Source organism: Holdemania massiliensis AP2, assembly GCF_000327285.1.
Lineage (GTDB): Bacteria > Bacillota_I > Bacilli_A > Erysipelotrichales > Erysipelotrichaceae > Holdemania > Holdemania massiliensis.
Genome location: NZ_HE998570.1, coordinates 161732 through 219402, shown reverse-complemented (window position 1 = coordinate 219402; position 57671 = coordinate 161732). Strand labels below are relative to the sequence as shown.

The following is a 57671-nucleotide window of genomic DNA, read 5'->3' as shown; positions in this document are numbered from 1 at the left end:
AAGCATCGGTAACCCGCTCAAAATCACCTTTGCGGCTGCAGATAATCTTATATTTCTTCTTTGGCCCAACATACAGCAGAATCATCGGATAAGTCCGGCCTTTCTGATAATAGCTTGTTTCCTCGACATGGTCGATGCTGCGGCGGTGCAGCGCGAAATTGGATCCGTATAAACCACTGACCAGCCAGTTTTTGCTCATCGAGATTTCCTTGGTAACCGCTTCAAATTCCTGATCTTCATCCAGTTCAATCCCCAGTTCTTCACACTGACGTTTCACCATTTTTCCAACTCGTGCATACGGCACCACGCCGACAAGACCGAAGATCAGAAAAATAAGCAAGAACATCAGTCCCATCGTTAAGATCATAATCAACATGGCTTCGATTCCCTGACCGGCACTCAGCAGCCCTAGGAAAACTGCCGCGCCTAAGAAAATGGCGCCCAACAGGCCCAGCGTGCGGAACATCCCGCGGCGGGCCAGCTTTTTAATTTGCTTCATTTATATCCCCCTCAATGGTGGTATTATATCGGAAACCGAAGCAAAAGAGTACACTCATTCCAGTAATTTCATTTCATTTTAAGAATTTTTTAATTTTTCATTCTTCTTGATTGTCCCTTCCCTGCCGAAAAACGCCGCCGGGCAATCTCCCGACGGCACTGATTCATGCGTCTGAATGTTGAATTTCAGCAACAACGGTTCGCCTGATATTGAAATAATAGTAAAGATAGACAAGAATTGAGGCGCCAATCCAACCTGCTGGATAACTAAAATAAACATTAAAGACATCGGATTTGATACTCATACTGACCGCCAGCCACAGCTGTCGGCAGCCAACCAGACCTAAGATAACGCACAGCATTACAGACTTTGATTTGCCAAAACCGCGGACAACTCCGGAAAAAATGTTATACATCGCATTGAACAGATAAAATGGCATGATTACCCGAATCATCGCTGAGGCATAAGCGACCACCTCTGCATCCCGGTTAAAGATTACCGCAATTCCCGGCGCCAGTATGAACAAGGCAAGGCTGGTCAGTCCTACCATAATCACCGAAATCCAAACGCTGATCCGAATCCCCTCCACCGCTCGTTTTTTCTTGTCCGCTCCATAATTCTGACCAATAAAGGTAGTGATGGCCACGCCCAGCGAGCTGCAGGACAATCCGGCAAATTTCTCCACTTTTTTTGCTACTCCGATTCCCGCCATGGCGGAAGAACCGAAACCATTCGTGTAGCGCTGCACGAACATATTGGAAATCGACGTGATGCTGGTCTGAATGCCCGCTGGAATTCCCAGCCTTAAAACCTCCGCCAAAATCGGCTGATTTAACCGTAATTTCCGAATTTCTAATTTGTAAACATCATGCGTCTTAATCATTTTTCTTAAGACCAGAATTACGGAAACCAACTGAGCTAAAGTTGTCGCCCAGCCAACGCCGGCCACGCCCATGTTAAATCCGCAGACAAACAGAAGATCAAGCACAATGTTGGTCATACTGGAAATTAACAAATAATAAAACGGACTGCTGGAATCCCCGACCGCTCTTAAAATTCCGGCGCCGACATTATAAATGGCGGTAAAGAGAATTCCAATCAGATATATCCGAAGATATTCCAAAGCGCTGGCATACACGTCCGGCGGACAGCTGATCAGCTGCAGCAGCTGCGGTGAGAGCCAGTAGCCAACCCCAGCCATGACGAAACCGAAGAGAAAGGCAAACAAAATCGTTGTATGAATTCCGTCGCTCAGCTTTTGATAATCCTTTTTACCAAACATCTGAGCGAAGAAAACACCGCCGCCGGAAGCCAGTCCGGTAAAAAAGCCCACAAGAAAATGAGAGATATCATTGGTTGAACTAACCGCCGCCAGCGCTGTTTTTCCAACGAAGTTGCCGACGACCAGCGAATCCACACTGTTGTATAAATTCTGAAACAACTGTCCGACAAAGATCGGAAGGGCAAACAGTAAAAGTTGTTTCCAGATCGATCCCTGCGTTAAATCCACGCTGCTTTTCTTTAATTGTTTTCCGCCATGCAAAAAGATGCGCCTCCTTTAATTTTCCTTCTGTTTTTCTCAACACCCAGCTTCATTATAATCAACCACGATTTTAACTTAATTCCAAAGTTTGAGGTCTGCTCAGCGCAATTTCGCAAAAAAAAAACTGCCGCAGCAGTTCTTTGTTTAATCATTGGCCGTTAAAAAATCCTGAACTCCGATGGCATTCAGCGCTCCTTGGGCAGATCGCAAACATTGATCCAGAAACTCATCGAGATTCTCAGCCATATCCCGTCCCAGCGCCAATTCCAGCACTAACGGCAGATTCGCACCGGCGAAAATCCGGCAGTGAGTATCGCTCAGCGCCCAAATGCAGGCATTATACGGCGTTGCGTTTTCCAAATCACAAAGACAGACCACCGGTATCTGCTGACTATGATAAAAGTCATATTTTTCTCTGATTTGAGCAGCCAAAGATTCTAATGACTCTCCTTCCCATAAGGAAAACGCTTCAACGAAGTCCAGGGGACCGGCGATCATCTCTGCGGATTTCTTCAATCCGGTTGAAAAGTCAGAATGCGAACAGATAAAAATTGCTAACATAAAAAGTTCCTTTCTTTTCACGTCCGCCAGGAAGGAACGGATCTTCATGATCATCGAAAAAAAACAGAAAGAACTCATGGGGTGTTGAAGTGACTTCGATAACAAGATTATCACTTCTGGGGATCTGTTTTGATTATAGCCCGTCGATTTTCAGATTGTCAATCCTGAATTTTAAGGTTTTCTCAACACTCTGCAAATGTATTATGCCTTTCTCCTGAATTGTTTTCCTGAGCTCAGCGCGTTAGAATATAACAAGAAAACATTACAATTCTAGATAGGAGTACGCCATCATGATTTTATTTGAGAAACAGATTCGGCTTCTGAATCTGCTGATTCTAACGGAAGGACCGGTTTCCGGCCACGTGCTGGGAAAAGAATGCGGCCAGAGCCTGAATACACTGAAAAAAGAAATCGAACTGCTTAACGATCAGCTTGAGAATGAGGGCTTTACCATTGCCTCCTGTCTGTCTCGCGGATATCAGATTGAAATTTTGGATTCTGATCAATTCCAGCGCTTCCGCCGCAAATTTCTGACTACGACGCATGCCCGGCATTTCTTTGCGACCGAACAGAAAGAACGGATTCATTTTCTTCTCCGCCAGCTTCTGACCAACGACGAAAAAATGACGATCAGTGATTTCGCTCAGACCTGCAACTGTTCCGCTTCCGTTATCAATCAAGACATGATTGAAATTAAAAAGATGCTGCGTCAATTTGATCTGCAGCTGGAGAATCACACCAACAACGGACTTCGTGTCTGCGGCAATGAGTGGAATAAACGCAATCTGCTGATCAATGAATTCCGTATTCTCAAGAATTATGATAATCATGTGCATCTTGATCAGGACTGCCGTATGATTCACCTTTTTATTCAAGATGAAGCGTATCAATGTGTCCGTACAGTCGTCCTGAATCAACTGAAGCAGGCAGAATTTCTCATTCCTTACCGTGATCTGGACAAGTTGATATTCATGGTTTTAATGAACACACTGCGTCGTCGCTATGAAAAACAAATTATCTTCAGTCCGGAAGTGATCGAAGTTCACAAACATATCATTCCTCAGGGTTATCCGTTAGCTCTTTCCATTCTGACACAAGTAGGCACGATCTATAATGTTCAGTATACGGAGAATGAAATTCTTTCGGTCGCGATTCTGCTGAACTGTTACCGTACCCTGGACGTCGAATCAGCCGCTCTGCTGAATCAAAAACTAGGCTTTGAAAAAACGATTCAATCCTGCATGCATCACCTAAAGGCCGTCTTTCATCTGGAAGCTTATTCCCTGCCGCTTTTTGAATCGGAATTCCGGCTGGCCATGACCACGTTTTTACTCCGTGAACAAATGAAACTCCATGTGGATGTCGATGCGGTTTCCAAATATCGGCTGGACGTCTATTTAAATAATTTTTGCCTGGTTCTGTTTGAACATTTGAAAAAAGCGGATTCTTTATTCTTCAATATCTATGATATTTATCGCTTTTATCCGGTTTTCAGCATTCTGCTCAGTGAAATCAACAAGCAGATTCATCGCACGGTCTTTGTCATTTCCAAAGATGGACTATCCTATTCCCGCTATTTATGTCATGCTTTGCGCAAGCTGAACACGGTCTTTGCGATTGAATACATTCCGATGGACTACCTGGAATATCTGTGTCTGGCCGATAAAAGCTGTGATTTTATCATTACCGACATCAGTAAGCAGGAATTTGATCTGGATCCGGAAAGGGTGCTGCGCATGCCGACCTATAACATTGCGCAGGATAAGAAAATCTACATCCATAAGATGAATAATCCTTTTTACTCACTGGAAATCAGCCGGTATTTTCAAGCTGAAGATATTACCTATCTGCAAAACGCTGCAACACGGGAGGCCGTCTATCATCAAATTGAAACGGAGATTCTGGCCGATATTCCCAACGCTCAGCAGTTTGTCCGGCGTTGTCAGCAGATGGAATCCATCATCAGTCCGGTTTGGGATAATCAATTGATTGTCCTCAATACGACTCAGGATCTGGTTGGAAAAACCTTCATCAAGGTTTTGGTCCTCGACAAACCGGTCAAATGGAAAAAACAGCTTTGTTCCATAATCGTTTTATACAACGTCAGGAACAATCATGTACTGTATTCCCAATACATCTGCGTCAAAATCCAAAAATTAATCAAGGAAAAAGGCTTAGTTTTGGATAAAGATCATCGTATCGATTATGCTACCTTAATCCGTATCATTAACAAATAATTGCGGTCAATACCCCTCAATTTGACAAATTGAGTTCCCTTTTCCTGAATGCTATGATGCAATCAGGAGGAGTAGAAAAAATGAAAGCGCATTCAGAGCAGTATTGTTTAACCCCGACCTATAAGCCGTTTTATATGATCGGATATAATTCGCCGCTGCGGGATCTGCCCGCTCAAGGCGTACATGACGATATTTATGTCACAACGACATTGCTGGACTTCAATGATCAGAAGTTGTTTTTGTTCAGCACTGACTGGCTCCATGTCGAGGATGAAATCGTCAGTGAAATCCGAGAACGGCTGCAAGCACAATTTAACCAGGATCCCAAACTGGTTCTAATCTCCGCGACGCATAATCATCAATCTGTCCGCGATCACATGCAATCAGCAAAAAGCGGCCAGTTCAATCAGGAATATCATGACCATGTTTTAGACTTGGCTGTCCGCGGCTATCAAGAGTGTTCAGCACAACTAGAAGAGGTAGAATGCTGGATGGGACGCAAGGTCATTCCGGGATATTACGGAAGCCGGATCATCTATGGGGAGCTGGCTGACAACGAAGTCATTCTGGTTGAATTCCGCAATGCTCAGAATCAGGTTGTCGCGGCAATCTGCAACTGGGCGGTCCATTCTACGGTGATTACCCCTGACAACGCTTTACTGACCGCGGAATTTGCCGGCAATGTCCGCCGCTTGCTGAAAGAGAGAAAAGGTTATGCGCCAGCCATGATCGTCGGCGCGGCCGGCGACTGCAGTACCCGCGCCACCCGTCAGGGCAATGATTTCAATGAACTGCAGCGCGTTGCCCAGGGCATGGCCGAGGAAATCAGTAAAATCGAAGTGAATGAAAAACTGGAGCTGGAATTTGAACGGATTGCCTCGACTGAACATCATGTCCGGTATCCGATTGACCACAAGGAAGTACAGAGAATCATTGACGCCAACGAAGAAGAATTAAAAACTTGTCAGGATTTTGACCGGCGGAAGATTTTAAATTCCATGATGAGCGGACTTCGCCGAAAACTAACGATGGATGAAGCCCGGGCTGACTGGTTTGCCGACACCCTTCGGCTGAAGGACATTGAAATTGTCGTCAGTCCCTGCGAGCTGGCGTCTAAATTCGGAAAGGAAATCAAACGTTTAAGTCCCGCTAAATGTTGCCTGATTTTCGGCTACACCAATGGCCGCGGCAGCTATTTATTCCCGAAGGAATATTACGGTTTAACGTTTGAAACGATCAGTTCCGGAATTCCGGCGGAAGAAGTCGAAAATTATATCAACAAAATCATTGCTATTTTATAAAAGGAGAAACGAATTATGATCAAGCTGATACGCAGTGACGACCGGCTGATACATGGCCAATGTGTAACTCAAATCGTCAAGCTTTACGCCATCCAGCACATCCTGGTCATTGACGACTTTACGGCGACCAACCCTTTTCTCAAACGAATTTTTGAGAAAGCTGTGCCGTCCAACATCACCGCTGAAGCGCTGACTTTCGACCAAGCGATTTCAGCCGCCAGAAAAGCCGTTGACAATGAAGTCAGCACGTTGATTCTGATGAAAACACCTTTAGTGATGCAGCGCCTGCTGGAAGCTGTGGAAGATCTTCCGAAAGATCTGAACATTGCATCACTAGCAGCCGGTCAGGATCGGACCGCCGTAACAAAATATGCCTATCTGACGCCGCAGGAAATCAGCGCCGTCAAACAGATGAGTGAAGACGGCGTCCATATTTGGTTCAGGCTGATCCCCACTTCACCATGCACCGAGTGGGATAGCATAAAAATGAATTACTGAGCAACCAAGGAGGGGAAAATTCATTATGACAGTATTTCAGGCTTTACTGCTGGCCGTTGCGTCCAGTATCTACGGACTTCCATTCTGGCGAGGCGGCTTTATTGACCAGTTTACCGGCAAGCCGCTGATCGTTGCCCTGATCATCGGCATCGTCATGGGCAATATCAAACAGGCGATGATCATCGGTTCTGTACTGCAGGCGATGTATATCGGCGTGATTGCCGTAGGCGGTATCCAATCCATGCCGTCGATTACCCGCTGTATCTGGTTTGCGCTGCCGCTGGCGATCATTTCCGGCGCCGACGCTGAATTTGCCGTCACACTCTGTGTTCCATTCAGCATGCTTGAAACTTTTATTACCCAGTTTCTAAGAACCTTAAACACCTACTTTCTGCACTCCGCTGACCGAAAGATCGACGAGGGGAAATTTGACAAGGCATACATCACTTATTATTACGGTTTAATCTTATCCACAGCCGTCAACTTCATTATCATTTTTGGTATGAATGTTCTGGGTTCCACCGTCATCCTGCAATACGCGGAACTGATCCCGGCATGGTTGTTGGGCTCAATGAAAATCTTTACAAAGATGGGCGCGGTTTTAGGCTTCGGTATGCTTCTGACCGGCCTCATCAAAAAGAACATTCAATTCTTATATTTTGTTTTCGGATTCGTTCTGTTTAAAGTGATGGGCTTAGATACCATTACCGTAACGATCATCGCCGGCGTTCTGGCTTATCTGTTATTTATCTGTACGGGAACAAAGAAGGAGGCTGAACATGTCTAATCCAAAATTAGATCAATTAGCCAATGATAATCGATGGCTGAGAAAAGTTCTGTTAGCGCATTATAACGTCGCCGGTGTCTGCTTCACCTTTGAACGCATGATGATGCCGGGCATGGCCAACATGTTTATTAAGATTCGTGAGGATCTCTATCCCGGAGATCCGGAAAAACAGAAAGAACTGATTAAAAATCATGCTGTATTCTATAATACACAGCCGAATTTAGGGGCGATTGTCCCAGGCGTGGTTCTGGGGTTGGAAATCGAACGGGCAAAAAACAATTCCATTGACAATGAATTGATCCAGAGTATCAAACAGGCGCTGGCCGGTCCCTTCGCCGGTATCGGTGATTCTTTAATTCAAGGCTTATTGATCCCGATTCTGCTCTCCATCGGGATCAGTCTGAGTGCCGACGGTTCCCCGTTGGGAGCCATTCTGGGTGTAGCCGTGTTCTTCGGAATCAATATCCCGCTGGTCTGGTTCTTATTTAAAACCGGTGTCAAAATGGGGATCAGCGGTGCTGAAAAGCTGATGGACAGCGATCTCAAAGACCGCGCAGTCAATGCGATTGAGATGCTGGGCATTATCGTGATCGGCGCTGTCGTTGCCAGTACGGCGAATGTGCAGACCGGATTGGCGATTACAGCCAGCGGCAGCACCACCAGTATCCAGAGCGTCATTGACAGTATTCTTCCAGGCTTGCTGACGATCCTGTCCACGGTTTTAATCTACTGGCTGATCAAGTACAAAAAAGGGCGTGCAATGCGGATTATGGTCGCCATGTTCTTAATTTCTGTCCTAGGCTACTTTACCGGTATCTTAATATAACTGTCAAATATTCTGTTTCAGGTTTGAAAAGGAAGCGGGCTGCCTTGCGCAGCTTCCTTCCTTTTCTAAAATAAGGAGGAGCTCGATGAAATTAATTGTCAAAGCCGATGATTATGGCTATACCCCCACCTACAATGACGGAACGATCAAAGCGATTGAAGAAGGCATTGTCACCACCGTGGATCTGATGCTGGACACGCCCGGTGTGGAAGACGCGATTGAGCGAATTAAAGCTTACCCGTGGATTTCGGTTGGCTGGCACAGCGGTCATTACTGGGGTGTTCCGGCCGCCGATCCGAAACTTGTTCCGTCTATGGTCAATGCCGAAGGCCGGTTTAAATTCCGCCATGATCCCAAAGCAAAAGAAACCGTTGATTTTCATGAGGCGCTGATTGAACTGCGGGCTGAGGTGGAACGCTGCATCCGACTGCTGGGACGGGCTCCGGATTCCACGCGGCTGCACGGAACAGGGCCGTTGGATGAAGCCAAGAAAATCATCTGTGAGGAATACGGTATTCCTTATGATTATATTTATAACGTTCGTGACGGCGTTGCTTTGAACGAACCGACACAATTTCAGCAGGCGCGGATCATTACGGTCGGTGATCGCCGCAAGTATATCGGCTGCGGCAAGGAAGACTGCAGTCTGTTTGCGGATTACAATCCTGTCCGTTGGTATAAGGAAACCGTGAATCCCGCTTGGGAAGGAGCTTACATCACAGCCTGGCATCCAGGATTTCTGGATGATTACATCGTGCAGGAGTCCTCGTTTACCGCCTGCCGGCCGCGCGATGTTTGGGCCTTGTGCGCACCGGAGCTGAAGGCTTGGATCAGGGACTCAAAGATCGAGCTCGTATCGTTGCGGGATGCGCTATATGACCGGCACGATTATCAGAATCATCTGAAAGTAATCGGCAGTGATCTGGCTGTTCAATCCGGCAAGGAGGTCTGATCATGGCCTTTGAATCCTTGGAGCTTCATCATCCTGTACAAGCTCAGTTAAAAAGCCGGCGGCTGCGCTATCGGGAACCGGAAAATCCGATCAAATGGCCGTATGAGAAACTGCTTCGGGAACAAAGCAAAACCCGCCGTGTCTATCCGATCAATCCATACGCCGAAGTATACCAATTCCGCAAGAATGTCTATGCTATTTTTACTGAGAGTTTAGACGGAGCGGGCAATCCCTGGATCTATTTAATTCTGGGCCGTGAGAAAGCCATGCTGATCGATACCGGTTTTGGCGCGGGTGATCTGAAAGGTCTGGTCAATGAAATTACCGGTGGAATGCCGCTGATCGTTGTGAATACGCATGCCCACAGTGATCATGCGCTTGGTGACTTTCAGTTTGATGAGGTTTATTGTCACGAATATGAAGTCCTCAATTTAGAAAAAATCAAAACACCGCATGCCTGGGACCGGCTCTTCGATGCCGAAGGAAATTGTATTTATACCCAATTTGATCGGGCTGATTTAATCGGTTATCATGATTTTAAAATTATCGGGGTTCCCAACGGAACGACTTTCGATTTGGGCGGCGGGACTGAGATTGAACTCATGTTTCTGCCTGGACATGCAACGGGTATGAGCGCCTTTCTGGATAAGCAAAATAAAATTTTATTTGCGGGTGATTATACCCATGCCTATGGTACTTCCCCCGATCATCCCTACGCCCGATACTGCACGGTCACAGCCATGCGCGATGCGCTCATGAACATCATCGCCCGCCGGAGTGAAATCGATTTTGTTTATCCCGGACATGGACCGTTGGATCAGCCCAGTATCGTTTTAGTGAATCTTCTGGAAACCCTGGAACAGGTGCTGGAAAATCCGGAGCACTCTGATTTTCAGGAAGAAATGATAAAAGGTGGAAAGAAGAAAGTAATCTATGGTAAGATGATTTTCCAGTCCAGTTATTTCAAATATTGCATGGAGAGCCTGCGCTGAGCATGATTTTTCAACAGTTCTAAAAAATTCTCATTCTCCGATTCTGATCTGACTGTAAGTTAAAAAGTCCCGTTACGCAGCGTTAGCACGGGACTTTTTCGATCTTCTTATCTTTATTATTAAGATGCTTGCCCTGACCGCTTTGAAGCCCTTCAGACAGGCAGTTGCATAAAACACACTGAATCATGTTTCATTCTGTATTTTAGATTTTCTCGATCAAGGCCTGAAAAACGACCGAGGCACAGCTCAGACCCGCGGCGGCAGGCACAAAGATTGTGCTGGCCGGCGGATATTTTTGCTTTAAGGTTTTCCCTTCGGCATGGATCAGCCGATTCTGAGTGTACGGCAGCTCTTTCGACCAAACAACCGGGATCTTCGCGGTAAATCCCCGCTTCCTGACCATCTGCCGCAAAGCGCGGGCAAGTGGATCATTGCAGGTTTTATCTAACGTCGTAACGGTCAGCTGCGTCGGATCAAAGCGGTTGGCCATCCCCAGCGAACTGATGCAGGGTACGCCATGGCGATGAGCCATTTCGATTAAGGTCAGCTTGCTGGAAAGTGTATCAATCGCGTCGATGACATAATCCATTTTCTGATCGAACAAGCTTTCACTCTGTTCATTAAAAAATTCATTCATCGCTACCACTTCACACTCCGGGGCAAAACTGCGGATCCGCGCGGCCATCACTTCGGTTTTGGACTGATTCAGCGTATCCAGCGTCGCGATGATCTGACGGTTCAGATTGCTTGGCGCAACTGTATCGGCATCGACTAAAATCAATTTCCCAATTCCGCTGCGGCCTAACGCTTCCGCGGCATAGCCGCCGACGCCGCCGATCCCGACAATCAGCACGCAGGCCTGCTTCAATCGTTGGATCGCTGCTTCGCCGACCAACAGTTCCAATCTCTCTAACGGCGTTTCCATGCTTCATCCTCCTTCAGCCAGGCCTCAATCTCCGCAATCAGCTGTTCCTTTTGGCCCGACTGATCCATCTGGAACCAGCGGATCGGCGTTTGCCGGGTGAACCAAGTCATCTGCCGGCGGGAAAACTGGCGGGTATGGGTTAAGATCTGTTCACGAGCCTGACTGACTGTTTCTTTTCCTTCAAAGTAGCCGCGCCATTCCTTGTAGCCGATGCCCTGCATCGACTGATCATCAAAGCTGACGCCTTGTTCCAACAAGCCGCGGATTTCCTCAATCAAACCCTCCGCAATCATGCCGTCAACGCGTTTTTCAATCCGCTGAATCAGCGCCTGCCGTTCGCACGTCAATCCGCAGATCAGAGCGTCATAAATCGGTTTGTGTTCCTGCCGACTTTCCAGCTCGCTCTTCGGCGCTTCGGCCAATTCATGAATGACCAACGCCCGAATCAGACGTCGTTTGTTATGCGGATGGATCTGGGCCGCGGTCTTGGAATCCACCTGCAAAAGCCAAGCATAAAGTTCCTCTTCGGACCGCTGCTCCAGCTGTTCGCTGAGCTGTTCAGCGCGCGGATCCTGAGGCTGAAACTGATAGTCATACAGCGCGGCCTTAATATACAAGCCCGTTCCGCCAACAATCATCGGCAGCTTCCCTTTCGCGCTGATTGCTTCCATCGCGGCCCGCGCTTCCCGCTGAAAATCAGCGACGCTTGTCTTTTCCTTGGGACTCAGAATGTCGATCAGATAATGCGGAATCCCCTGTTTTTCCGCTTCCGTGACTTTCCCAGAGCCGATGTCCAAACCACGGTACACCTGAATGGAATCGCCGCTGATGATTTCACCTTGAAAGCGTTGAGCGAGTTCGATCGACAAGGCGGTTTTGCCTACGGCCGTCGGACCGACGAGGACGAGCACTTTTTTCATCGCTGGAACTCCTTAATCAATTGTTTTTCGGTAATCGTAATGAAAGTGGGGCGGCCATGCGGACAATGGTAAGGCTGTTCGCAGCGCGCCAGCTGTTCGATAACCTCCTGCATTTCCCCTAACGACAGCACACGGTTGAACCGAATTGAATGATGGCAGGCGATGGTTGCCAGACGATGCCGCTGCAGATCTTCAGCTCGGACTTCCCGGCCATCCTTCCACAAATCAAGAACATCCTGCAGAAAGGCCTGTTCATCAATTTCACTCATCCAAGCCGGCAGCTGTCGGCAGATCAGACTGTTCTGCCCAAAGTTTTCCAGATGGATGTGCATCGGTTCCAGCAGTTCGTTCATTTCCTGCAGCCGTGCGGCAACAGAAGCGCTGCCTTCCAAAATGATCGGCACAAGCAAATCCTGCATCACCGGCTCCTGCTCCAAAAAACGCTGCTGAACTTCTTCAAAATGCACCCGTTCCTGGGCGGCATGCTGATCAATAATATATAAGGCATGCTCATCCTGCGCAAGGATGTATTTGCCGTGCATCTGGGCCAATACCTGCATCTGCGGAAAGGTTTTGCGCGGAACTGTCTGCAAGGTTTCTTCCGTTGCTTCTGTCTGACTCACCCGCGGATCAAGCGGTTCGCTGACCGGTTCCTGATCGGACAAAGTCTCCGTAACCGAAGCCGTATTTTTTTTAACCGGACTTCCTGCGCTGAAATCCGGAAGCTTCGCCATCACTTCGCCTTTTAAATCCTCAGGCAGAATTTCTTCCTTATCCTTTCCTGCCGTCAGGGGCTGAGGCTGTGATATTTCCCGGGAAAGCGACGCGGCGATCGATTCGCGCTGTCGCTGCTCGTTCATCACTTCGGCCTGCCGCCGCCATTCTTTGGCTTCAACGGAATCTTCCCGAACCTGATCTTTGACACTCTCGGCAGGAACTTCAAACAGCTGCGGCATTTCCACTTTCTCGCGCGGCGTATCAATCCGCATCACTTCCGGCGCCTGCATGTGCTCCCGCAAGGTGCGGGTCAGCGTATCCCGGATTAAAAATTCCAGCTGCTGCTCCTTGGAAAGCCGGATTTCCCATTTGGATGGATGGACATTGACGTCGCACAGATGGCTGTCCATCTCGATATCCAGCACGACGATCGGATACCGATCCTGCGGAATATAATTTTTATACGCTTCCAGAATCGCTTTTTGGATCCGGTAAGAGCGGATCATCCGGCGGTTGATGAAGACGGTCATGTAATTCCGGCTGGCGCGGGTTTGGGAAGGCAGCGCCATCAGCCCACGAACGGTATAGTCAAAATCCTGTCCTTCAACCTCAATGCATTGACGTGCCAGATCACGGCCGTAGATGATCGCCATGACTTCCAGCAGGCTGCCGCTGCCGGCGCTGCGGAAGACTTCCTTGCCATCGTGAACAAGCCGGAAAGCAACCTGCGGATAGCTCAGCGCAAACTTCTGGATCACATCCAGGATCAGTGAAGTTTCATATGGGATCGACTTGAGGTGCTTAAGCCGGGCCGGCGTTTTCTGAAACAGACCGCTGACCGTGATCTGCGTTCCCTGGTTGCAGGGATAAGGGCGGGCGGACTGACGCTGACCATAGCGAATTTCCACGCGGGTGGAATCTTCACCGTTATTCGTCAACAACGTGAGGTTGGATACCGAAGCAATGGAAGGCAGCGCTTCCCCGCGAAAACCCAGCGTGTGAATCGCCCACAAATCCTCGGTCGTTTTGATCTTACTGGTCGCATGCCGCTCAAAACACAGACAGGCGTCTTCCCGATCCATGCCAATCCCATTATCGATCACTTCCATCAACTCTGTGCCGCCCTGATTGATATTGACTTCAATCCGCGTCGCCTGCGCATCCAGCGCATTTTCAACCAGCTCTTTGATCACGCCCATCGGCCGCTCGACAACCTCTCCCGCGGCGATCATATTGGTTAAATGCGCATCCAGCTGCTGTATTTTTGCCATCGTTATTCACCTTCCTGTTCTTTTTCTTGTTGGATTTATTCCGCTTCCTTCTGCTGCCCCTGCCGCAGAAATTCATAAAACGCAAAGCCGATTGAAATAATCGTCAACAAACCGACGATCATTTCCGAAAGATTATTCGCATATTCAGCCTGCCCCGGATCCACCAGTGCCAGCACCAGGAAATATAGGCACCAGATAAATCCCAGCATCAACATTCCAAATGTCGTATAGGTGAGTATTTTCGATCCCGTTTTCCATCGCTTTCGGCCTTGTTCCAGCTGCTTCGGCGTGTAATGAAAATCAGGATTTTTCCGATGCCGCCACTGTTGGCGAAGCAAGCCTGCAAGAAGTCCGAGAATTAAACCCTGGCTGAGCGCCAGACAGATCATTCTAAAAATATCCATGATTTCCTCATTTCCGTTTTCTTCAATCGGATGCCCTGATCTTTAGCGCATTGTGCAATGAAGGAAAAGGGCTAAGCAAGAACAGCTACGCTTTCTGCGCTTCGCTTAATTCCTGCTTTAAATCCATAATCATCTGCAGGGCCTGAAGCGGAGAGAGCTGATTGGGATCCACCATCTCCAGCTTATCCAGAACGCCCTGTTCTTTCACCGGCGCCTTGACCATTTCCACAATCCCCAGCGACTGCTGAACCACCCGCTTCTTGGATTCATATTCAGCTAACAAATCACTGGCCCGATCCAGTACGGCATCCGGCAGTTTCGCCAGGCGGGCTACGTTGATCCCATAGGAACGATCCGCCTTGCCCTGCTTCACCCGGTACATAAATGTGACGTGACCGTTGTCTTCATGAACCTCTACATGCACGTTCTTCACCACCGGCAGACTTTCATCCAACGAGGTCAGCTCGTGATAATGGGTGGAGAACAAGGTTTTCGCATGAATGCACACAGCGATGTATTCAATCATCGCCTGCGCCAGCGCCATGCCGTCATAGGTGGAAGTACCGCGTCCGATCTCATCAAACAGGATGAGAGAATGCTCGGTTGCCTGCGATAACGCGTTATTGGCCTCCGTCATTTCCACCATAAACGTCGATTGTCCGGACAGGATATCGTCGCTCGCTCCGATGCGGGTGAAAATCTTATCGAAAATCGGCATTTCACATTTCTTCGCCGGAACAAAGCAGCCGATCTGCGCCATCAGGATGATCAGCGCCACCTGCCGCATATAGGTGCTTTTGCCGCCCATATTCGGACCGGTAATGATCAAGATCTGTTTTTCTTTATCCATCGCCAAACTGTTGGATACATAGCGGTTGGTGCTGATCTTCTCCAGAATCGGATGCCGGCCTTCTTCAATTTTCAGCGGATCCTCCGTAAACACCGGGCGAACATAACCGTTGTCCGCGCTGATGGATGAAAGGGCATAATAAACATCCATGTTCGCCAGCATCAAAGCCAGCTTCTGCAGCTTTGGCAAATAACTGCGAATCTGTTCCAGCAGGTTGGCAAACAGCTCGGTTTCCAAGCGGATGGAGCGTTCTTCCGCATGCAGAATCGCATCTTCCTTTTCTTTCAGTTCAGAGGTAATGTAACGCTCGGCATTGGTCAGCGTCTGCTTGCGGACATAGCCGTACTCTTCCTTCACCTGCGCCACCGCACCTTTGGACACTTCAATATAATAACCGAAAACCCGGTTATACCCGATTTTCAGCGTCTTGATTCCAGTCCGTTCCCGTTCATAGTTTTCCTGCTGAAGAATCCAGTTTTTCCCATCCTTCTGGGCGCTGCGGTATTCGTCCAGCTGTTCGCTGAAGCCTTCCGCAAACATCCCGCCTTCTTTCACCGACACCGGCGGATTTTCCACAAACGCCCCGTCCAACAGCTCAGTCAGCGGCAGGCAGCAATCGATATCCTGATATTCCTGAAATACCGGAGCGTCTTGAAACAAAGCGAGGATATCCGGAACCTGACTGAGCGTTTTCTGCAGGCGCTGGCAGTCAATCGCATTCGCCGAGCCGTAGGCAACCCGGGCGATCAGCCGTTCCATATCATAAATCTGATTCAGCTTATCCTTAAGATCCTCACGAACCAGATAGTTTTTCATTAAATAATCAAGCCGATCCTGCCGAAACAGGATTTTCTTTTTATCGACTAACGGCCGTTCAATCCATTTTTTCAGCAGCCGGGAGCCCATCGCGCTTTGGCAATGATCGAGAAACGACCACAGCGTTTCCGACTTGCTTTGGGTGCGCAGCGGGACGACCAGTTCCAGATTCTGCTGCGTCGAGAAGTCCATATACAGCACATCGTTTTCATTCTCGATCTCGACGGTCTGTAAATGGTGCATCATCCGTTTCTGCGTTTCAATCAGATAGTTCAGCATCACGCCATAAGCTTCCCGCTGCGGCGCTTCCGTGACCTCTTCGCATAAGGGCAGATAGTCCTCGCCGATCTGATCCTCACCGCAATAGGAAATCGCCACGGCCGACAGGTCGCGGACACCGCGGATGAATTTCTCATCGAAGCCTTCTTTGACAACAATCTCCCGAATGTTGTTTTTTAATAAGGTCTGCTGCAAATGAAGAATGTTGCGCGGAATGTGGGTAACAGTAGTTTCTCCGGTCGACATTTCACAGATCGACAGCGCCAGCCCATATTGATAATCGACAACCGCCGCCAGATAAATACTGGAGCGTTCATCGAATAATTCATCAATCACCGTTCCCGGCGTGACGACTTTGATGACATCGCGTTTGACTAATCCTTTGGCCAGTGCCGGATCTTCCATCTGTTCCACAATCGCTACTTTATAGCCTTTTTGAACTAACCGCTGAATATATCCCGTCACGGCATGAAAAGGCACGCCGCACATCGGCACACGATCCTTTACGCCGGCATTCCTGCCGGTCAGAACCAAATCCAGCTCACAGGATGCGATCTTGGCATCCTCAAAAAACATTTCATAAAAGTCCCCCAGACGATAAAAAACCAGGGCGTCCTGATAGTTCTTTTTCACCTCCAGATACTGCTGCATCATCGGCGTATATTGTTCCATATTCTTCACCTCTAAAAAAACTGTTCTTATTATACCATTATTTTTTCTGCGGGTCAGGGGAGTTTTGGGTTTATAATAAGGAAAATGGAGGTGCGGATATGCGAATTTGTACGATTTTAGGAAAGGGCTATGAGGAGATCGAAGCCATCGGTACGCTGGCGTTGTTGAAACGCAGCGGTCTGGAAGCCGATCTGTTTGGAATCAGCGGTGAAAAGACATCCGGCAAGCATGACCTGCCGATCTGCGGTCTGCTTGCTCTGGATGAACTTCAGCCGGAAAATTACGACTGCCTGCTTCTGCCGGGCGGGCCGCATTATGTCTTGCTGGAAGAAAGCGAACAAGTAAAACAAATCATTCTGAAATTCAAAGAACTGGATAAGCCGATTGCCGCGATTTGTGCTGCCCCGACAATCCTGGGACATCTGGGCTTGTTAAAGGGAAAACGCTACACTTGCTTTACCAGCATGAACGAAGACTTCGGCGGCACTTATGTTGATCAGTACACCGTCACCGACGGCAACCTGATCACCGGGCGCAGCGCGGCGGCCACGATTGACTTCGCGTTTGCGATCATTGAGAAACTGCAGGGTTCAGCTCAAAAAGAATTGATACAGAAACAGATTTACTATTGATTGCTTCCTAAAAAAAGACACGCTGGTTTTCAGGGTGTCTTTTGTCTACGCGGAAATAATCTCCACAAGTTTGCCGCTGAAGGCAGCTCCAAAGAGAATGATCTCATGAACGCCCGCATCCTGAAGCTGCTGATCGTATTGTTTCTTCTTAATCTGATCCAGTGCTTCATTGGCCATTTTTTTTAACTCTTCTGCAGTGCTGTGCTGAGCTGCCTTTAACTCGATAAGAATCCCCGGCAATTTTGCCTGTTTTGGAAACAGACATAGATCATAACGGCCCAGACCTGATTCTTTATTGGATAACACTTGATACCGATTATCCAGCGTGGCAAGCAATCCGAGCATAAGTCCATGATAAAAGGTTTCCTTTGCCGTATCATAATAGCTTACAGAGGTCTTCAGCAATTTACTTAAATGCTCCCGCAGACTTTCTGCATCGCCCGCATAGATTGCCTGTTGAACCGCAATCGACGTCGATTGCGGAATGAGTTCCGAAAACTGATTTAATATCTCACTTTGGTAAACAAAACGAATCTCTTGGTTCGGCAGTGCCACCTGACACATATTTCCCATACCAAACGACTTGCTTTCGATGGCCTTTAAATAACCTGAAACCAATAAGAAACTGTAAATTGACGAAGGATTATTCTTGATTTGAGGATAAATAACGCTGGTATCCACATAGGTGAGAATTGATTTTCCCTGCAGCAGTTCTGCCATCTGATCAAAAACTGTTGAATCCGCATGATCCAGAACTTCTCCAATAATGTCATTCCCACTGGTTGATACCCAATAAGCTCTGGCTTCACATGCATTATTAAAATAGTTAATCACTGACCAGGGATTAAAAATTTCCGTTTCACCAAACCGATAACCGTCGTACCAAGCGCACAGTTCCGGCAGCTTATCCTCCGCTTGGTAATAGGCTGCCATGGCTTCTACTTCAGGTTTTGTAAAACCAAAGTATTCACTGTACTTCTTGTCCAAAACAGAATTGACCACAAGGTTATTTAAGCCGCTGAAAATACTTTCTTTCGCTACACGAAGAATTCCTGTCATAAAGCCATAGGCAAGATTACGATTATCTTTAAGCCCACTCGAAAAGAAATTGCGCATAAAGGAAACGACAGGTTCGTAATACCCTGCTAAATAGCCTTGTTGAATCGGCGTATCATATTCATCAATAATGATCACTGCCGCTTCCCCATAGTGCTTATAAAGCATGGAAGATAGGACTTTCAGGGCCGATATATAATCGGTTTCCCCCGCTTTGCGGGAAACAATTTGTTGGTAAAAGTCCTTATCATAATCGCTGCACTGATCACTGGAAATCAACACATTGTGCCGCTGAAACTCTTCACTGATCAAAAGGGTCAGATGTTCATAGGTTTCTTCCCAAGTATTGCGCTTTACATCTTTGAAGCTGAGAAAAATAACGGGATATTTGCCCTGAACATCACGATATTTTTTCCCGCAGTGCCAAATTTTCATCGACTTAAAATAAACAGAAGTATCTTTTTCAGTCTTCTCAAAAAAGGTTCTCAGCATATCCATATTCAACGTTTTTCCAAATCGGCGCGGGCGTGTAAAAAGTGAAACCATTGGACGTTCGTCGATAAAATCCTTAATCATCATCGTTTTATCTACATAGTAATAGTTTGAAGAGGCTAAACGATAATCAGATACGCCGATAGGCAGCGGTAATTTTTCAGAATGGGCAGCTTTGCGATATGCCCCGGTTTTAAGCCTTCTGTCCAGGGGTCTTTTCACATCAGCTGGAATAATCCATATCCCTTTTTCTTTTCTGGCATTTTCAATTTTACCTTCTTTACAAAGCGTGGTGACAGCCCGCGGAGTAACATTCCAAAGTGCGGCCGCTTCTTTTGCAGTGAGAATTTCTTTCATTACAATGCCCCCTTTGATATCCTGAATCTATTATATCGGATTATCAGAAAAATATCATCTTCAAAAAGAAAAATATAATATTAGTTAAATATTTTTCTTTTTATATTTCTTTCTTTCCAATACTGCGGTTCTATCCTGCTTCTTGTCGACTTACGATTGCGATGAATACAGGATCTGATTTATTATCTGCGAAGCAAGCGGCTTAGCGACAGCTGTTTATCAATCCATTCCGCATAGAACCCGGCTTCATGACACACCAGAATCATCGCACCCGGATAACGCTGCAGCGCTTCCTTTAAAGCCTTTTTAACCTGATTATCCAAATGCTGCGTCGGCTCATCCAGGATTAAAAGACTGCCTTCTTTTTGCAAAGTCAAACACAGCTTAACCCTGGCTTGTTCCCCGCCGCTTAAAGTTTCCAGGGGACGCATGGCCAATTCATGCGTAATCCGGCATTGAGCAAGCTGAAAACGCAGTTCCTGTAGCGTTTTATGCGGAAACTGATCGGAGAACATCGCCAGTGCACTTTGCTTGGGATCCGGCCAGCTCAGCATTTGAGAGAAGTAATTGATCTGAATCTGTTCAGAGCGCTGTACTTTTTGCGCCAGCGGCGGCAATTCCCCGATCAAGGTTTTTAACAATGTCGTTTTCCCAATTCCATTAAATCCAGTTATCACCCATTTTTCCCCTGCCTGAACCGTTAGATCCAAAGGTGGAAGCAAAGGATGGTCATATCCCACACTCAGACCGGCTGTTGCCAGCAAAACTCCCTGTCCGCATGCGGTATAGGGAAAATCAAAATGCAGATGGGCAACTGTATCCGGCGGCGTTAGCCGTTCCATCCGTTCCAACTGTTTGCGCCTTCCCTGAGCAATTCGGGTATTCACGCCAGCGATATTGCGGCGGATATACTCCTCCGTCTTTTTGATTTTTACCTGCTGCGCTTCATATTGTCGGCGATATTCCTTTTGACGATGTTCTTTCTGCTGCAGAAAGGAAGTATAGCTTCCATAATATTTGGTAATCTGTCCCCATTCTACATTTAGAATGGAAGTCGCAATCTGCTGCAGAAAGGCGAAATCATGCGTGATAACCAGAAAGGCCCCCTCGCGCTGCCGCAGCACCTCCGCCAACCATACGACATGCTCGTGGTCCAGATAGTTGGTCGGTTCGTCCAACAGCAGCACGTCGGGGTTTCTAAGAATCAGCTGCGCCAAAATGACTTTAGCACGCTGACCGCCGCTGAGCTGGGACAGTCGTTTTTGCACTCCGATCTGATCCAATCCCAATCCGGTTATCGTTTTTTCTATTATCACTTCAATTTCATAAAAACCTGCCGCATTCAGCTGTTCCTGCAGCCGCCCCGCTTTTTTCAGCCAAGCTTCGCTTGCTTCTGAAGCCGCTTTGAAATAGGCTTGGTTCATCTGTTCTTCCCATTGCCACAGCGGTTCAAAAGCCGTTCGCAAAAATTCCAAAATTGTTAATTCTGCCTGATCTGTCCACGCCTGTTGATTTAAAGCACCCAAGGTGATGCCTGGCTGCCATCGAATCTCTCCCTGGTCTGGACTGATCAATCCCGTTAAGATTTTCATAAGTGTGCTTTTCCCCGCACCATTAGGTCCAACGATTCCGCAATGTTCATCTTTCAATAATTCAAACGTCGCGTCCTGATATAATTTTTTCTCATCAAACTGGTGTGTTAAATGAGAAACACTACAATAACTCATAATCTAATCCTACTTTCTATTTTATGGAATTCTTGTTTTCTCATCGAATCCAAAACAAGAATGAGTACGTCGTAGAAAAACAAAAAAAGCAGCGGTAATGGGAATCCTTTCTTCCCTGACCTCTGCTTCAAAAAAACAACAAAGGCCACAGATAAAGCATCTGTGACCTGCAAGCTCTCTTTCTCTCTGCCTATGACAAAAACATGAAATCCTTACTTAATTCCAGTTTTCCCAATGACAGATGAAGAATGATAGAAAATCAGAAGATTTCCTGTTTCAGCTCCGCACAATGCTTCATCGACTCGATTTGCACGGAGCTCATGGTTCTTGTAAGAATGATACGTTGTTCAAAAAGCATCGTGTTTCGCCTCCTCTTTTAGACGAGGCTATTCTAGCATGGAGAATCAAGGAATGCAACCCAAAGTCATCCCAGTTTCTCTGCGGAAATAAAAGTCATTTGATTGTCCTAATAAATTTGCATACCCAGCCACTTTTTACCAAAAGATAAGAAGCTATCATCAAAAGGATGGGAGCCAAGTATTCAACCCAATTCCATCCATACTACAAGTAACGGAATGCTTATCCATTATCAATTACCGATTATTTCTCTCTTTTTAATCAAGAAATAAAAGTTTTACTCTGTCAATTAAATCGCTCTTTTTATTAAAAATAATTCCAGATGCATAATATTTATAATTGATTAAAATTGTATTATCTGAGAATATTTCAATATTCCAAGTATAAGTTCCATTACTCGCAAAAATTTTTACTGATTCTACTGAACCTTCGTGAACAGCCTTGTGATGCAAAAAAAATGCTGGATAAAATGTGAAGTCAAAACTATTACTTAGCTCAATCAATTCGTCTGTATTTCGAAATTCTAAACCGCTATACTTTAATTTTGATCGAGATTCTTCAAAATACAACAAACTGACATAATTTGATTTTTGAATTATTTGCTTTAACTGAACAGCATTATACAATTTTACAGAAATGGTTAAAGATATTATTGCTAATACAAAGATAAATATTATAAATTTTTTATGACAGCAAATAAAATGACATTTCATTTCTTTATTAATCGTATCCAGCATAATATACCATCCCTTATCATTATATTATCCTACATTTTGGATGAAATAAATTAAAATAAACATCAGATTCTTGGATTACCCTTCCCTTTTCAAGACGATATAATATTGTGGCTGAACAAATCTGACCATCCTGGCCGTCGGTAATGATCTGTTTTCTCGTCAATCTAAGCTTTTGACGTTCTAAACGAATCATCGGACCCAAGATTTTCTTTTTCTCTTTGCTGATCTCTCTTGCCACAAGGTACTCCTCCTTTTTTTCATTATACTGATTTTTTTCTAACATGTAAAAGTACAGTGCTATTCTCGAAATACCTGTCACCTTATCTTTTTTACAAAGGCAATATAAAAAGCTGAGATTTTCTGTGCTTTGTCCTTTCTCAGCTTTTCTTTTACTCTAATTCGTTTTGTTTATTAATTTCCATTCAACCAGACTGTTAACCTAGGCTTTGACTACATCAATACGATTTATTCTTCAGGATGTTGAATTACTTGATTGTAGCCTTCTAAAATTTCTTCTAATGTTCTTGGCTCGTAAGCAATCCAAGGGTGCATGCAACCAACATTGATGGCTAACATAGGTGTTCCGCCTTGAGCGAATAAATTCAGATCGTCCCGCTCATTCATTTGTGCAATGCAGTTTTGGAAAAAACGATCTTCCACAGAATTATGTGTATGACCATAAAGTAAAATCGACCCGCGGTGCTGATTTTTCCACATTAGAATTGGATAATGACTTAACACCAGATTATAGGACTGCCCTTTAATATGATCCGTTATTTCTTGATAATCATGGATTTCATAAAAAAGCTGTTTATAACGATAATCTTTCAAAATGTCATGATTACCTTGAATTAATACTTTTTTCCCCTTCAAAATAGCTACCAGTTCAATCAGTTTTTCCTTACCATGAAGCAGAGATACATCGCCCAGAATATAAACGACATCATTATTGGTAACCTTTTTATTCCAATGTTGGACGATGTAATCATTCATTTCATCCACAGTGGAAAATGGCCGTTTATCAAAATTTAAAGCATTGGCATGGAAGAAATGGAGATCTGAAATGTAATAGTTCACCGAAACAACCCCTTTCTATCTGAAAAAATAAAGAAACTGAGATCCGTCATTGTATCCTTTGACTTATATCTCAGTTGTTCATTTCTTTATGCGCTGCGCTTCATTTCCTTGATGCGCTTGTTGATTTCATTTTTTATGATTGTGCTGCCGGCTCCGAAATTTACCGAATAGCCCGCGCGGCTTTCTACAACGCGGCTGGCGCCCAGACGCTGAATCTGAGAGAAATTGATCAGCGAGGAATCGACAACCTGAATCGTTAAGCGGGTAGGAGAAGAGTGCATCATTTTGATGTTTTCCAAGCCGCCGACCGCCAGAATGAAGCCTTCTACTCTTCGCTTGCTGGCACCAGTATTGAACAAGTCCAACGCCAAATACTTAAAGTAAAAGCGGGTAAATGCCAAGTAGAGAACAAACAGAATCACACCAACGACGAAGATCATCTGAATCGTGTGCTGCATATTCGGATTGCGGACATACAGCATAAAATCAAACAGCGTTCCCGGCATAGCCGTCACGGTACTTCCGGCATAACTGAATCCCAAGGTCACGCTCATCGACTGGAAGATTCCAAACAATGCCCCGGTAACTATCAAATGGAACACAAATAACAGCGGCGTCAGGATCAGAAGATACAATTCCAATGGCAGCAGCGTTCCTGTCACTAACGACACTAGAATCGCAACTAAGAAGAACAGACGAATCCGCCGTTTTTCCATCTTATCTGTAAACATCGTATAGAAACCGATCAGCATGCCCGGAACCGCAAACAGATTCAGAACATAATACGGCGTGATCAGCCGGCCTACTCCGCTTGGCGTAATTAAACTGTTCATCTGCGCCGTCCAGATGCCGACATCTCCTGTATAGTTTACGCCTAAATTATTGATCCACGTCCCGCCCTGTTCGCCAAACCAGAACAGATTCCGCATCAGCGCTCCCAGATTCAGATCCGCTAAAATCCGATCCATAACGCCGTAAACAAACAAGTTCATCGGATTGGTAATATCCGTAGCGATGAACTCAAAAATCGTATTGAGAAGACTGAGCACAATCGGCCAGATCCAGACCAGCGCAAAACCGGTGATCAGACACAGAACCAAAGTTAAGATCAAGCCCCAGGTATCCCGGTCGACAAAAGAGAAGAACCCGTATATCGACTTCGTCCGTGATTTGGAATAGGCAATCCGCGAGGCCAGCACAACGGCTGCGCACGCAAAGAACCCCGTCTGTAACGGATATCGTGTCCGGTCAAATAAGGATGAAGAATAACTTAATCCCAGAATGGCTGAAGAAGCCGAGGTTGGCAGTCCAGAGGGCTGAAACAACATCGTGATCACTAAGACCAGCACATATCCGGTAATTCCGATCATAATCGGCACGGATGAATTGCTTTTTGTCGCTAAAAACTTTATCATGACAAAGAAAGGAAAATTGATAATAATAAAACTGCCGGTCCGTTTGAACAGATCTGCCAGCAGCAGGATATTGCGATCATTAACCGACCAGAAAACCGATAAGCTCTGGTTGGTAATCAAGGTTCCAAGCCCCGTCAGGATGATTGCCACAAACAGCATTTTCAATGGAAATTGAATGATTTCTAATAAAGAATGCCATCTTCTCATACCATCACCTCGCCTATTATGATACCATTATTATACGTTAGATTCAAATGAAAGGAGTGGTTTGACTTTCATGAAAACCAAGTTTGCTGAAACACAGGCTGATTTCTTTCGGATTGTCAGAATCCGGACTGAAGTCTTTGTTATAGAACAACAAGTTGACCTGCATATTGAACAGGATCAGGACGACGACACCGCGATGCACTGGCTGGTGGAAAATGAGGAAGGCGAAGCGATTGCCTGCTGCCGGGGATTGGATTTCAAAGACGAAATTCACCTGGGCCGCGTAGCTGTCTTAAAGCCTTACCGTATGCAGCATATCGGAGCTTTGATGATGCGGGAGGTAGAGAACGATCCGCATCTGGCAAAATTTAAGAAGATCGTCGTGCACGCCCAAGCGCAGGTTGAAGGCTTTTATTCGTCGCTGGGCTATACAACCGTGTCCGAGCCCTTTTATGAGGCCGGCATCAAGCATGTAACGATGGAGAAAGCGCTATGAGCCAACAGCCGGAACGCATCCATAAGAAGTTTCATATCGACCGGACCTTGATGTTTCTGCTTCTGGCCATGACCTGTGTGTCCTTGCTGGCAATCTATTGCGCGGATCCGATCATGGCGACCCGGCTGCAGGGTACCTATCTGTGGGCCAAGCAGGGCATGTGGTATGCGATCGGATTTCTGATGCTGGCGTTTCTGACCCGGTTTGGTAGTGATCGGTTATTTACCGGCATTAAGATCTTTTACTGGATTTTGATGGTTCTGCTGGCCATCCTGCTGGTGGATAAATATTTAATTGATCTGCCGGATCGTTTCATCCGACCCGTCAACGGCACAACAGCGTGGTATCAGATCCCTGGCCTGGGTACCTTCCAGCCCAGTGAGTTTATGAAAATTGTTCTGATCATCATGGTTGCCAACATTATCCATGAGCACAATCTGGGCAAAACTGAGATGTCTTTTGCCAGTGACTTTCAGTTATTCTGGAAGGTTGGAAAAATTTCCGTTCCGCCGCTGATTTTAATTTTCTTAGAACCAGATACCGGTATTCCATTAGTCATCATCGTCAGTATTCTGGTCATGCTGGCTGTGTCCGGGGTGCGCCGGGAGTGGGTTTGGCTGGGTGCTGCCTGTCTGATAATCGGCTTCGGCGGCTTGATCCTGATGTTTAAATTTTATCCGAATGTTCTGTCCTCCATCCTTGGCGGAGGGTATAAAATGCGCCGTATCTACGGTTGGCTGGAAACGGAGAAATACATCAATACCTGGGGCAATCAGCTTTATACTTCACTGCTGACAATCGGCTCTTCCGGCTTGACCGGCCATGGCTTCCGCGAAGTGCTGATTCGTTTCCCAGAACCGCAGACGGACTTTATTTTCTCCGTTATCGGTCAGAACTTCGGATTTCTCGGCACAACCTCCGTTGTCGCTCTGCTGACAACCTTTGATCTGAAATTGATCAGTATCGCGACGAAATATGATCAGCCAAGAGAACGGTATATGGTTGCCGGCATGATCGGAATGTTATTGTTCCAGCAGCTGGTCAACATGGGCATGATCACCGGTCTGTTCCCCATCACCGGGATCACGCTGCCGTTTATTTCCTATGGCGGATCGAGTATGCTGTCCTACATGATACCGCTGGCCATTGTCTTCCAGATGAGCTCGGAAACCAAGAGCCGGCTGATGCACTAAACTCCGGATAAACATTATGGATCGCTAAAAGCAGTGATATCTTATATAGTACGTATTTTTGCTTGTTTTCACATATTTTTCTCTATCCACTCGAATAATACTTTCCCAACAGACAAAAAAATCGCCGGAAAGGAAGTTCAGCGCAACTCCGCTCTTCCTGCCACAGCGATTTTTTTCTGACTTTGTTTTCAGGCTTTGCTACAAACTCATCGCAAAGAAATATCCGTCATGGGTAGCCTCCATAACACGGCCGACGTGTTTGCAGTCACCGATCAAGGCCGTCTGCGGAGTAATGCCGTAGAAGGCCAGCGCTTCTTCACGCTTAGACTTCATGCCCACAGCATAGATCACCGTATCCGCATTTACGATCTGTTCCTGCCCCTTGTCATCGACAACTTTCACACCCGTGTCCAGCACTTCCAAACAACGGGTCTTTAACAGGGCATGAAAGTTTTCCTTTACATCAAGAATCGCATGCTTCAGTCCGATTTTGTAGAAGAAATGCCCTTGGGCAGCCAATTCGTCATTCATCTCAATGACGGTTACATCATGCCCTTTTTCCGCTAACGTCAACGCCATTTCCGCACCGATGGTACCGCCGCCGATGATCGCGACACGCTGTCCAATTTCTTCCATGTGCGTGTAGAGCGACGTTGCCTCCTGTGCCTTTTCAATCCCCGGGATGCGCGGCTGAACCGGTTCTGCCCCAACCGCAATCACCAGTGCGTCCGGATTCATCGCTTTTACCATTTCCGGGGTTGCGATGGTATTGAACATCACCTGAACCTTGGACTTGGCAATCTGCACCTGAAGATATTTCTTATAATTATCGAGATCTTCCTTATGATTATCAAACGGGGCATGCTTCAGCTGTCCGCCGACCGCATCGCTTTTTTCAATCAGGATGACCTCATGTCCGCGCTCTGCCGCAGTCAGCGCCGCCTTGCATCCGCCCGGTCCGCCGCCGATGACAACGACCTTTTTCATATTTTTGGCCGGAGTGATTTCCTGCGGTACCCGCCGTTCCCGGAACAGCCGCGGATTGACGGAACAGAACAAATTCATGTGATCTGTCGCACTGTGATAGCAATAATCACAGCGCAGACACGGTACAATATCCTCTTCCCGGCCTTCCATCGCTTTCTTCGGCCAGTTGGGATCGGCTACAAAGGAACGGCCGACGCAGACCGCATCACCCCAGCCCTCAGCCAGCACTTCTTCCGCCAGCTGCACCGTGTTAATGCCGCCGCGGGGAATCGCGATCAGCTGCGGTGCTTCCTTTTTCATCCGCTTTGAGAATTCAACGGTAAAATCTTTCTTCTGGAAAATCGTTCCGCAATGAAAGACATTTTCATTCCACAGGTTGGTCGTATCCATACCGGAAGAGATGATAACCAGATCCAGAATTCCCTGCGCCCGTTTCAGAAATTCCATCATTTCCTCTTCCGTATGCGACAGATCGACACTGCGCTGGTCATACAGCTGACTGGAAATCGTGATGGCCATCGGCATGTCCTCGCCGATCGCTTCCCGTACTGCCCGCAATAACATCAGCGGATATCGGCAGCGATTCTCCATGGAACCGCCAAACTTATCCGTTCGGTGATTTTCCTTCGCTGACAGAAACGAAGCGATTGCACTGCCATGGGCAAAGCCGCCGACCTCGACGTAATCAAAACCAAATTCACGAGCGGCCTTAGCACTGCGGCAGGCTGTTTCGATGGATTCCAGGATCATGGCTTCCGGCATCTCTTCACACGGATAGCCATCCCACATACCTTTGGAAGCTCGATAATTCGGCAGCATTGGCTGGTTGCCGCTGCTTGGCTGACCTTTCGGCGTACCGCCCTCGATCTTCGCATAGTTGGGCTCAATGTCGGTGATCGGCGGAATTTTATCTGGATGGAAAGCAAACGGCATCACCCCGGCAGCGACCTTAGCCCCGGTCTGCGCAGCCATCGACATCAGCTCGCGGATTTGATCGCGGGCATATTTTTCATAACGACCGTCAGCCTGAACCGGCCCTGTGGCAATCGTACAGCCGCCAAAGCCGCCCTGGGATTTGTCAAAGAACAACATCCCGGCATCGTAGAGGGAATCATAGGAGGATGGATGACGATGCTTCGGCGAATGTCCCTGCGGCGAAAGGAATATCCGGTTGGGGAACATAATGCCGCGCACCCGCAGCGGTGTGAATAATTTTGGAAAATGAGTTTGCATAACGCTCCTTCTTTCTTTTTTTGATGCGCAGCTGTTTTCGCAGAAAATAGCGCGCAGTGAGAATCATCATGATCCTTAAATTAGGCAGCGGGCTTAAGATTCTGTGGAATCGCTTTGATTCTGCCTGAACCCGCTCTTTTGAAAAGATGAACGGAGGGAGGTTTCCATTCATCTTTCCTTACACTTACCCGTAATAAAGCAGACTTCCGTGCGTGACGACACGGAACGCAACTGATTTGCCCAAACGGGCTTTGATCATTTTTTCAGCCTGATGAATCACAGCCTGCGTATCCTGCGCCTGTACCTCAAACACCAGCGCGATCGGATTAATTTTGTCCTTACCGCAGTAAATGGCGTTCAGCGGCGGTTGCTGCAAAGCCTCAACAATGGCGTCCATCGCCGCGCGCTTGCCGGTTTCCACATTGATCTTCATGCGTTTGCCCGGCTTTCTAAAATACCGATGACTTCCTCGGCAATGACTTTAAAATCTTCAGCACTCATCATCTGACATTCGGCATGGACAAGAAGGAGGTCGACATGAACCTCAGTCCCGGCTGCAAATTGCGACAAAAGCTCTCCATGTGCCTGATGTCCCTGATTAAAGATCTGTTCACCCTCTGCCAGATGAGCGCGGGCGTTTTCCAGCTGTCCCGCCGCAGCCAATTCAATCGCTTCCACAAACAAACCTTTGGCGGTTCCTACTTTAGCGATAATTTCACAGCTGACCTTTGCCAATCCCTGTTCCATTCGTTTTCCTCCTTCCGCAGACGCTTTTACGCTTCCAAAAGTGCCTGGACTTGTTTAATCATCGCTTCGCCATCCATGGCGGCGTATAAGCGCATATCCATCAAAATCACCGGGGTATTCGGATAATCCTGTTGGACATGTTTCAAATTGTACCGGATCTGCGGTCCCAGTAAGATGACGTCCGCTTTCGGTCCTTCATCCCGGACCTTGGCATACGGAAACGCCTTGATCTCATACTCCAGACCGAGCTTGTCCGCCGCCTGCTGCATTTTTTTGGTCATCATTTCCGTCGTAAAACCGTTGGCACAGAACAAACGTATTATTTTCATAAAGTTCCTCTTTCTTTAAGCTGCGTTTTCAATCTCACCTAAAGCCATCGCTTCCTGTTCCTCACGCAGACATTTTCGATCCCAGATCATTAAGAACGGGTACCAGATTGCGATTGCCACAATCAACATCACCGCAAAGACCAGAAATACACGGAAGTCTCCATAACAGGCAACAAAGGTTGAGAATGGCTGCGGCAAAGCGGCGATTCCGGACATCGCAGAGCGGTTCATGAAACCATATTTGACGGCTGCCATGTTGATCGAAACGATGATCGGCTGGTACAAAATAAACGGAATACCAAGAATTGGATTCAAGACGATGGGAATACCGAAAGTCATCGGTTCAGAAATGTTGAACAAAGTTGGAATGAAAGTCATCCGCCCAATTGCCTTATTGCGCTTGGCTTTGCAGGCAAACATCAGGATCAGCGGGATAAAGTAAAAGACGTTGCACATGTTGACGCCGCCGGTCGTGAAGTACGGCAGATCGGCAATCGCTGTTCCTGAAGCATACGCCGCTGACTGTTCCGCCAACAGCGCATTGGAAATCGGCATCGAGAAACCGGCCGTAATCGCCCAGCCATGCATTCCCAGCCAGAAGAACAGCTGCATTAAGAAGTGCAGAACAGCCTGGTACCAAATCGAATCGGAACCCTGGATCGCCGGCGTGACCAGCGACTGAATTAAGGCTGGAATGGAATGGCCGCTCAGACTGACCACCAGGCAGTTGCCGCCATAGAACACCGCGACCAGAATCATCAGCGGGATCAGCGCTTCAAACGACTTGCTGACAAGCGGCGGAACGGAGTCCGGCATGCGGATGCGCAGGTTGTGTTTCACTAAGAAATGATAAAGCTCAACGGAAACCAGCGCGGTCAGCACCGCCGCAAAGATTCCGGCATAACCGAAATACTGAGCGGAGAAGGCCATGTTTTCATAGGTCGACGCCATCAGCACGAAGCACAGCAGTGAAAGCAATCCGTTCATCATGCTGTCGGAATCTTCATAGTTTTTAGAATGCTGATAAGCGACCGTGAACGAAACAATCAGCGCCATTAAGCCAAAGATGACATTGTAGGGAACAAGCAAGGCCGCATCCACGGCTTCGCTCCATTGCGGTAAAAACGACGCGACTTTCGGCAAAGCCTCCAAAATACTGAATATCGCAGCGACCATCGTCAGCGGCATCAGGCAGATCAGACCATTGGCAATCGAACGTAGAAATTTGTTGTTGGAGAGTACATCAGCGATCGGTGATAAAGCATGATCGAGTTTGTCTAAGAAATTATTCATGAGCTTCCCCTTTCCTCAAGATCCATGAGTTTCTCAAAAAACATTTGAAATGTCAGCACCTCCATCCTTTCTCCCGTATTCTTGACTTCAGTATAGCGGGAGTGAAGGGGCGCCGCAATTTAAGGTTTGCCGCCTAGGCGGCAGGCGTTGACCCGCAAAGCAGCACGCTTATTTTGGAGGACTGTGATAGCTTCGCTCAGACCACCGCCGGCCTTTTCACGGTGCGGCGGATCTGCCGAGCTGCGGCCATCATCCGCAAACGCATCATCAGCGACGGTTGTTTTTCCTTGTCGGCAGGATCTATCACCTTCCACACAAGTTTGCCGTCCTCCCCCCGCACCTGCTTTTCCGTCTGCTGGGTCATGATGAAACGGCTGCCGCGGGCTTCCTCGATCACATCATACACGGCGGTTCTCCGCAGATTTTCGCGTGTGTAAACAACAGCGTAATGCTGTGGATAACTGTACTCTGTCAGCCGTACCGAGGCGATCCGCGGCTTTTTCGGATTGTTGGAAATATTTTTCTGATACGTGAAACCCGCCTTCAGCTGTGCGGGCGTAACCGTCCGTCCGGTATAAGCTAAAACATCCTGAAGCAAGACCGCGATGAAGTAATCAAAGATTTCTGCGCCTTTGACTTTCAGATGAAATGTATTCTTCATGATGCCGCTCCTTCTGCAACAATTTTGTTTTTCTTCCATTTCCCAGACAGATAGCGCGGCCAGGCGATCACGATGGAACAGAACCAGCCAAACGGATAACTCAGCCATAAAGCATAGCGGCCTAAGATGCCAACCAGAGCATAGGCGAAGCCCGCCCGCATCAGAAGATCCGTAATGGAGCAGAGAAACACCAGTTTGGCATCCCCCGCACCTTTAAGAACACCGGTTAAAATAAACATGACGGCCATGACGAAGTAACTGAAGACCGCGACATGCAGATATTCCGCACCGATGTCGAACAGTTCCCGACTAGCCCCGCTGCTGACAAATAAGCCAAGAATCGCATCCGAAGCCCCATAGATCAGCACGCCTGTGACTAAGCAGCAGATGAAGGCAAAGAATACTGTGAAGCGCAGCCCGGTTTTGATCCGATCATACTGCTGCGCTCCGATGTTCTGCGCGGCATAGGTCGAAATTGCCGTCCCCAGCGAAACCATCGGCGACATTGCGATGCCATCGACCTTATTCGCGGCGGTATAGGCCGCAACCGTTACACTGCCGAAGCTGTTCAGAAGACTTTGCACCGCCAGCATCCCGGAGGCTGAGATCGCATTTTGGGCTACCGCAGGCAGACCGATCGCACAGATCGACTTGAACATCTGCTTGTCAAACCAAGCCGGAGGTTCGGTTTTCATCTGATCCAGACGTTTCTGAATCAGCCGCCAGCAGGACAAGGCGGCAAATCCCTGACCCAAGACGGTCGCCGCCGCAACCCCAGCCGTACCCCAATGCAGGCCCAGCGTAAACACCAAATCGAGCACTACGTTGATGGCACTGGCGATCAGCAGCATCAGCATCGGTGTTTTGGAATCTCCCAGGGCAGTCGACACCTGATTGAACATGTTGTAAAGCATGACAAACACGACACCGATAAAGATCACACCCAGATAAGACAAAGCATACGACATCATTTCAGCCGGGGTGTTCATCAGCTGCAGCATTGGATTCATGATCAATAACCCCAGCATACCGCCCGCCAGGCCCAGCGCTACAAACACGATCAGCGACGTATGAATTGCCGTTTTGACTTCTTTCAGTTTCTGGGCACCAAAATATTGGGCCGTAACCACTGAGGTGCCCACCGCCAGACCCATGCCGGCCATCGTCACGATGTTCATAATAACTCCGCTGGTCCCCACCGCCGCAAGCGCATCACTGTTGATAAAATTGCCGACAACGATGGTGTCAACCAGACTGTATGCTTGTTGAAACAAGGCGCCGATCAGCATCGGCACCGCAAATTTCAGGATTGCCGAGGACGGCTTGTCCCGCAGCAGATCCAGTTCTTTTTTAGCCATCCGCTTCTTTCCTCTCTGCTTTCTTTTTTCGCTAGCTCAGATCTTCACCCTCACTGGCGATTACCTTGCGGTACCAGTCAAAGCTGTCTTTTTTAATTCGTTTCAGCGTACCCTGACCTTCGTTATCGCGATCGACATAGATCATGCCATAGCGTTTTTTCATTTCTCCGCTGCCCGCACTGATGAAATCAATGCAGCCCCAGGCGGTATAGCCCATGACCTCAACACCATCTTCATGGATCGCTTTGAGCAGTTCCCGAATGTTTTGACGATAATAATCAATTCGGTAGGGATCATGAACCTGACCGTCGGCACTGACCACATCCTCTGCGCCAAAGCCATTTTCCACGCAGAACACCGGAATTTGATAACGGTCATAAAACTGATTGAGGGCAAACCGCAGACCGTACGGATCAATCCCCCAGCCCCATTCACTTTCCTGCAGATATGGATTTTTAACCATCCGCATCATATTGCCCTGGACTTTTTCAACAGGCCGGGTTGAGGAAACGCCTGACATATAATAGCTGAAGCCGACGAAATCCACGCAGCCCGCACGTAAGATCTGCGCATCCTCCGGTTCCATGACCAGCTCGACGCCGCGGCGTTCCCATCGTTTCTTCGCCTTGTTGGAATAATAACCGCGCACCTGTGTATCACTGAAATAGAACATGTCATCGTTGTCCTTCATCGCCTGAATCTGATCCTCAGGCTTACAGGTTTCCGGATAAAACAAAGGATTGCAGACCATGCAGCCAATTTTGTTCTCCGGATCGATTTCATGCCCCAGCTTAACCGCTTTGGCACTGGCTAAAAGCAGATGATGCGCTACCTGAAGCAGCACCTGATCCCGATCAGCGCCTTCCGGAATCCGTACGCCGGTCTGTTGTTCACCGCCATGCATCATCGTGTTAATCTCATTGAAGGTCATCCAGATTTTAACCTTGCCCTTATACCGGCTGAAAACCGTACGGCAGTAGCGTTCAAAAAAATCAACGCAGCGCCGGTCGGCAAAAGAATTGTATTTCTGGACTAAAGCGTAAGGAACCTCATAATGCGTCAATGTGATCACCGGCTCAATCCCATAGCGCAGCAGTTCGTCAAAGAGTTCATCATAGAAGCGCAGTCCGGCTTCATTGGGCCGTTCGTCATCGCCATGCGGATAAATCCGGCTCCATGCAATGGAGGTTCGGAAAGCTTTATAGCCCATTTCCGCAAACAGATTGACATCTTCTTTCCAATGATGATAGAAATCCGTCGCAATGTGCGAGGGATAGTATTTTCCTTCCTCGACCCCATCGGTGTACTCACGGCGCTGAGAGCGCGAACCTGCCGTAAAACAGTCTGCCACGCTCAGTCCCTTGCCGTCTTCCAAATAAGCACCTTCAAATTGATTGGCTGCCGAAGCTCCGCCCCAGAGGAACCCTTTCGGTGTTTTCATTCTTTTTGACTCCTTCCCCGCTGACTCTGCAGCTTAATTCTGGATGAAGAGCGCCTGACATCCGACAGATAAAGGCCCCATCTCAGGCAGAGTCCGATTCAAGCCGCTCTTCACTGAAGAAAGAAATACGGGATTTTCTTCATCCTCAGCATACTCGTTTTGCCTGCCGGCTCACAAACACGATTTTGCCTCAGCCGCGGCAACCCGAATCTCCGGAAATCCTGCCCATTTAGATCTGGCTTGGCTTCGTCTGTTCATCCGAATGATTTTCAACACTCAATAGAATTAAAAAAAACTGGATTCTCCGTCGATGTCCGTTTCCTGCCTTTTTATCAAGGCGATCTCAGATCATTCTTATTCGGTTCCAGTTCTTTTACGTAAATCCTTAAAAGTTTCTTCAATTCTTCCGTTTTAGCCAGGGATCAAGAACCAACAGGAAATTACTTGTTGTTCTGCGCTGAGCATTTTCATTCATGAATACGGATTCAGGCAGGGATTGAATTCGCCCAGAAGTTTTAAAACGAATGGCTTCTTTGACTTTGTTTCCATTTTCCACTTTCCTTCCCCAGAAAACTTCCTCGATATTTCGATTCATCCAAATCAGAAAATATCCCTTTTGCTGGCAATAAGCCTGAATCTGTGAAGCATGGCGAAAATCACTGGGAAGTTCTTCATCTTTATCACACACATAAAAGACATAAGCCTGATCCTCGGCTGCTAATTGATCCATAAATTTTTTCAATTGGACTTGAATTTGTCTTTTGGCGTAGTTGTATTTTCCATTCATATAGATAAACCGCAGAATCGTTTTGTGCTGATCAAACTGATAAAAATGATTCAGCGCCTGTTTTATATACAAGCCGTCACTGTCATGATGTGCATCCTGACTTTCGACACAAAATATTAAAAGTTGTTTCACTGATCCTCATCCTCAAACAAGCCAAGAAAATCAAAAGGTTCGATATTAAAGGGGGAATTATCAATCATTCCATTTCGATATAAATTAATCACAGAATAATTCCCTTTCTTCTTCCAGGAAATAATTTCAGAATTATCAGACAAGAAGTCAATCGAATGTTTCCGTTTGCTTAATACTTCCATCGGTCCAAGATTATGCGTTGTAAAACAGAGCTGTCCTTTTCCATAAGCACAAAAATAATCCAGTAAACGACAGAGATAAACATCATGCAGATTCGCATCCAGTTCATCAATAAAGACAAGATCGCCGTTCATGAAACGCTTAAAAGCATTAAATAAAGTGATCAGCTTTTTGATTCCGGTGCTTTCAAATTCACTGGCGATTCTAAAGTCTTTATAGACCAAATACTTTGTAATAACAAGATTTCCCTGAACTTCTTTGCATTCATTTTCAATACCAAGCAAATCCATCTTAAAGATCTGAATAAACTCTGCGAGTCGTTGGATTTGCCGCTGATATTGAGGATAGGCGGGAATTGGGATCACATCATCTTCCGTATTAAACTCAAATGAAGCTGAGCTTGTTTCTTCCCGCAGATCATCAAGCGTCCAATCGCTGAGCTGTTTTTGTTTTTGCCGAATCCAGCCACGATGCAGATCAGAAGTGGAAAGTTCAATATGCAGCGCTTCTGCAAAAAAATAAACAGAAAGAATGTTTTTTATGAACGTTGATAAAGGAATCTGCGCCTTATTTTCAATCGTATGTTGAATTAAAATAGCCGGAATTGTTTGTTTTTTCATTAAATTGGCGGTCATTGTTTTCAAAGATTCAATTTCTTTAAAATCTGAAGACTTCAGACTTCCCTCTTCAACATGGTATAAGGTTTGTGTTTTTCCAGTATCCAGGGTTTGACCTGTATGCTTTTTTAACTGTTCCTCAGCAATCACAAAATCTTTAAAACCCGTTTGTTTCAGACAAATAGAATGGATAAGAATGGTCTGTATCTGCGCCTGAGCGTTCAGAATTAAAAATGTCACCTCCATCTGCAGCTTTCGAGTTTTCTTATTGATGATTTCACTCAGAAATAACGTCGTTTCATGATCATAGAGATAATTACTGTTCATGACCAGTTCTTTATAAATGGCCATGGCATTCATAATCGCGGACTTTCCAGAACCATTAGACCCATAAATAGCCTTGATATTGGATTGACTCCAATCCAAATGGGATCTTAAGGTTTTATCACAGAAATCCAGTTGAATCCTCTGATCTAAGTTTTTAATTCCAGCGACTTTAAAACGGGCTAAGTAATAACGCATGCTCTCACCTCGTTATTATTATACAACATAAATTTGTATTAAAAGTACATTTTGTATTTATTTCATATTTTTTCAAATGCAAGTCGATCGGCCCTGTTTTATTTCCTCAAATCAAACCTGAATTTAGAACACTGCAGACTGAATCTGATTCGCCTTTTGCGATTCCTGAAATCCTGCCCATCAAATGCCGATTAAAAACTTGCCGCGATCCTGGCAAATTTTAAATTTCACCTTTCCTTGTGTTTTAGTAAGGATTTTGATAATAATGATATTGAACAAGCAGGGGAGGGAAAATCATGATTGAACTTTCTCAGCGGCAATATCTGGCACTGCGTCTATTGCGGGAATATCAAAAGCCGATTCCGGGTCAGCAGTTCAGCCAGCTGCTGAATGTCTCACCGCGAACGCTTCGTTATGAAGTCAAAGCGATCAACCAGATTGCCGGTCAGCCGATCATCCTGTCCAGTAAAGAAGGTTATTCGCTGAGTGAAGAACCGGCGGTTCTTCAACAGATTCAGGACTGCCGGGTGGACGATGACCAACAGTTGGAAAAACAGCTGATTTTATCCCTGCTCGAATGCAAAGAAGCATCGATTTATGATTTGGCGCAGGAATACTATGTCAGCGAATCGACGATCTATGGTCTGATTAAGCGAATTATGCCGAAATTTCACAGTTTCTCCTTAAGTCTGCAGCGGCATGGCGAATGGTTGAGCTGTCAGGGAAAAGAAACCGACAAGCGTCGGATGCTTTCCCATTTCTTCTTTGCCGAAGCCAATTCGCTCGCGACTACGCTCGTGAACTTTGACGATTACTTTTCACCGTTCAGCTTAGCGGAGCTGGCACAGATGATCCATCAAACATTGGAAGAACTGAATGTTCAGATTGATGACATCTATATCAAAAACATCATCATCTGCATTGCCGTCTGTGTCCAGCGAATGCTTAACGGATATCCCAGCGACCGCAGTGAAGCCGAAGAAAACAAGTTAATCCTTTCCTGTTCCCCACGCCTTACCCGATTTGTCGATTCGGTTTGCGGACAGCTGGAAAATCAGCTGAAACTGACGTTTACCGAAGCCGATAAAGCTACGATTCTTGCCTTTATTACCGGATCCTTCCCGGAAGAAAACGAACAGATTCTCCAAAACGAATCCTTTCGCGGTCAAATTCGGAAACTCCTGGATAAAACCTTCCGTCATTTCCAGCTGGAACTGGACTACTCCGCGGTCTTTGATAATTTTATACTGCACGTCCACTTTCTGCTGCTGCGCTGCCGCCATCAAAATTTTTTCCACAATGATTTCGCGACGTCGCTGCGGACTTCCCATCCCTTCATTTACGATGTTGCGGTTTATCTGGCCTATCAGCTGGAAAAAACATTTGATGTGATCATTCCCGGAGATGAAATTGGACTGATCGCGATTTATCTCGGATCCATCGCCACCTATGTTCCGACTTACGATCTTCCTCGCGTGATCTGCATCTGTCCGCAATATCATGAACTGCGCAAGCTAATGGTCCAGCAGCTCACGGAAAAGTTAAGCTGTACTCTCGATATTATAAAAATAGTATCCAGCCTGTCAGAAATCACAGATCAGGATCATGCGGATTTTTATCTTTCCACGGTCAGGACCGAAAAGAATCTCAACGACCTAATTCAGATCAGTCCGATTTTATCGCCTATCGAAATTCATCGCATTGAAAAGAAAAACCTCGAATTCATGAAAGTTCAGAAACGCCGTCGGCTGCGCCAGAATCTGCTTCGCTTCTTCGATGACCAGTTGTTTTTCTGCAATCATGGCCTGACTAACGAAGGTGAAATCCTCGCCTTCTTTGACAAACAGCTTCAGCAGATGGGTGTGATTGACGATCAGTTTATGGATTCTGTCCGGCAGCGGGAAGCGTTATCTTCCACGGCGTTCTTCAATCGTTTTGCCGTTCCTCATTCGTTAGAAAAAGCGGCGCTGACGACCAAAGTCGTCTATTATTACAGCGATGAGCCGATTCGCTGGTATGATTCCCGAGTCAATTTAGTCTTGTTGATCTTAAGCTCCAACGATGATGAACAGTCCTCCAAGATCTACAACCTCATTTTTGACATTCTGATTGATGAAAGCTGTTATAAAAAGATGATCCTGTGCCGTTCCCGCAAAGAACTCATGGACTTTCTGGAAATTCACTCGGACTGAACTCGTTTTCAAGATTCTTCAGACTTCGCCGACCCGGTGAAGTCTTTTGTCATTTTTACGCGCTCTCCGGCAAATTTCCATGCTAAAATAAGAAAAAGACAGGAAGGAGGATCAGCCATGATTCACATTGCGATTGCCGAGGATATCCCTGCTGAACGGGATCAGCTTGTTGCTGCCCTGCGCCAAGCGGAACAACAGCTGAATGAAGAATTTCAGATACAGACATTCAGCGATGGTTCCGAGCTGCTTCAAAAGTATCCCCATCCGCTGGATATCCTGCTGCTGGACATCCAGATGGCTGAAATCTCCGGAATGGAAGCCGCCCGTCAGATCCGTCAGTTTGACGATCAGGTCATTCTCATCTTTGTCACCAGTCTGGCTCAGTACGCCCTCGACGGATATGCCGTACGGGCTATGGATTATCTGATCAAGCCGGTTCGTCCGGCGGCTTTAACTCAAACCTTGCGCTTAGCGTTATCCCACTTGAAAAAACAAGGGGGCCGGCCGCTGAAGGTCAGGACAACCGAGGGGCTGGCTGTTGTGGATCCGACAACCCTCAAGTATGCGGAAGCAGTGAATCATAAAGTAGTCCTGCATTGTCGTCAAAGGCAGCTGACCATCAGCGACAGTCTGCAGAATTTAGAAAAACAATTAGCCGGAGCACGTTTTTTCAGAATTCACTCGGCATTTCTGGTGAACTTAAACCAGGTCAGCGGGGTCCAGGGCAGTGATGTGATCGTCAGCCAAGACCGGCTGCCGCTGTCAAAGCATCGCCGCAAAGCCTTTATGGAAGCATTAGCGGAAGCGGCAGGCAGCTGGCTATGAGAATTGAATTTCAAATCAGCTCGCTGATCAGCGAACTCAACACGTTAATTCTGACCGGCCTGTTGTTAGCCCCGCTGCGGAAAAAGCTTTCTTTTCGGGATGCGCTGATGTTCGCAGGCTGTGCGCTGCTGAGCTCCCTGTTCGTTTCTGAATGGACAATCTTCGGCTTCTATCTGCCGATGATCCTCAGAATTTTGATTCTGACCCTGGCAGTAAGACAGTATAGCGAACGATCCTATTCCGCCTGTGTTTACTATGCCCTTGTCAGTTTTCTGTTCTTTAACGCGACGGCCACACTGGCTTCCTTTTTCGTGATGAAAGTTTTTCAAACCGATTGGTTTGTGGATGCTTCTCTGCTGCATAATCTGACGGCCAATCTCATCCTCGACGCACTTCGCCTGTTGCCCGGATATGTCGTCCAGTTTTTTCTCTTTCGCCAACAAAAAGCAGAGATTCCCTGGAAACAGCTTCCGCTGCTGATCCTGTCCACTCTGCCGTATTTGTTTGTCCGTGGAATTATCCTGTTTCTGCCTTTGAGCAATGAAGATCTCAGTGTTGAAATTCCGATTATGATTACCGTGACAACACTTGTCGGATTGACGTTGATGATCATGAACGTCAACATGCTGAGTGAACAAAAACAACGATTGGAACTGCAGCAGCGCAATCGGCTGCTGCGGCAGCAATATGATCAGGTCCGGTTTGTAAAAATCCAGATGGATCAGGTCAACCAGAAATATCATGATCTTAAAAATATCCTGACGGTTTTGGAAGGCGGCGCCTCCAGCCAACAGATTCATGCTTCCCTGCAAACGCTGCAGGCTGAGATTCAACCTTATGAGACTTGTATTCAAACAGGGGATGAAACCTTGGATATGATTTTAGGCGTCAAGCTGGAACAGTGCCGGCAAAAACAAATCACCTGTGTCCCTATGATCGAAGGCTCCCTCCTTTCATTTATGGATCCGGTAGATCTGGCGGCCTGTTTGGGCAACGCTCTGGACAATGCGATGGAAGCGGTTGAAGTCTTGCCGCAAGCCCAGCGGCGTATCCGTCTGACAATTCAGCGGCATGATCAGCTGGTTCGGATACAGGTAACCAATCCCTGTGTTTCGCAAACGACTTTAGAATATCAAGATCAGTCTGATCGGTTGCTGCCCCCTACAACCAAAGCGGCAAAAGAAAATCATGGCTTCGGCTTGCAAAGCATGAAGGCGACGGCAGAAAAATATGGCGGAGCCCTGGCGCTGCACCAAAAGGACGGGCAATTTCAGCTCACGCTGCTGATTCCGATGCCCAGTTAAGGCAGATCTGCGACCAGTTAGTCGCATTGTGAATTTTTTAGTTTCCTCTCTGCTATAATGTCGGCACAAGAAACGAGGGAGAGAGTATGACTAAAATTTCACGTCGAGATTTCATCAAAGGAACGCTGGCTACGACCGCTTCCCTTGCCGCAGCTGGATTATTGAGCGGCTGTTCCACCCAGGAACCAACGGCTACGCCGACGCCGGACAGTTCTTCCACTACCCCTTCCGCAGGTTCATGGCGCATTCCGATGGCGCCGGTCGCACAGAGCGAAATTGCGGAAACCGTTGAAACTACCGTTCTGGTTATCGGTTCGGGACACGCCGGTATTGCCGCGGTCCGTCAGGTTGCAGAAAGCGGCGTCGATGTGATTCTGATTGAAAATCAGGATGCCGACATTTATCAGGCCATGGGCAATGCTGCCGGCTGCATCAACAGCCAGTATCTCCTGAACAAAGGCGTCGAAGCTGTCGATCCGGTTGACTTCTACAACAACTGGCAGATCAACACTAACAACGGCGGCCAGCCTGATCTGGTCATGAAATATGCCCAGCACAGCGGTGAAGCCTGCGATTGGTTTATTACCGAACTGGCAAGCGAGGAAGAAATGGCAACCACTTCCACCCAATACTGGCCTTTGAATGAAAACAACCGTGAACACATGCTGGGACAGATCGGGGTTCATAAGTTCTGGTCTTCTTCCATTGATTTGTACGGCGATTTGAAAATGACCGATATCCATAAGCGCAACCATGCAAAAATTGAAGAATCCGGTCACGGTCAGGTCATCTTCAATACCAAAGCGCAGTATCTGCTTCAGGATGAGAGCGGAAAAACGACCGGCTGCGTTGCGAAAAACGGCGACCGCTATGTCTGTTACAAGGCGAAAGCTGTCGTTTTGGCGACCGGCGGTTTTGGCAGTAATGACGATATGATGCAGGATCTGTTAGCGGATCTGATTGACGAAATGCAGGAAGGCGATCAGCTAAGCAACATGCGCATGGACCGCGATGGTTCCGGAATCGCCATGGGCTATTGGGCCGGCGGCAAGCTGGAGCATACGATTGCGACAATGGACGGCCGTACTCCTTGGATCGGCGGCAAGCCAGGTCTGGCATTGAGCATCGGTCACCCACAGGGAATGTGGATGAACGCCAAAGGCAAGCGCTTTATGAATGAATATTGGGGTCCGATTGAGTTCCGCAACAAGCCGGTACTGCATATGAACCGCGATCGTTTCTATGCGGTCTATGATTCCCAACTGCCGGAACATCTGAAATATGTAGCACCGAATCACGGCACCAAAGATCCGACAGACGCTTTCTTAAGCAATGTCCAGAAGGCCATGGATGAAGCCGTTCAAGCTGGATCTGCCGGTGTTCAGGTCGAAGATCCGACATCCTTCTGGTATGGTGCGGAGAGCCTGGAAGAGCTGGTCAGCTTCATTGATGCCGATGAAAAAGTAAAACAGAATATTCTGACTTCAATTGAACGGTATAACGCGTTATGCAAAGAAGGAAAGGATCAGGATTACGGTCGGGAACCAAGCCTGATGTTCCCGATTGAACAGGGGCCTTTCTTCCTGCAGGTCATCGATCATGACAGCAGTATTGGCAATCTGATGTGTACCATGGGCGGCTTGATCGTCGACGGCGACCAGAAGGTACTGGGTGATCAGTTTAATCCGGTTCCAGGTCTGTTTGCGACCGGCAACTGCTCAGGCGGCCGCTTTGGGGAAGATTATTTCACTCCGCTGTTTGGAGCCTCCATCGGCATGTGCATTACACTGGGACGGGAATGCGGCAAGTCCGTTGTGGACTATCTCAACGAAGAAGCAATCTAATTCTATTGATTTTTAAGCGAAACTCCGAAGCCTCGGAGTTTTTCTCTTTCCGCTAACTATCGATCTGCAAAATGGGTGATACAATCTGTCCCTGCCCCATAGTGAACGCACGCTTCGATGAAAATTCTGCCTGTCTGCCATTCTCCGATTGCAATGATCTTCCATTTCTTTCACCTGTCATTTCCAACTTCGTGATACAATAAGAGAAACAGGAGGATAGACATCATGGAAATTAAAACCTGTGTCGAAAACCAGCGAACTTACTTTAAGACCCATGCGACGCTGAGCTATGCGTTTCGTTATGAAGCGCTGACCTTATTACAGCGTGTGATTCGGGATCATGAACTGGAAATCATGGAAGCCCTGAAACAAGATCTGGGCAAGTCCAATTTTGAATCCTATATGAGCGAAATCGGGATCGTCCTTGAAGAATTAAATTATGCCAAAAAACACTTAAAACAGTGGATGAAACCCAAACGTGTGCCGACGCCGCTCGCCCAATTTCCGGCGGTCAGCTTTACCCTGGCCGAGCCGTATGGCGTCGCGTTAATCATGGCGCCCTGGAATTACCCTTTCCAGCTGACTTTGAGTCCGTTGATTGGAGCGATTGCTGCCGGCAACTGTGCGATTGTCAAGCCCTCCGCGTATGCCCCGGCAACCTCACACCTGATCGCTGAGCTGTTAGGCACCATCTATGATGAAAACTACATCGCTGTCATTGAAGGCGGCCGGGAAGAAAATTCCGAATTGCTTCAACAGCGCTTTGATACGATCTTTTTCACTGGCGGCGTTCAGGTTGGCCGGCTGGTGATGGAACAGGCGGCCAAGTGGCTGACCCCGGTGACGCTGGAGTTAGGCGGCAAGAGCCCTTGCCTGGTGGATGCTTCAGCCGATATTCAGCGGGCTGCCCGGCGGATTGTTTTCGGCAAACTGCTCAATGCTGGTCAAACCTGCGTGGCCCCGGACTACATTCTGGTGGATCAGCGGGTCAAAGCGCCGTTGATTGAAGCTCTGCGCTCTGAGATCCACCGTCAGTACGGTACAAATCCAACATTGAATGAGAATTATCCGCGGATTATCAACGAAAAACATGAACAACGCTTATCCGCAGCGTTGGCTGGTCAGCCAATCTTATGCGGCGGTCTTTGGAATCAGCACAAACTGATGCCAACGCTGGTCGATGAACCGGAACCGGATTCCATTTTAATGCAGGAAGAAATCTTCGGCCCGATTCTGCCGATTCTCTCCTACACCCATTTCAGCGAAGCGCTGCGGTTTATCGAACAGCGGGAAAAACCGCTGGCAGCCTATCTGTTCAGTGAAAACCAAAAACATCAGGATCGCTTCCTGCGTGAATGTTCGTTTGGGGGCGGCTGCATCAATGATACGATTATTCATCTGGCAACCTCCGCGATGCCGTTTGGCGGCGTGGGACAGAGCGGCATGGGTGGCTATCATGGATTTTCCAGCTTTAAAGCTTTCTCCCATACCAAAAGCATCGTGGACAAGTCAACCTGGATGGATCTGCCTGTCCGGTATCAGCCAGTTGCTCCCTGGAAATCCAAACTGCTTCGCCAATTCATGAAGTAAACATCTCTCTTCATGCTTTAATCACAAGAAAACGGCAGCGTCAATCTGCCGTTTTTTCATTTTCAATCGTTTCACTGCAGGGAATATTATTCACCTTTCTTACGCTGATCATAATCCGCATTCAGTTCTGCAGCCCAATCGTCATCTAGTTCTTCCATACCCTGAATTTTTGATATTGCCGAATCGATTGCTTTAAATTTTTTCATGAGTCCTTTCTCATCCGCATGGAAATTCGCTGAACGATTCGCACGAATCCCCATTGAGTCCGCAGTCTTGACCGCGTCAATATTCGCGCCCAGAAAGAGAAACTCCCAATGATACCGCTCTTTCTGTTTTTCAATCAGATTTTTAACCTGAGATAGGGAATATTCCTGGCTGGAATTTTCCATTCCATCCGTGGTGATAATGAACAGCGTCTTTTCCGGTCGGTTCTCTTTTTTCATGGACTGATGCAGTCCGGAAATATGCGTCACGGATTTGCCCACCGCATCCAGTAAAGCAGTACAGCCGCGGACATAATATTCATCCTCGCTCAAGGCTCCCACCTGCATGATCGGAACTCGATCTAAAACTACATCAGTCTGATCATCAAATAAAATCAGCGAGATCCGTGCCGCACTTCCCTGTCGTTTCTGCTTTTCAATGAGTGCGTTAAACCCTCCAATCGTATCGCTTTCCAATCCTGCCATGCTTCCGCTGCGGTCTAAAATAAAAACAATTTCTGTCGCCGCTTTCATCGTCTTGCCTCCTTTGTGCTTTCAGTTTAACCTGAAACGAATCCGCAAAGGTCGCATTCAAAGCGACAATGATCATTAAAAGGAACGGCCGCCCAACAACGGCTGATCCAAGGCAAACAGCACTTCGTTAATCTGCGTGATATCATAGATTTCCTGTACCACAAAGTATTCGACAATGATATCCAGCTTACTGGCATGGGTCAGCGCGTAGCCTGCCCGTCCGATTAAATCTTTTATCTCGTCTAAATTCAGTTCCAGTGCTATCGCTAAGGCCAGCGCGGTGGTTTTGCTTGGACGGTAATCTTTCTCAGTCCTGATTTTTGAAAACAATCGGCGGTCAATGTTAGCGCCTTTATAAACCTGAGGATCGGTCTTTCCTTTTTCATCAATCAGCCGCAGCAGTGACTGGGAAAAAGACGCTTCCCGTTGAGCAAGCAGCTGGCTTAATGACCGGGGTTTTATAGTTTTCCCGATCCGCTGAAAATCCTGTTCGTTTGTTTCGGGCTCCATATCGCTCAGAATGGTTTCATTCAATTCCCATCCATCCTGAACCGTTTCCTCTTCCTGCTCCTCCTCCAGAGGAGCGATGAAGTTTTTCATTTTTGCAAACATCTGCCCCGTTGAGAACATGGACAGATCGCTGATATAGCGTTCGTCAATATAGCTTTGAATTGACGTCAGCAAAGAAGCAGAAAGCTCCCAGGTCTGCCGGCGGTCAACGGCCAATGTCACACTCATTTCATGATTCATCAGAAATTCGTTGATCGTTCCAATCAGTCTTCGCAGGATTATAGCCTGAGCTTCTGAGCTCAATTCAAGCTCAGGAAAAGGAATTACCACCGAGGCACAGTTTTCCTCCGCGGCTTCCATTAACGCTTGTTTATAGCTTTGCGCAAGCGTCTCGCCTTGGTTGCATGGATCGCTTTGTTCCCATACAAAAATCAGAAGCGGCGCGTCAGCCTGTTTAAGCCGCTGAGTCCTGCCTACGTTTTGTTCTATTTTCCTGTCATGCTGATCAAAAGGACCTGCATACTGGATAAGGGCATCCGCATGGATCAGCCCTGACTCCTTGCTTACAATCTCAAACGGCATCCTTTCACTCACTTTCGCTGATCGAAGTTCTTCGTTTTCCAAGCTCTCCGCCAAGCAACGCGATCAGCGCGTAAGCCGGGCAATAAATCCAGGCACTTTCATTAAAGAATAGGAAGATCGCAGGCAGAAAAAGCAGACCTGTAACCAATGCAAAAGCCGTTACGGCCCCTGCTTTGCGGGCATGGGCAGCCGCGATGATCAGCGTGATCAAAGGCATGCCCACCAGCATCATGACCATCGCCATGCCGGTATTGCGAATCAATAGCGGAAGCAGAGTAAAGTTAAGCAGCATGAGAAGCAAATAAGGCAAATGAACTTGAATGCGCATTGTTTTTCTCCCTCTCTTGAAATTCGGTGTTTCGATCAAAGCTGATCTGTTGTCTGGTCTGGATTCTGCCCATTTTTAGTCAGGATTCCAGCTTCCATTAGAACCGCTTCCAGAACATCCGCACAGTTTTCAACCGTCGCTGCACAACGGCGTTCCGGTCGAAAAAGACGCGGCTTAATTTCATCACAGCGCAACGATCCCAAGCGCGTCCGCACCTGTTCGACAACGGCTTGGGTCAGGGGTTTTAATTCTGGACAATCATGCGCTTTGGTTTTGACAATCAAACATCCCAACGCGCAGACAGCGCCGGTCAGGGCTCCGCAGACATCGCCAACCTGCAGCCCGCCGCCTAGCCCCGCCATCAGATGACAGGCATTTTCATCCAGATTGAGTTTCAGCGCGGCATTGGTTCCATAAACCAAGCTTTCCGCACAATTATATCCCTGTTCATAATAGTGAAGCGCCTGTTCTTTCAACATTTCCCATTCCTCCTGCTTTTTCTTAATGATACCGAAGTTCCTGTACTTTGAAAAGGAAAATTCCTGACGCTATGACAGAAAACTAAGGCAATTCCATCTTCCAAGTTTATTTTTCCTGAAATAAAAGGAACTGCATCCTCCCCACTGGTGAATTCTGTCCGCTTCGCAACAAGCAGCCCATCTTCGTCCTCCTTCGGATTTGCAATTCCTTTTGATCTTCGTTTTCCTTTAAGTTCCTGTAAGCTCCAACGTGCGTCCGGCCTTATTTCGCTTTCCTCTCCTGCGGAAGGATCCGTGAGAAATCAACGTGGCAATAGCCGTGCGGATGGTGCACGAGATAGTCCTGATGTTCTTCTTCAGCGTCATAAAAGCGGACTAACCGCTGCACCTCAGTGACAATTGGACGATCATAGAACTTCTGCCGTTCAGCCACAAACTGTCTCGCAGTAATCCAGTCTTCCTCATTGTCCGGATAAATGCCGGTACGATAGGAAGTTCCCACATCGTTGCCCTGTCGGTTCAGCGAAGTCGGATCGATGATTCTGAATAAGTGATCCAGCAGCTGCGGCAGAGAGAGCTCATTTTCATCATACTGAATCCACACGCATTCCGCATGACCGCTGATCTGCCGCTTTACCTGATCATAGACGGGATTTTCCAAAGTTCCCTGAGCATAACCGACACGGGTTTTAACAACGCCTTTTAAGCGTCGGTAATACTCCTGAACGCCCCAGAAGCACCCGCCGGCGACAACGATTTCCTTCATTCTTCCGCTTCCTTTCCCTGTTCTTTTTCCACTTTCCACTGCCGTGCCCGGCGGATGAGCTTGGCATAAACCGGCAGCATCAGTGCTTCACTGACCACCTGCGGCAGATCCTCGACTGGAATCCAGGCCACAGCGCTGTTTTCATCCGCTTTGACGGTCAGTTTCTGATCCGTCGGCGCAATAAACAGATAGGTCACGTTGAGATGATCATGCGCCTTGACCGGCTTGCCATGTTTCGTGTGCGCGGGTACCGGCAGGACATCCAGCGCCAGGATTTCCCGAGAAAACGGCGTCAGCTCCGTGATCCCGCTTTCTTCCTTGGCCTCCCGCAGCGCCACCGCAAACAGATCCGATTCCCCGTCGGCATGTCCGCCCAGCCAGGAATACGACTGATAAATGTTATGATACGCCATTAAAACCTGATCCATCGCTTCGTTCATCACCCAGGCCGAGGAAGAAACATGCGCTTCCTCATTTTCCCGGGTCAAAACGTTATCCATGTCAAGATAGTTCAAAAACTGTTCCTTGTCGGTTTTTTCCTGCTCATTGAACGGGATATAACTGCGGATCGCATCACGCCATGTCTTGTTCTGCATTTGAATTCTCCTTTGGATATTCTGCATCCACTTCGTCCAGCCAGTTATGCAGCAGGATGTGGAACTGACTCACTAAATCGGGATGTTCCGCCGCTGCATTATGAACTTCCGAAATGTCCTGTTCCAGATCAAACAGCCACACGCTTTGATCTTCATAAAATTCAATATATTTCCATTTTCCGCAGCGCAGCGAAGATCCCGGCGTTCCGCCCTGATTGCCATAGTGCGGATAATGCCAGAAAATCGGCCCGCGGTCCAATTTCGTTTCTGGATGAAGCAGCACCGGTGCCAGACTCATGCCGTCTTTATGCTGCTCAGGGCGCAGCGGCAGACCGCACAGCTCCAGCAAGGTCGGGTAAAAATCCGGACTCGTCGCTAACGCATGACTTACGCTGCCCGCCGCGATTTTCCCCGGCCAGCGGAAGAATAAAGGTTCCCGCACCGCGCCTTCAAACATCCAACCCTTGCCTTCGGATAGTGGAAAATTACAGGTTGGGGAATGTTCTGCCGTGGCCAGACCGCCATTGTCGGACGTAAAGATCACGATCGTATTTTCATCCAGCGCCTCCGCTTTCAGTGTTTCCATCAGGCGGCCTACTCCATCATCCAAGGACTTGATCATCGCTGCATAAACCGGATCGGATTGGATGATCCGGCGGGTAACACGCTGGTTCTTTTTCTGCATGATCGGAAAGGCTTCCCCAATTTCAAACGGCTCCTGCTGATCCAGACCCATGCGCTTTGCCTTCGCTTCAAAATAGGCAATATCCTCGGCTTTGGCCTGCAGCGGCGTATGGACCGCATAATGCCAGAGATTCAGGAAAAACGGACGCTGCCGATCCCGCTGCTGAATCAGCGAAATTGCCTCGGAGCTGATCCGATCCGTCAGATATTCCCCTTCCGGACCATCACTGAGATTTTCCATGTGGTACGGACTGAAATAGCCTTTCTTCGGATGTCCCCACCAGCTTCCGCCGAGGTTGACATCAAAGCCATGGAACTGCGGATAAGTGGCGGCTTTCCCTAGGTGCCATTTTCCCACATGCCAGGTTTGATAACCCGCTTCCTGAAATGCCTTGGCCAGCGAGAATTCACTGAGCGGCAGCTCTTTCACATAGGGGGCGTCAATCAGCTTGCCCCGGCATGGATGATAGTTTTCATGATCAATCCAATCGGTTACTTTTAAGCGTGCCGGATATTTTCCAGTTAAGATACTGGCGCGGCTGGGAGAACAAACCGGACAGGCCGCATAAGCCTGATCAAAAGCCATCCCTTCCGCACACAGCTTGTCGATATTCGGCGTTTCGTAAAAGGAACTGCCCTGGCAGCTTAAGTCCATCCATCCCAGGTCGTCGATTAAAATCATAATTACATTGGGCTGCATCACTTTTCCTCCTTGTTTCCACTCACGCTCAATCATTGAACAGAGTACGCTCCGTCTTTCGACACGTTGATTGACTTCATGTCAGTGGGGGTTAGCAATATCTCGTTGCCCGCCACTGCCCTTCCTGTTGTTTTTCGTGATTCCTCTTCCCACCGATCGAGGGGAAAGAATCCTAATTCTTATTGAACGCTTGATCGCATCGATCCCAGCTTAATTTTTCAGATTAAAACAAAATTCTCAGCCGCTGCAGATAGGCCAAATCTCGATAGCGTGCAATCTGAACCTGTTTCTGACTTTGCAGCACTTCAATTTCCGTTTCCGCATTTAAATTAAAGCACAGATGATCATAACAGAGAAAGGCCCCTTCAAAGCTGGCAGAACGCAGCCGAATCACCGACTCCGGCCGCAGGATCAGCGGCGAAGCCAGGGACCGGTAAGCCCGATGATGAATCCCGGTAATTTCACTGAGCTGCAAAAGCGGAAGACCACTTTCGATCACAGCGCCGCCTAACGAACGATTATACGCGGTAGAGCCGATCTGCGTACACAAACACAGACCCGTTCCGCGGAAGGTTTCAAAAAACGAACCGTTGATGTCAATGTCCATTAACTGCGTTTTCGTTACGTTTTCAATCCGCATTTCATTTAAGGCGTAGACCGTTTTTTCCTGATTCTCACCGCGAACCGTCACCTGAAGCAGCCGAGCAGATTCACATTGCGGACTTCGATGCGTAACATCCTGAACGCACAGATCCATTTCGTCACAGCGGTAATCACAGAAAAACCCGAGGGTTCCGCTGTGAATCCCGACAAATTTGACGCTTTCCAGCTGATCCAGATATTCGTGAACGGCATACAAAAAGGTTCCGTCCCCACCGATCGCAAAAACCAGATCCGGCTGTTTTTCATCTTCTGCCCAGCCTTTTTCGCTCAGCTTCGCAGCCAGCTCGTTTTTGAGCTGCCGGGAGGTTTCATCCGGCCGATGAACGACCGCAAATGTTTGCTTCATATTCTCTCTCGCTTTCTTCGCTGTTTCTTTTTTTTCAGACAGTAAACTCAGTCGGTCTAAGCTCAGCCCTGGCTGTGGTTTGCTTTTCAGGTCGTCTTTCTCCCCAAATGTTTCTCTATGAGGACTTCACAAAAACAACCGCTTTCTTCTTATTCCGTATTTGAAACTTTACAGTTCAGCAAGGCTTCAATTTCACTCAGCTGATCGCATTGCCAAAACGGTGTCGCGGAAGAACCATGCACGATCAGCGGCTGAATCCCCACTTGATAAGCACCCCAGCCATCCGCTCTCGGATTATCGCCGATCATCACAGCGGATGCCGGGTTTCCCAAGGCTTCCCTGGCCAGCGCAAAAGCCTGCGGATGCGGTTTTTCCACAGCCGTCTGCGCCGATCCCAGAACAGCCGCAAACAGCTCCGTCAATCCCAGATCCTGCACAATCTGCGGCAGCTCCGGAACATGATTGGACAGAATAACCATTCGATATCCTTGTTCTTTCAGGCTGACAAGCGTTGACAGGGTATCCGGATACAGGTGATAGGAACGGCTGTCAGCCTGCACGGCATGCACCCGTTTCGCAATCTTTCCAGCAAGCTCAGGCTGAACTCCCAATGCGACCGCTACCCGTACCAGATACGTTTCAAGAAAATCCCACCACGCTTGAGGATCACACAATTCAGGATGCAGCCGATCCGGCTGATCCCAGGGAAATCCGCTGCTCATCAAGGGCCGGACATCGCTTAATGTTAAGCCATGACCGCAGGCAAGCTCATCCATCGCGGCGATCATCGCACCCGACCACTTTCCTTCTTGATAAGCAAGGGTTCCATCAAAATCCCAGATCAAAGCCGGTCGTTGACTCATGAGGTTTCCTAGCACCACCCGTATTCGATCACGGTGGTTTTCCTTTCTTTTTCTGCTCCCTTATTATATCATACAGGGAAGAGGTGAACTTTCCAATGAATGAAAATCTTGAAATTGAATATAAAATGTTGGTCAGCGAGCAGGAGTTCAATCAGCTGCGGGATCAGGTGGGCGTAGACCGCGTCCTGATCCAGACCAATGTGTATTATGACTGCACGCCCAGCTCCACCTTGAAGCGGATTGCCATGCGCATCCGCGACGTTCAGGGCAAGCATGTTTTTACGATGAAGATTCCTCAGGCTGAGGGCGTGCGGGAAATTGAAATGGAGCTGCCGGAAAACAGCCCGGAAGCCTTTCAGCATCCCGAAATCCGTACTTTGTTTCAATCGCTGGGGCTTACCCTGCCGGTGCATGTCTGCGGTGCCATGACCACGCATCGGCATCTGCGGATTTATCCCTGCGGTGAATTATGTATGGATCACAGCCTGATCAACGGCCGCAGCGATTATGAAATCGAATTTGAAGTCACCGGGGATCCGCAGGTCGGCAAAGCTTTTTTCCTCAATCTGCTTGAACAGGCCGGACTGACCTATCAGGAAAACAAACGTTCCAAATATGCGCGCTGCGTTTTGGATCAATAATTCGCTCTTTTCCTTCTTTTTTCGGCATATTTAACAAAGCGGAAAAGAAATCAGATCAATTCCTGATATAATAGAATAAGAGGTGATATTTGTGATCAAGATCTTATTCTCCGATCTGGACGGCACGTTGTTATACATCCCGCCGGTACTGACCCGCGGCGTCAGCGAGGAAAACCGCGCGGCGATCCGCAGACTGCAGGAATCGGGCGTGCGGTTCGCGATTGCCACCGGACGCTCCGTGAACTTTCTGCCTCAGCATTACGGTGCTGACTTGGTTTTCGATACGGTCGGCATCTGCGGCGCTTCGATCCGCCTGAACGGCCAGTTTATTTATCAGACTGATTTCGATCACGATGAGATTGACACGCTGCTGGATGTTTTTTCCGACAGTGCTTATGAGCATCGCTTTCTTGTGGTAACCCAGGAAAATGACTATATTTTTGAGGATCCGTTTGGAGAGCAGGCCATGGAATACAAGCTCAATCCCAAGCAGCGAATCCGCGACTGCCGCCGCGTCTTAGATCAATCCATCGCCGAGTATATCCGCGATCCGCATCACACGCACATCACTGCCTGTTTCTGTCACTTCCAGCAGGAAGTGGGCGTTGATTATTATAAGGACATGTTAAAACGGAAGTTCTTCGGCCGGTATCAAATCATTCAGACCAGTCCCTATTCGATTGTCATTTTAAAGGATGGCGCTAACAAAGGCACCGGTATTGCCAAGATCGCGGCACTGACCGGTATTGGATTGGATGAGGTTGCCGTCGTCGGGGATTCCGAGAATGATTTTGAAATGTTTGCGATGATCCCGCACAGCTACTGCATGAGCCATGCCCGCCCGGACATTCAGGCCAAAGCGAAGACCATCGTTTCTTCGGTGGCCGAGTGTATCGACCTCATTATAAAAGAAAATGAACAGGAGCAGCTGGAAAACCTGAATCTTTTATAAGTTCCCTTTCATTCTCCATCCATGAAGAAACTGAGCTTTATTTAAGACTTGATGCTCGGGTCATTTTTCCAGTTTTTATGAACTTCATTTTCTATTCAAATTTACTGCATAAGAAAACGTTTATCCTCTCTCTGAGCTCCTGTTTTTCTCCGAGACTGATAAGCGTTTTATTTTATTTGAACTTTAATTATTTTTTTCAATCTAAACCAAAACTGGCAGATCAAGCCGGCTGATAGCCGATTTGCAGCATCTTCTGATCCAGGGAACGGCCTTCAGCACAAGTGATCGGCAGTTTTTCTTCAGCGCTGAAGCCAATCGTTTCGCCATCATTAAGCGTTACATCCTGATCCAGCACATATCCAGCGATCGCATAGAGGAAATCACGCAGCTCCTGTGGTGAAGCAGCACTGTCCAGCACTTCCATTTCAAGTTTTCCAAACATCCGCATGCCATAGGTATAGGCACACATGCCTTTTTCACTGCGGTACAGACCAAAGTAAATCCAATCCAATAATGGCAGTTCGTCATCGTTCATCATCATGGCCACTTCCAAATACATTTCCGGCTGAAAAACGGTGCCGGATGTGTAGACCCCCAGCGCCGCGGCCTGTCGGCAGCAGCTGGCGCACAGCTTTGTAAACAAGGAGGCCTTTTCAATGGCGGTTTGTTCCTGGCCTAAAACCGCGACTAACAGATGTGCCTGATGCTGCTTCGTCATTTCCACGGCCTGCGGCCACAGATAATTCGTTTCAGCATTGCGTTCTGCTTCCTGATCTGGAATCGGAGCCGGCATCAAACTGATCGCCGCCGTCATGCCTTCCACTTCAAAAACCAACGGCTCGCTGCTGTCCTTCGGTAAGTCCGCAGCCTCAATCTGCCAATCCCTGCGCAGGTCTGCCGCCAGCTTTTGCGGATCCCAGGCCGCTTCGCTTAACAGGACAAAACCCGCAAACGGTCCGTTGCCTTCGGTCTGTTCCTCTGCTTCCTTCATATAGTAGGCACGAACCTGTTCAACCAGCTGAATTGCCTGATCCACTGCTGTTTCCGGGTTATAGACTTCCATTTCACTGAATACATGTCCGCAATGTTCCAACTCGTCCTTTTCATAACCACCCGCAACGCCCAGCAGCCAATCGGTATTTGCGGACTCTGGCTGATAACGGAAAACGTAATAGTGAAGATCGTGCAGATCAAATTCATCGGTCAGCTCGATCTGTGCGGGCAGCTTTCCCAGCTCGTGTTCATCGGCCAGCCATTCGGCCATGGCTTCGCGTGCAGCTTCTGCTTGATTCATTCAGACTTCCTCCTGCGCCCGGCTGATCCAGGCGTCCTTCTGTTTTTAGAATATCATGACCGCCCGTTTTCACCAAGCGGATTTCTCAGCTTCTGATCCTGAATTCTGATTTTATATCCAAACCTTTTTGCTTCTTCGTTGTTTATAATTTCAGCGTCAGGGCGTCGTAAGCTTCGTCCAGCACCCATACGCTCACGCTGCCGCCGCCGACCGGAAAACAACCGCCGCCATTTTCATCCAGTACAACGGTATCCGTCTGATTCATCAACATGTCCCGCAGGGTACTGCCGGCCAGCGCCTTTCCGACTTCCATCCACTTTGTCCCGCCGGGGGCATCACTCATGATTACGGCCATGCCAGAATGGGGATGATCCGCTTCCCCAGAAAGGGTCCAGCCAATGATGTTGGGATCATCAAAATAATCCCGCTGCTGCCCATAGGCATAATCTTTACGGGCCTGGATCATGCGCTTTAAGCCCATCACCGGGGCAATGCGATCATGCGGAATTCCAACTAAATCGCCATAGAAAACGCAGGGGACCCCTTCCTTGCGAAACAAAATCAGCGCATACGCCAACGGCTTAAACCAGGGCGGAACCCAGGAGGCCAGTGCTTGGGAAGGCTGGGTGTCATGATTATCCACAAATGTAACCGCGGACTCCGGCTCGGACTGAACCAGCGTCGAATTCAGAATTTCCCGCATATCGAACTGAGCATTGCTGGTCGCTGCCCGAACAAACTGATAGTGCAAAGGAACATCGAACAACTGCATGCAATGTCCACAGACATCAAGATAGTGCCGCAGCTTATCCAGCTCCCAGCTCCAGTATTCGCCCACCGCCATTAACGAACGGCCGCTGTAACGGCGCAGCTCCTCAAGCCAATGTGTATAGAATGTAAAATCCATGTGCTTCACGGCATCCAAACGAAAGCCATCCATCTTGACCGTATCATAATACCAACGTCCCCAGCGATCCAGTTCGGCAATCACCTCTGGATTGGATAGATCCAGATCAGCACCCATCAGGTAGTCGTAATTGCCGTTTTCACCATCCGTTTCCTGATCCCATTGTTTTCCGACAAAACGGAAAATCCCGCTGTATTTCCAATCGCTGTCCCAATCGGTTCCGTCAAAATGACTCCAGTTCCAGGTGAAGTCGGAATATTTCCCTTTACGGCCTGGAAACGTAAACTTTGTCCAGGCTTGAATCGGACGCGGGTCAGCAATCGTCTGCGTCCGGTTCTCCACCGCATCCTGTACTGCCAGCACTTCCTCCTGACTGTCCGCTCCCATTCGATGATTGAGCACAATATCGGTATAGACTTCCATTTTCGCCTGATGCAGAGCTGCCACGGCTTCCAGATATTCTGTCTTTGTTCCATATTTCGTAGCGATGGTCCCTTTCTGATCAAATTCTCCCAGATCATAGGTATCATACACGCCATAACCGACATCACTTTTCCCACCGGTTCCTTTATAAGCCGGCGGCAGCCAGACCCCGGTAAAGCCCAGTTCCGCCCAGCTTTTCGCCATCGCCGCACAACGCTTCCAATGCTGCTGATCCTCCGGCAGATACCACTCAAACGCCTGCAGCAGTGTTTTATTTTTCAATCCGTCCGCCTTCTTTCGTAGAATAAGCTTACTTTATCATAAATCACTGCGGCAGATTCACAGTTCATAGAATCGTAAGAAAGCCTTTAGCGTTTCTTTTTTTACTTGCGATTGCTGAAACGAGGGATCAGAAAGGGGGGGACGTGTATTGCCTCAATTTCGCTTTTTTTCTTTTTACGGCTTCAATACACGGCTCACTTCAAAATCAATAAAACCCAAATCCGCTTTATCATAAAACGCTTTATAAGCAGTATTCTCATACGTTTTCAGCATCAGGAAATAATCGTTCTGTATCCTGTCCAGATCGTCCACACTATAGATTACATAGTCCACTATGATTTTCTGGCGATTGTTCGTTTCCTTCCCCCATTCGATCCATTCCTTAAATTGCTTCATTTCAGAAGCAAAGGATTCATCAGAGAAAAAATGAGCATTTTCTAAGGCTATATAAATTTTCATACAGCACTCAAATTTTGTATCCTGGAACAGGTCCTCGAAGTGATCACAATAAATCGGCTGGACATACAGCTTGAGCGCATAATCACTAAATATGCTCTGAATTTCCGGCCGAACTTTTACGGTCAATGATTCAGCCTGCTGGACACAAGCTGCCGGATTCAGCAAATGATCCTTTAAATACTCTCTTGGTTGATATAGACTCTTATCCTGCCAGTCGATCTGCATGGAATCGATCCACTTATTTTCAGGATATTGAGATGTATAGGCAACATATTCAACATCCGTATAACGTTCAAAGAAATGTCGGACTTTAAACTTTTCAACGACAATCGACGTTTGATAATAATTGCTGATATACGCGCTGAAAGAACGGGTGTTCCAGAGTATCCGCCGCTCTGCCGCTTTCATTAAAACAGGGATCAACAGGACAAAGATCAGAAGCAGCACTTTGATTTTCTTCCCTTTCTTCATCATCATTCCCCCTTTTTAATCACGCTTTTCCTGTACTGAATTTAAGTTGCAATCGTGCCCGTCTTTTAAATACGGATCAAACGCGCGTATACTCATTTAAATATTTTTGACTGACTTTAGTATATCATAGATAGGGATTCAAAAGTGCTT

General features: G+C 47.6%; 53 protein-coding genes (1 of these 53 cut by a window edge). 17 read left to right on the top strand and 36 right to left on the bottom strand.

The genetic code is table 11. The annotated features are described in order from the left end of the window. The 3 genes from BN162_RS15200 to BN162_RS15190 form a co-directional block, all read right to left on the bottom strand. Window positions 1-499, bottom strand: the 5' end (the start) of a protein-coding gene (locus BN162_RS15200; RefSeq protein WP_020225988.1) for a phage holin family protein. The gene continues 947 nt to the left of window position 1, outside the view; only the first 499 of its 1446 coding nucleotides appear in the window; it begins with the start codon at window positions 497-499; its stop codon lies beyond the left edge, outside the window. A gap of 163 nt (window positions 500-662) precedes the next feature. Next, entirely contained in the window at window positions 663-2042 is a 1380-nt protein-coding gene (locus tag BN162_RS15195) for an MATE family efflux transporter (RefSeq protein WP_020225987.1), read from the bottom strand. Window positions 2043-2186: 144 nt separating this feature from the next. Continuing rightward, window positions 2187-2603, bottom strand: coding sequence for a PTS sugar transporter subunit IIA (locus BN162_RS15190; RefSeq protein WP_167540027.1), 417 nt, complete (start codon window positions 2601-2603; stop codon window positions 2187-2189). 290 nt (window positions 2604-2893) lie between these two features. Between BN162_RS15190 and BN162_RS15185 the strand changes: the two genes are divergently transcribed. From BN162_RS15185 to BN162_RS15155, 7 genes are all read left to right on the top strand, one after another. Further along, entirely contained in the window at window positions 2894-4840 is a 1947-nt protein-coding gene (locus BN162_RS15185) for a helix-turn-helix domain-containing protein (RefSeq protein ID WP_020225985.1), read from the top strand. An 80-nt stretch (window positions 4841-4920) separates the two neighbouring features. Next, window positions 4921-6141, top strand: coding sequence for a hypothetical protein (locus BN162_RS15180; protein WP_020225984.1), 1221 nt, complete (start codon window positions 4921-4923; stop codon window positions 6139-6141). Between the two features lie 15 nt (window positions 6142-6156). Next, entirely contained in the window at window positions 6157-6639 is a 483-nt protein-coding gene (locus BN162_RS15175; RefSeq protein ID WP_020225983.1) for a PTS sugar transporter subunit IIB, read from the top strand. A 25-nt stretch (window positions 6640-6664) separates the two neighbouring features. Next, on the top strand, window positions 6665-7426 hold the full coding sequence (locus BN162_RS15170; protein ID WP_020225982.1) for a PTS sugar transporter subunit IIC: 762 nt from the start codon (window positions 6665-6667) through the stop codon (window positions 7424-7426). After that, the gene (locus tag BN162_RS15165; protein ID WP_020225981.1) at window positions 7419-8252 is read left to right on the top strand and encodes a PTS system mannose/fructose/sorbose family transporter subunit IID; all 834 of its coding nucleotides are present in this window, start codon (window positions 7419-7421) and stop codon (window positions 8250-8252) included. The genes BN162_RS15170 and BN162_RS15165 overlap by 8 nt, the downstream gene beginning before the upstream one ends. Before the next feature lie 85 nt (window positions 8253-8337). Then, the gene (locus BN162_RS15160; protein ID WP_020225980.1) at window positions 8338-9204 is read left to right on the top strand and encodes a ChbG/HpnK family deacetylase; all 867 of its coding nucleotides are present in this window, start codon (window positions 8338-8340) and stop codon (window positions 9202-9204) included. 2 nt (window positions 9205-9206) lie between these two features. Beyond that, window positions 9207-10196, top strand: a complete 990-nt coding sequence (locus BN162_RS15155) for an MBL fold metallo-hydrolase (protein ID WP_020225979.1) — start codon at window positions 9207-9209, stop codon at window positions 10194-10196. 202 nt (window positions 10197-10398) lie between these two features. Here BN162_RS15155 and BN162_RS15150 read toward each other — a convergent pair whose 3' ends face one another. From BN162_RS15150 to mutS, 5 genes are all read right to left on the bottom strand, one after another. Beyond that, window positions 10399-11121, bottom strand: coding sequence for a tRNA threonylcarbamoyladenosine dehydratase (locus BN162_RS15150; protein ID WP_020225978.1), 723 nt, complete (start codon window positions 11119-11121; stop codon window positions 10399-10401). Next, window positions 11106-12041 carry a tRNA (adenosine(37)-N6)-dimethylallyltransferase MiaA gene (miaA, locus tag BN162_RS15145; protein ID WP_020225977.1) on the bottom strand — a complete coding sequence of 312 codons (936 nt, stop codon included), beginning with the start codon at window positions 12039-12041 and terminating at the stop codon, window positions 11106-11108. Before miaA ends, BN162_RS15150 begins: the two co-directional genes overlap by 16 nt. After that, on the bottom strand, window positions 12038-14029 hold the full coding sequence (gene mutL, locus BN162_RS15140) for a DNA mismatch repair endonuclease MutL (RefSeq protein WP_020225976.1): 1992 nt from the start codon (window positions 14027-14029) through the stop codon (window positions 12038-12040). The genes miaA and mutL overlap by 4 nt, the downstream gene beginning before the upstream one ends. A gap of 35 nt (window positions 14030-14064) precedes the next feature. Continuing rightward, a complete protein-coding gene (locus BN162_RS19105; protein ID WP_020225975.1) occupies window positions 14065-14433 on the bottom strand; it encodes a hypothetical protein in 369 nt (122 codons plus the stop codon). Window positions 14434-14518: 85 nt separating this feature from the next. Beyond that, complete coding sequence (gene mutS / locus BN162_RS15130) at window positions 14519-17050, bottom strand: DNA mismatch repair protein MutS (RefSeq protein ID WP_020225974.1); 2532 nt, start codon at window positions 17048-17050, stop codon at window positions 14519-14521. A 98-nt stretch (window positions 17051-17148) separates the two neighbouring features. On the opposite strand from mutS, the gene BN162_RS15125 reads away from it, so the two are divergent. After that, on the top strand, window positions 17149-17682 hold the full coding sequence (locus tag BN162_RS15125) for a DJ-1/PfpI family protein (RefSeq protein WP_020225973.1): 534 nt from the start codon (window positions 17149-17151) through the stop codon (window positions 17680-17682). A 45-nt stretch (window positions 17683-17727) separates the two neighbouring features. Here BN162_RS15125 and BN162_RS15120 read toward each other — a convergent pair whose 3' ends face one another. From BN162_RS15120 to BN162_RS15095, 6 genes are all read right to left on the bottom strand, one after another. Beyond that, on the bottom strand, window positions 17728-19587 hold the full coding sequence (locus BN162_RS15120) for an AAA family ATPase (protein ID WP_020225972.1): 1860 nt from the start codon (window positions 19585-19587) through the stop codon (window positions 17728-17730). A gap of 182 nt (window positions 19588-19769) precedes the next feature. After that, window positions 19770-21314 carry an ABC-F family ATP-binding cassette domain-containing protein gene (locus tag BN162_RS15115; protein WP_020225971.1) on the bottom strand — a complete coding sequence of 515 codons (1545 nt, stop codon included), beginning with the start codon at window positions 21312-21314 and terminating at the stop codon, window positions 19770-19772. Window positions 21315-21928: 614 nt separating this feature from the next. Next, the gene (locus BN162_RS15110; protein ID WP_020225968.1) at window positions 21929-22408 is read right to left on the bottom strand and encodes a hypothetical protein; all 480 of its coding nucleotides are present in this window, start codon (window positions 22406-22408) and stop codon (window positions 21929-21931) included. Window positions 22409-22427: 19 nt separating this feature from the next. Further along, entirely contained in the window at window positions 22428-22646 is a 219-nt protein-coding gene (locus BN162_RS15105; protein WP_147612205.1) for a hypothetical protein, read from the bottom strand. Between the two features lie 227 nt (window positions 22647-22873). Further along, on the bottom strand, window positions 22874-23485 hold the full coding sequence (locus BN162_RS15100; protein WP_020225966.1) for a metallophosphoesterase: 612 nt from the start codon (window positions 23483-23485) through the stop codon (window positions 22874-22876). 86 nt (window positions 23486-23571) lie between these two features. Further along, on the bottom strand, window positions 23572-25107 hold the full coding sequence (locus tag BN162_RS15095; RefSeq protein ID WP_020225965.1) for a PTS sugar transporter subunit IIABC family protein: 1536 nt from the start codon (window positions 25105-25107) through the stop codon (window positions 23572-23574). A gap of 70 nt (window positions 25108-25177) precedes the next feature. On the opposite strand from BN162_RS15095, the gene BN162_RS15090 reads away from it, so the two are divergent. Then, a complete protein-coding gene (locus BN162_RS15090) occupies window positions 25178-25603 on the top strand; it encodes a GNAT family N-acetyltransferase (RefSeq protein WP_020225964.1) in 426 nt (141 codons plus the stop codon). Continuing rightward, window positions 25600-26796: an FtsW/RodA/SpoVE family cell cycle protein gene (locus BN162_RS15085; RefSeq protein WP_020225963.1), complete on the top strand. Its 1197-nt coding sequence runs from the start codon at window positions 25600-25602 to the stop codon at window positions 26794-26796. Before BN162_RS15090 ends, BN162_RS15085 begins: the two co-directional genes overlap by 4 nt. 198 nt (window positions 26797-26994) lie before the next feature. Here the strand turns inward: BN162_RS15085 and BN162_RS15080 are convergent, their stop codons facing one another. The 10 genes from BN162_RS15080 to BN162_RS18125 all read right to left on the bottom strand — a co-directional run bounded on the left by BN162_RS15080 (window position 26995) and on the right by BN162_RS18125 (window position 37083). After that, window positions 26995-29016: an FAD-dependent oxidoreductase gene (locus BN162_RS15080; protein WP_020225962.1), complete on the bottom strand. Its 2022-nt coding sequence runs from the start codon at window positions 29014-29016 to the stop codon at window positions 26995-26997. Window positions 29017-29200: 184 nt separating this feature from the next. Then, window positions 29201-29449, bottom strand: coding sequence for a hypothetical protein (locus BN162_RS15075; RefSeq protein ID WP_020225961.1), 249 nt, complete (start codon window positions 29447-29449; stop codon window positions 29201-29203). Further along, complete coding sequence (locus BN162_RS15070; RefSeq protein WP_020225960.1) at window positions 29446-29763, bottom strand: PTS sugar transporter subunit IIA; 318 nt, start codon at window positions 29761-29763, stop codon at window positions 29446-29448. Before BN162_RS15070 ends, BN162_RS15075 begins: the two co-directional genes overlap by 4 nt. Before the next feature lie 26 nt (window positions 29764-29789). After that, window positions 29790-30092, bottom strand: a complete 303-nt coding sequence (locus tag BN162_RS15065) for a PTS sugar transporter subunit IIB (protein WP_020225959.1) — start codon at window positions 30090-30092, stop codon at window positions 29790-29792. Between the two features lie 15 nt (window positions 30093-30107). Then, window positions 30108-31385: a PTS sugar transporter subunit IIC gene (locus tag BN162_RS15060; RefSeq protein ID WP_020225958.1), complete on the bottom strand. Its 1278-nt coding sequence runs from the start codon at window positions 31383-31385 to the stop codon at window positions 30108-30110. Between the two features lie 196 nt (window positions 31386-31581). Continuing rightward, window positions 31582-32046 (bottom strand): DUF3284 domain-containing protein, encoded by a 465-nt coding sequence (locus BN162_RS15055; protein ID WP_020225957.1) that lies wholly within the window; start codon window positions 32044-32046, stop codon window positions 31582-31584. After that, window positions 32043-33404 (bottom strand): MATE family efflux transporter, encoded by a 1362-nt coding sequence (locus BN162_RS15050; RefSeq protein WP_020225956.1) that lies wholly within the window; start codon window positions 33402-33404, stop codon window positions 32043-32045. Before BN162_RS15050 ends, BN162_RS15055 begins: the two co-directional genes overlap by 4 nt. A 31-nt stretch (window positions 33405-33435) precedes the next feature. After that, window positions 33436-34845, bottom strand: a complete 1410-nt coding sequence (locus tag BN162_RS15045; RefSeq protein ID WP_020225955.1) for a 6-phospho-beta-glucosidase — start codon at window positions 34843-34845, stop codon at window positions 33436-33438. Window positions 34846-35242: 397 nt separating this feature from the next. After that, window positions 35243-35764 (bottom strand): hypothetical protein, encoded by a 522-nt coding sequence (locus BN162_RS15040; protein WP_020225954.1) that lies wholly within the window; start codon window positions 35762-35764, stop codon window positions 35243-35245. Further along, on the bottom strand, window positions 35761-37083 hold the full coding sequence (locus tag BN162_RS18125; protein WP_020225953.1) for an AAA family ATPase: 1323 nt from the start codon (window positions 37081-37083) through the stop codon (window positions 35761-35763). Before BN162_RS18125 ends, BN162_RS15040 begins: the two co-directional genes overlap by 4 nt. A gap of 296 nt (window positions 37084-37379) precedes the next feature. Between BN162_RS18125 and BN162_RS15030 the strand changes: the two genes are divergently transcribed. The 5 genes from BN162_RS15030 (at window position 37380) to BN162_RS15010 (ending at window position 44838) form a co-directional block, all read left to right on the top strand. Further along, window positions 37380-39275 (top strand): BglG family transcription antiterminator, encoded by a 1896-nt coding sequence (locus tag BN162_RS15030; protein ID WP_020225952.1) that lies wholly within the window; start codon window positions 37380-37382, stop codon window positions 39273-39275. Between the two features lie 117 nt (window positions 39276-39392). Further along, window positions 39393-40100, top strand: a complete 708-nt coding sequence (locus BN162_RS15025; protein WP_020225951.1) for a LytR/AlgR family response regulator transcription factor — start codon at window positions 39393-39395, stop codon at window positions 40098-40100. Then, window positions 40097-41404, top strand: a complete 1308-nt coding sequence (locus tag BN162_RS15020; protein WP_020225950.1) for an ATP-binding protein — start codon at window positions 40097-40099, stop codon at window positions 41402-41404. The genes BN162_RS15025 and BN162_RS15020 overlap by 4 nt, the downstream gene beginning before the upstream one ends. Window positions 41405-41490: 86 nt before the next feature. Next, entirely contained in the window at window positions 41491-43248 is a 1758-nt protein-coding gene (locus BN162_RS15015; RefSeq protein WP_020225949.1) for an FAD-dependent oxidoreductase, read from the top strand. A gap of 225 nt (window positions 43249-43473) precedes the next feature. Continuing rightward, the gene (locus tag BN162_RS15010; protein ID WP_020225948.1) at window positions 43474-44838 is read left to right on the top strand and encodes an aldehyde dehydrogenase; all 1365 of its coding nucleotides are present in this window, start codon (window positions 43474-43476) and stop codon (window positions 44836-44838) included. An 86-nt stretch (window positions 44839-44924) separates the two neighbouring features. On the opposite strand, the gene BN162_RS15005 is transcribed toward BN162_RS15010, so the two are convergent. The 9 genes from BN162_RS15005 to BN162_RS14965 form a co-directional block, all read right to left on the bottom strand. Then, the gene (locus BN162_RS15005; RefSeq protein ID WP_020225947.1) at window positions 44925-45575 is read right to left on the bottom strand and encodes a vWA domain-containing protein; all 651 of its coding nucleotides are present in this window, start codon (window positions 45573-45575) and stop codon (window positions 44925-44927) included. 75 nt (window positions 45576-45650) lie between these two features. Further along, window positions 45651-46667, bottom strand: coding sequence for a hypothetical protein (locus BN162_RS15000; RefSeq protein WP_020225946.1), 1017 nt, complete (start codon window positions 46665-46667; stop codon window positions 45651-45653). Window positions 46668-46671: 4 nt separating this feature from the next. Beyond that, window positions 46672-46995, bottom strand: a complete 324-nt coding sequence (locus tag BN162_RS14995; RefSeq protein WP_020225945.1) for a hypothetical protein — start codon at window positions 46993-46995, stop codon at window positions 46672-46674. A gap of 35 nt (window positions 46996-47030) precedes the next feature. Continuing rightward, window positions 47031-47474 carry a C-GCAxxG-C-C family (seleno)protein gene (locus BN162_RS14990; protein WP_020225944.1) on the bottom strand — a complete coding sequence of 148 codons (444 nt, stop codon included), beginning with the start codon at window positions 47472-47474 and terminating at the stop codon, window positions 47031-47033. A gap of 262 nt (window positions 47475-47736) precedes the next feature. Next, a complete protein-coding gene (gene msrA / locus BN162_RS14985) occupies window positions 47737-48240 on the bottom strand; it encodes a peptide-methionine (S)-S-oxide reductase MsrA (RefSeq protein ID WP_020225943.1) in 504 nt (167 codons plus the stop codon). Beyond that, window positions 48237-48836, bottom strand: coding sequence for an NUDIX hydrolase (locus tag BN162_RS14980; RefSeq protein WP_020225942.1), 600 nt, complete (start codon window positions 48834-48836; stop codon window positions 48237-48239). The genes msrA and BN162_RS14980 overlap by 4 nt, the downstream gene beginning before the upstream one ends. Continuing rightward, window positions 48814-50220 carry a sulfatase gene (locus BN162_RS14975; RefSeq protein WP_020225941.1) on the bottom strand — a complete coding sequence of 469 codons (1407 nt, stop codon included), beginning with the start codon at window positions 50218-50220 and terminating at the stop codon, window positions 48814-48816. Before BN162_RS14975 ends, BN162_RS14980 begins: the two co-directional genes overlap by 23 nt. 223 nt (window positions 50221-50443) lie before the next feature. After that, complete coding sequence (locus BN162_RS14970; protein WP_020225940.1) at window positions 50444-51229, bottom strand: NAD kinase; 786 nt, start codon at window positions 51227-51229, stop codon at window positions 50444-50446. Between the two features lie 149 nt (window positions 51230-51378). Further along, window positions 51379-52092, bottom strand: a complete 714-nt coding sequence (locus BN162_RS14965; RefSeq protein WP_020225939.1) for an HAD family hydrolase — start codon at window positions 52090-52092, stop codon at window positions 51379-51381. A 95-nt stretch (window positions 52093-52187) separates the two neighbouring features. Here BN162_RS14965 and BN162_RS14960 point away from each other — a divergent pair, with 95 nt between their 5' ends. Together BN162_RS14960 and BN162_RS14955 are read left to right on the top strand one after the other, a co-directional pair. Continuing rightward, complete coding sequence (locus BN162_RS14960; RefSeq protein ID WP_020225938.1) at window positions 52188-52733, top strand: CYTH domain-containing protein; 546 nt, start codon at window positions 52188-52190, stop codon at window positions 52731-52733. A 91-nt stretch (window positions 52734-52824) separates the two neighbouring features. Beyond that, on the top strand, window positions 52825-53685 hold the full coding sequence (locus BN162_RS14955) for an HAD family hydrolase (protein WP_020225937.1): 861 nt from the start codon (window positions 52825-52827) through the stop codon (window positions 53683-53685). A 220-nt stretch (window positions 53686-53905) separates the two neighbouring features. Here BN162_RS14955 and BN162_RS14950 read toward each other — a convergent pair whose 3' ends face one another. From BN162_RS14950 to BN162_RS14940, 3 genes are all read right to left on the bottom strand, one after another. Then, entirely contained in the window at window positions 53906-54979 is a 1074-nt protein-coding gene (locus BN162_RS14950; protein ID WP_020225936.1) for a DUF4261 domain-containing protein, read from the bottom strand. 142 nt (window positions 54980-55121) lie between these two features. After that, the gene (locus BN162_RS14945; protein WP_020225935.1) at window positions 55122-56591 is read right to left on the bottom strand and encodes an alpha-amylase; all 1470 of its coding nucleotides are present in this window, start codon (window positions 56589-56591) and stop codon (window positions 55122-55124) included. Between the two features lie 174 nt (window positions 56592-56765). After that, window positions 56766-57521: a hypothetical protein gene (locus BN162_RS14940; RefSeq protein ID WP_020225934.1), complete on the bottom strand. Its 756-nt coding sequence runs from the start codon at window positions 57519-57521 to the stop codon at window positions 56766-56768. Window positions 57522-57671 lie beyond the last annotated feature (150 nt).

Bases quoted from the DNA above. Each gene is read 5' to 3' on its own strand.
- BN162_RS15190 (WP_167540027.1), bottom strand. From the start codon at position 2,603: ATGTTAGCAATTTTTATCTGTTCGCATTCTGACTTTTCAACCGGATTG.
- BN162_RS15185 (WP_020225985.1), top strand. From the start codon at position 2,894: ATGATTTTATTTGAGAAACAGATTCGGCTTCTGAATCTGCTGATTCTA.
- BN162_RS15180 (WP_020225984.1), top strand. From the start codon at position 4,921: ATGAAAGCGCATTCAGAGCAGTATTGTTTAACCCCGACCTATAAGCCG.
- BN162_RS15175 (WP_020225983.1), top strand. From the start codon at position 6,157: ATGATCAAGCTGATACGCAGTGACGACCGGCTGATACATGGCCAATGT.
- BN162_RS15170 (WP_020225982.1), top strand. From the start codon at position 6,665: ATGACAGTATTTCAGGCTTTACTGCTGGCCGTTGCGTCCAGTATCTAC.
- BN162_RS15165 (WP_020225981.1), top strand. From the start codon at position 7,419: ATGTCTAATCCAAAATTAGATCAATTAGCCAATGATAATCGATGGCTG.
- BN162_RS15160 (WP_020225980.1), top strand. From the start codon at position 8,338: ATGAAATTAATTGTCAAAGCCGATGATTATGGCTATACCCCCACCTAC.
- BN162_RS15155 (WP_020225979.1), top strand. From the start codon at position 9,207: ATGGCCTTTGAATCCTTGGAGCTTCATCATCCTGTACAAGCTCAGTTA.
- BN162_RS15150 (WP_020225978.1), bottom strand. From the start codon at position 11,121: ATGGAAACGCCGTTAGAGAGATTGGAACTGTTGGTCGGCGAAGCAGCG.
- miaA (WP_020225977.1), bottom strand. From the start codon at position 12,041: ATGAAAAAAGTGCTCGTCCTCGTCGGTCCGACGGCCGTAGGCAAAACC.
- mutL (WP_020225976.1), bottom strand. From the start codon at position 14,029: ATGGCAAAAATACAGCAGCTGGATGCGCATTTAACCAATATGATCGCC.
- BN162_RS19105 (WP_020225975.1), bottom strand. From the start codon at position 14,433: ATGGATATTTTTAGAATGATCTGTCTGGCGCTCAGCCAGGGTTTAATT.
- mutS (WP_020225974.1), bottom strand. From the start codon at position 17,050: ATGGAACAATATACGCCGATGATGCAGCAGTATCTGGAGGTGAAAAAG.
- BN162_RS15125 (WP_020225973.1), top strand. From the start codon at position 17,149: ATGCGAATTTGTACGATTTTAGGAAAGGGCTATGAGGAGATCGAAGCC.
- BN162_RS15120 (WP_020225972.1), bottom strand. From the start codon at position 19,587: ATGAAAGAAATTCTCACTGCAAAAGAAGCGGCCGCACTTTGGAATGTT.
- BN162_RS15115 (WP_020225971.1), bottom strand. From the start codon at position 21,314: ATGAGTTATTGTAGTGTTTCTCATTTAACACACCAGTTTGATGAGAAA.
- BN162_RS15110 (WP_020225968.1), bottom strand. From the start codon at position 22,408: ATGCTGGATACGATTAATAAAGAAATGAAATGTCATTTTATTTGCTGT.
- BN162_RS15095 (WP_020225965.1), bottom strand. From the start codon at position 25,107: ATGAGAAGATGGCATTCTTTATTAGAAATCATTCAATTTCCATTGAAA.
- BN162_RS15090 (WP_020225964.1), top strand. From the start codon at position 25,178: ATGAAAACCAAGTTTGCTGAAACACAGGCTGATTTCTTTCGGATTGTC.
- BN162_RS15085 (WP_020225963.1), top strand. From the start codon at position 25,600: ATGAGCCAACAGCCGGAACGCATCCATAAGAAGTTTCATATCGACCGG.
- BN162_RS15080 (WP_020225962.1), bottom strand. From the start codon at position 29,016: ATGCAAACTCATTTTCCAAAATTATTCACACCGCTGCGGGTGCGCGGC.
- BN162_RS15075 (WP_020225961.1), bottom strand. From the start codon at position 29,449: ATGAAGATCAATGTGGAAACCGGCAAGCGCGCGGCGATGGACGCCATT.
- BN162_RS15070 (WP_020225960.1), bottom strand. From the start codon at position 29,763: ATGGAACAGGGATTGGCAAAGGTCAGCTGTGAAATTATCGCTAAAGTA.
- BN162_RS15065 (WP_020225959.1), bottom strand. From the start codon at position 30,092: ATGAAAATAATACGTTTGTTCTGTGCCAACGGTTTTACGACGGAAATG.
- BN162_RS15060 (WP_020225958.1), bottom strand. From the start codon at position 31,385: ATGAATAATTTCTTAGACAAACTCGATCATGCTTTATCACCGATCGCT.
- BN162_RS15055 (WP_020225957.1), bottom strand. From the start codon at position 32,046: ATGAAGAATACATTTCATCTGAAAGTCAAAGGCGCAGAAATCTTTGAT.
- BN162_RS15050 (WP_020225956.1), bottom strand. From the start codon at position 33,404: ATGGCTAAAAAAGAACTGGATCTGCTGCGGGACAAGCCGTCCTCGGCA.
- BN162_RS15045 (WP_020225955.1), bottom strand. From the start codon at position 34,845: ATGAAAACACCGAAAGGGTTCCTCTGGGGCGGAGCTTCGGCAGCCAAT.
- BN162_RS18125 (WP_020225953.1), bottom strand. From the start codon at position 37,083: ATGCGTTATTACTTAGCCCGTTTTAAAGTCGCTGGAATTAAAAACTTA.
- BN162_RS15030 (WP_020225952.1), top strand. From the start codon at position 37,380: ATGATTGAACTTTCTCAGCGGCAATATCTGGCACTGCGTCTATTGCGG.
- BN162_RS15025 (WP_020225951.1), top strand. From the start codon at position 39,393: ATGATTCACATTGCGATTGCCGAGGATATCCCTGCTGAACGGGATCAG.
- BN162_RS15020 (WP_020225950.1), top strand. From the start codon at position 40,097: ATGAGAATTGAATTTCAAATCAGCTCGCTGATCAGCGAACTCAACACG.
- BN162_RS15015 (WP_020225949.1), top strand. From the start codon at position 41,491: ATGACTAAAATTTCACGTCGAGATTTCATCAAAGGAACGCTGGCTACG.
- BN162_RS15010 (WP_020225948.1), top strand. From the start codon at position 43,474: ATGGAAATTAAAACCTGTGTCGAAAACCAGCGAACTTACTTTAAGACC.
- BN162_RS15005 (WP_020225947.1), bottom strand. From the start codon at position 45,575: ATGAAAGCGGCGACAGAAATTGTTTTTATTTTAGACCGCAGCGGAAGC.
- BN162_RS15000 (WP_020225946.1), bottom strand. From the start codon at position 46,667: ATGCCGTTTGAGATTGTAAGCAAGGAGTCAGGGCTGATCCATGCGGAT.
- BN162_RS14995 (WP_020225945.1), bottom strand. From the start codon at position 46,995: ATGCGCATTCAAGTTCATTTGCCTTATTTGCTTCTCATGCTGCTTAAC.
- BN162_RS14990 (WP_020225944.1), bottom strand. From the start codon at position 47,474: ATGTTGAAAGAACAGGCGCTTCACTATTATGAACAGGGATATAATTGT.
- msrA (WP_020225943.1), bottom strand. From the start codon at position 48,240: ATGAAGGAAATCGTTGTCGCCGGCGGGTGCTTCTGGGGCGTTCAGGAG.
- BN162_RS14980 (WP_020225942.1), bottom strand. From the start codon at position 48,836: ATGCAGAACAAGACATGGCGTGATGCGATCCGCAGTTATATCCCGTTC.
- BN162_RS14975 (WP_020225941.1), bottom strand. From the start codon at position 50,220: ATGCAGCCCAATGTAATTATGATTTTAATCGACGACCTGGGATGGATG.
- BN162_RS14970 (WP_020225940.1), bottom strand. From the start codon at position 51,229: ATGAAGCAAACATTTGCGGTCGTTCATCGGCCGGATGAAACCTCCCGG.
- BN162_RS14965 (WP_020225939.1), bottom strand. From the start codon at position 52,092: ATGAGTCAACGACCGGCTTTGATCTGGGATTTTGATGGAACCCTTGCT.
- BN162_RS14960 (WP_020225938.1), top strand. From the start codon at position 52,188: ATGAATGAAAATCTTGAAATTGAATATAAAATGTTGGTCAGCGAGCAG.
- BN162_RS14950 (WP_020225936.1), bottom strand. From the start codon at position 54,979: ATGAATCAAGCAGAAGCTGCACGCGAAGCCATGGCCGAATGGCTGGCC.
- BN162_RS14940 (WP_020225934.1), bottom strand. From the start codon at position 57,521: ATGAAGAAAGGGAAGAAAATCAAAGTGCTGCTTCTGATCTTTGTCCTG.